At 72.1% G+C, this 44,232-nt stretch carries 41 protein-coding genes, 2 pseudogenes and 1 riboswitch (1 of these 44 cut by a window edge); of the genes and pseudogenes, 15 read left to right on the top strand and 28 right to left on the bottom strand.

Annotated features, from left to right (window positions below; all coding sequences use genetic code 11):
* Positions 1-283: 283 nt before the first annotated feature.
* The 15 genes and pseudogenes from nuoE to paaA all read right to left on the bottom strand — a co-directional run.
* Positions 284-1,048: pseudogene (gene nuoE / locus ABZU46_RS01060) on the bottom strand (NADH-quinone oxidoreductase subunit NuoE); the annotation flags it as partial.
* Entirely contained in the window at positions 1,045-2,370 is a 1,326-nt protein-coding gene (locus ABZU46_RS01055; RefSeq protein ID WP_354853895.1) for an NADH-quinone oxidoreductase subunit D, read from the bottom strand. The gene ABZU46_RS01055 and the pseudogene nuoE, both read right to left, overlap by 4 nt.
* Positions 2,367-3,104 carry an NADH-quinone oxidoreductase subunit C gene (locus tag ABZU46_RS01050; RefSeq protein WP_354853892.1) on the bottom strand — a complete coding sequence of 246 codons (738 nt, stop codon included), beginning with the start codon at positions 3,102-3,104 and terminating at the stop codon, positions 2,367-2,369. Before ABZU46_RS01050 ends, ABZU46_RS01055 begins: the two co-directional genes overlap by 4 nt.
* On the bottom strand, positions 3,101-3,778 hold the full coding sequence (locus ABZU46_RS01045) for an NADH-quinone oxidoreductase subunit B family protein (protein ID WP_354853890.1): 678 nt from the start codon (positions 3,776-3,778) through the stop codon (positions 3,101-3,103). The genes ABZU46_RS01050 and ABZU46_RS01045 overlap by 4 nt, the downstream gene beginning before the upstream one ends.
* Positions 3,779-3,792: 14 nt before the next feature.
* Positions 3,793-4,158 (bottom strand): NADH-quinone oxidoreductase subunit A, encoded by a 366-nt coding sequence (locus ABZU46_RS01040; protein ID WP_007454588.1) that lies wholly within the window; start codon positions 4,156-4,158, stop codon positions 3,793-3,795.
* Between the two features lie 134 nt (positions 4,159-4,292).
* Entirely contained in the window at positions 4,293-5,570 is a 1,278-nt protein-coding gene (locus ABZU46_RS01035) for a geranylgeranyl reductase family protein (protein WP_354853888.1), read from the bottom strand.
* A 139-nt stretch (positions 5,571-5,709) separates the two neighbouring features.
* Positions 5,710-5,934 (bottom strand): hypothetical protein, encoded by a 225-nt coding sequence (locus tag ABZU46_RS01030; RefSeq protein WP_354853885.1) that lies wholly within the window; start codon positions 5,932-5,934, stop codon positions 5,710-5,712.
* A 115-nt stretch (positions 5,935-6,049) separates the two neighbouring features.
* Positions 6,050-6,760, bottom strand: a complete 711-nt coding sequence (locus tag ABZU46_RS01025) for a demethylmenaquinone methyltransferase (RefSeq protein ID WP_354853882.1) — start codon at positions 6,758-6,760, stop codon at positions 6,050-6,052.
* Between the two features lie 195 nt (positions 6,761-6,955).
* The gene (locus ABZU46_RS01020) at positions 6,956-8,200 is read right to left on the bottom strand and encodes an LPXTG cell wall anchor domain-containing protein (protein ID WP_354853879.1); all 1,245 of its coding nucleotides are present in this window, start codon (positions 8,198-8,200) and stop codon (positions 6,956-6,958) included.
* 440 nt (positions 8,201-8,640) lie between these two features.
* Positions 8,641-9,831 carry a cyclic dehypoxanthinyl futalosine synthase gene (mqnC, locus tag ABZU46_RS01015; protein WP_354853876.1) on the bottom strand — a complete coding sequence of 397 codons (1,191 nt, stop codon included), beginning with the start codon at positions 9,829-9,831 and terminating at the stop codon, positions 8,641-8,643.
* 190 nt (positions 9,832-10,021) lie between these two features.
* Positions 10,022-11,131 (bottom strand): 1,2-phenylacetyl-CoA epoxidase subunit PaaE, encoded by a 1,110-nt coding sequence (paaE, locus tag ABZU46_RS01010; protein WP_354853873.1) that lies wholly within the window; start codon positions 11,129-11,131, stop codon positions 10,022-10,024.
* On the bottom strand, positions 11,128-11,604 hold the full coding sequence (gene paaD, locus ABZU46_RS01005) for a 1,2-phenylacetyl-CoA epoxidase subunit PaaD (RefSeq protein WP_354853870.1): 477 nt from the start codon (positions 11,602-11,604) through the stop codon (positions 11,128-11,130). Before paaD ends, paaE begins: the two co-directional genes overlap by 4 nt.
* Entirely contained in the window at positions 11,601-12,326 is a 726-nt protein-coding gene (gene paaC, locus ABZU46_RS01000) for a 1,2-phenylacetyl-CoA epoxidase subunit PaaC (protein ID WP_354853868.1), read from the bottom strand. The genes paaD and paaC overlap by 4 nt, the downstream gene beginning before the upstream one ends.
* Before the next feature lie 77 nt (positions 12,327-12,403).
* Positions 12,404-12,691 carry a 1,2-phenylacetyl-CoA epoxidase subunit PaaB gene (gene paaB / locus ABZU46_RS00995; protein WP_266248073.1) on the bottom strand — a complete coding sequence of 96 codons (288 nt, stop codon included), beginning with the start codon at positions 12,689-12,691 and terminating at the stop codon, positions 12,404-12,406.
* A complete protein-coding gene (paaA, locus tag ABZU46_RS00990) occupies positions 12,688-13,767 on the bottom strand; it encodes a 1,2-phenylacetyl-CoA epoxidase subunit PaaA (protein WP_354853864.1) in 1,080 nt (359 codons plus the stop codon). The genes paaB and paaA overlap by 4 nt, the downstream gene beginning before the upstream one ends.
* Positions 13,768-14,138: 371 nt before the next feature.
* Between paaA and ABZU46_RS00985 the strand changes: the two genes are divergently transcribed.
* Together ABZU46_RS00985 and ABZU46_RS00980 are read left to right on the top strand one after the other, a co-directional pair.
* The gene (locus tag ABZU46_RS00985) at positions 14,139-15,128 is read left to right on the top strand and encodes a hypothetical protein (protein WP_354853861.1); all 990 of its coding nucleotides are present in this window, start codon (positions 14,139-14,141) and stop codon (positions 15,126-15,128) included.
* Entirely contained in the window at positions 15,128-16,090 is a 963-nt protein-coding gene (locus tag ABZU46_RS00980; RefSeq protein WP_354853858.1) for a hypothetical protein, read from the top strand. The genes ABZU46_RS00985 and ABZU46_RS00980 overlap by 1 nt, the downstream gene beginning before the upstream one ends.
* Positions 16,091-16,192: 102 nt before the next feature.
* On the opposite strand, the gene ABZU46_RS00975 is transcribed toward ABZU46_RS00980, so the two are convergent.
* The 3 genes from ABZU46_RS00975 to ABZU46_RS00965 are packed head-to-tail and all read right to left on the bottom strand — an operon-like array spanning position 16,193 to position 19,068.
* Positions 16,193-17,044: a menaquinone biosynthesis protein gene (locus ABZU46_RS00975; protein WP_354853855.1), complete on the bottom strand. Its 852-nt coding sequence runs from the start codon at positions 17,042-17,044 to the stop codon at positions 16,193-16,195.
* The gene (locus ABZU46_RS00970; RefSeq protein WP_354853852.1) at positions 16,996-18,498 is read right to left on the bottom strand and encodes an MFS transporter; all 1,503 of its coding nucleotides are present in this window, start codon (positions 18,496-18,498) and stop codon (positions 16,996-16,998) included. The genes ABZU46_RS00975 and ABZU46_RS00970 overlap by 49 nt, the downstream gene beginning before the upstream one ends.
* 42 nt (positions 18,499-18,540) lie before the next feature.
* A complete protein-coding gene (locus ABZU46_RS00965; protein ID WP_354853945.1) occupies positions 18,541-19,068 on the bottom strand; it encodes a winged helix-turn-helix domain-containing protein in 528 nt (175 codons plus the stop codon).
* On the opposite strand from ABZU46_RS00965, the pseudogene ABZU46_RS00960 reads away from it, so the two are divergent.
* The 3 genes and pseudogenes from ABZU46_RS00960 to ABZU46_RS00950 all read left to right on the top strand — a co-directional run.
* Positions 19,051-20,252: pseudogene (locus tag ABZU46_RS00960) on the top strand (DUF222 domain-containing protein); the annotation flags it as partial. The gene ABZU46_RS00965 and the pseudogene ABZU46_RS00960 overlap by 18 nt on opposite strands.
* 48 nt (positions 20,253-20,300) lie before the next feature.
* The gene (locus tag ABZU46_RS00955) at positions 20,301-20,564 is read left to right on the top strand and encodes an HNH endonuclease signature motif containing protein (RefSeq protein WP_354853942.1); all 264 of its coding nucleotides are present in this window, start codon (positions 20,301-20,303) and stop codon (positions 20,562-20,564) included.
* A 540-nt stretch (positions 20,565-21,104) separates the two neighbouring features.
* Positions 21,105-23,402 (top strand): AAA family ATPase, encoded by a 2,298-nt coding sequence (locus tag ABZU46_RS00950; protein ID WP_354853849.1) that lies wholly within the window; start codon positions 21,105-21,107, stop codon positions 23,400-23,402.
* Between the two features lie 71 nt (positions 23,403-23,473).
* Here the strand turns inward: ABZU46_RS00950 and ABZU46_RS00945 are convergent, their stop codons facing one another.
* Positions 23,474-23,773: a hypothetical protein gene (locus tag ABZU46_RS00945; RefSeq protein ID WP_354853847.1), complete on the bottom strand. Its 300-nt coding sequence runs from the start codon at positions 23,771-23,773 to the stop codon at positions 23,474-23,476.
* A gap of 95 nt (positions 23,774-23,868) precedes the next feature.
* Between ABZU46_RS00945 and ABZU46_RS00940 the strand changes: the two genes are divergently transcribed.
* From ABZU46_RS00940 to ABZU46_RS00920, 5 genes are all read left to right on the top strand, one after another.
* A complete protein-coding gene (locus ABZU46_RS00940) occupies positions 23,869-24,507 on the top strand; it encodes a transporter (RefSeq protein ID WP_354853845.1) in 639 nt (212 codons plus the stop codon).
* A complete protein-coding gene (locus ABZU46_RS00935) occupies positions 24,504-24,827 on the top strand; it encodes a transcriptional regulator (protein ID WP_354853842.1) in 324 nt (107 codons plus the stop codon). Before ABZU46_RS00940 ends, ABZU46_RS00935 begins: the two co-directional genes overlap by 4 nt.
* The gene (locus tag ABZU46_RS00930; RefSeq protein WP_354853839.1) at positions 24,827-25,783 is read left to right on the top strand and encodes an ABC transporter ATP-binding protein; all 957 of its coding nucleotides are present in this window, start codon (positions 24,827-24,829) and stop codon (positions 25,781-25,783) included. The genes ABZU46_RS00935 and ABZU46_RS00930 overlap by 1 nt, the downstream gene beginning before the upstream one ends.
* Positions 25,784-25,794: 11 nt before the next feature.
* Positions 25,795-26,532: an ABC transporter permease gene (locus tag ABZU46_RS00925; RefSeq protein WP_354853836.1), complete on the top strand. Its 738-nt coding sequence runs from the start codon at positions 25,795-25,797 to the stop codon at positions 26,530-26,532.
* A gap of 93 nt (positions 26,533-26,625) precedes the next feature.
* Complete coding sequence (locus tag ABZU46_RS00920) at positions 26,626-27,387, top strand: VOC family protein (RefSeq protein ID WP_354853833.1); 762 nt, start codon at positions 26,626-26,628, stop codon at positions 27,385-27,387.
* Positions 27,388-27,396: 9 nt separating this feature from the next.
* On the opposite strand, the gene ABZU46_RS00915 is transcribed toward ABZU46_RS00920, so the two are convergent.
* The 4 genes from ABZU46_RS00915 to ABZU46_RS00900 all read right to left on the bottom strand — a co-directional run bounded on the left by ABZU46_RS00915 (position 27,397) and on the right by ABZU46_RS00900 (position 32,611).
* A complete protein-coding gene (locus ABZU46_RS00915) occupies positions 27,397-28,200 on the bottom strand; it encodes an ABC transporter ATP-binding protein (RefSeq protein WP_354853939.1) in 804 nt (267 codons plus the stop codon).
* Between the two features lie 23 nt (positions 28,201-28,223).
* Positions 28,224-29,288 carry an iron ABC transporter permease gene (locus tag ABZU46_RS00910; RefSeq protein WP_354853936.1) on the bottom strand — a complete coding sequence of 355 codons (1,065 nt, stop codon included), beginning with the start codon at positions 29,286-29,288 and terminating at the stop codon, positions 28,224-28,226.
* A 163-nt stretch (positions 29,289-29,451) separates the two neighbouring features.
* Positions 29,452-30,381 carry an ABC transporter substrate-binding protein gene (locus ABZU46_RS00905; RefSeq protein ID WP_354853830.1) on the bottom strand — a complete coding sequence of 310 codons (930 nt, stop codon included), beginning with the start codon at positions 30,379-30,381 and terminating at the stop codon, positions 29,452-29,454.
* 110 nt (positions 30,382-30,491) lie between these two features.
* A riboswitch (cobalamin riboswitch) is annotated at positions 30,492-30,556 on the bottom strand.
* Between the two features lie 177 nt (positions 30,557-30,733).
* The gene (locus ABZU46_RS00900; RefSeq protein ID WP_354853827.1) at positions 30,734-32,611 is read right to left on the bottom strand and encodes a M14 family zinc carboxypeptidase; all 1,878 of its coding nucleotides are present in this window, start codon (positions 32,609-32,611) and stop codon (positions 30,734-30,736) included.
* Positions 32,612-32,823: 212 nt separating this feature from the next.
* On the opposite strand from ABZU46_RS00900, the gene ABZU46_RS00895 reads away from it, so the two are divergent.
* The gene (locus ABZU46_RS00895; protein WP_354853824.1) at positions 32,824-34,161 is read left to right on the top strand and encodes a C39 family peptidase; all 1,338 of its coding nucleotides are present in this window, start codon (positions 32,824-32,826) and stop codon (positions 34,159-34,161) included.
* Positions 34,162-34,285: 124 nt separating this feature from the next.
* Here ABZU46_RS00895 and ABZU46_RS00890 read toward each other — a convergent pair whose 3' ends face one another.
* The 3 genes from ABZU46_RS00890 to mqnE all read right to left on the bottom strand — a co-directional run bounded on the left by ABZU46_RS00890 (position 34,286) and on the right by mqnE (position 36,255).
* Entirely contained in the window at positions 34,286-34,561 is a 276-nt protein-coding gene (locus tag ABZU46_RS00890; protein ID WP_354853821.1) for a DUF4229 domain-containing protein, read from the bottom strand.
* Positions 34,562-34,624: 63 nt separating this feature from the next.
* Positions 34,625-35,062, bottom strand: a complete 438-nt coding sequence (locus ABZU46_RS00885) for a hypothetical protein (protein ID WP_354853818.1) — start codon at positions 35,060-35,062, stop codon at positions 34,625-34,627.
* 23 nt (positions 35,063-35,085) lie between these two features.
* Complete coding sequence (gene mqnE, locus ABZU46_RS00880; RefSeq protein ID WP_354853815.1) at positions 35,086-36,255, bottom strand: aminofutalosine synthase MqnE; 1,170 nt, start codon at positions 36,253-36,255, stop codon at positions 35,086-35,088.
* Between the two features lie 237 nt (positions 36,256-36,492).
* Here mqnE and ABZU46_RS00875 point away from each other — a divergent pair, with 237 nt between their 5' ends.
* The 4 genes from ABZU46_RS00875 (at position 36,493) to ABZU46_RS00860 (ending at position 42,759) form a co-directional block, all read left to right on the top strand.
* A complete protein-coding gene (locus tag ABZU46_RS00875; protein ID WP_354853933.1) occupies positions 36,493-38,034 on the top strand; it encodes a C40 family peptidase in 1,542 nt (513 codons plus the stop codon).
* A 112-nt stretch (positions 38,035-38,146) separates the two neighbouring features.
* Positions 38,147-39,853: a hypothetical protein gene (locus tag ABZU46_RS00870; RefSeq protein ID WP_354853813.1), complete on the top strand. Its 1,707-nt coding sequence runs from the start codon at positions 38,147-38,149 to the stop codon at positions 39,851-39,853.
* Between the two features lie 259 nt (positions 39,854-40,112).
* A complete protein-coding gene (locus tag ABZU46_RS00865) occupies positions 40,113-42,029 on the top strand; it encodes a DEAD/DEAH box helicase (protein WP_354853810.1) in 1,917 nt (638 codons plus the stop codon).
* Between the two features lie 109 nt (positions 42,030-42,138).
* Positions 42,139-42,759 (top strand): putative glycolipid-binding domain-containing protein, encoded by a 621-nt coding sequence (locus tag ABZU46_RS00860; protein ID WP_354853931.1) that lies wholly within the window; start codon positions 42,139-42,141, stop codon positions 42,757-42,759.
* 87 nt (positions 42,760-42,846) lie between these two features.
* On the opposite strand, the gene ABZU46_RS00855 is transcribed toward ABZU46_RS00860, so the two are convergent.
* Positions 42,847-43,938, bottom strand: a complete 1,092-nt coding sequence (locus ABZU46_RS00855; protein WP_354853807.1) for a PLP-dependent cysteine synthase family protein — start codon at positions 43,936-43,938, stop codon at positions 42,847-42,849.
* A gap of 31 nt (positions 43,939-43,969) precedes the next feature.
* On the bottom strand, positions 43,970-44,232 hold the end of the coding sequence (locus ABZU46_RS00850; RefSeq protein ID WP_354853805.1) for an SDR family oxidoreductase. It continues 568 nt past the right edge of the window; 263 of the gene's 831 nt are visible here — the last part of the coding sequence; its start codon lies off the right edge, out of view; the stop codon is at positions 43,970-43,972.

The raw sequence follows: 44,232 nt of genomic DNA, 5'->3' as shown, positions 1-44,232 counted from the left end.
CCGGCGGAGACGTCGCCGCCGGCGCCTTCGTGCCGGGCGCGTCCGGCACCGCGGTCTGCGCGTCGGGCTGCCGGGTCTCGGCGGTACGCACCTGCGGCGACTTGTCGTCGGGCGCCTTCACGTCCGGCGCGGTGCTGCCGGTGGCCGCCTCCGGCCTGGCGGTCTCGGTCGCCGCCTCCGGCCTGGTGGTCTCGGTGGGCGTCGGCTCGGCGGCACCGGCCGCTCCCGTCGGCGCGGACGCCCCGTCGCCACCCTTGACCGGGGCCGTGGTGGCCTCGACGGGCGCCGGCTTGGCGGCCTCGGCGTCGGCCTTCGCCTTGTCCGCGTCGGCCTTCGCCTTGGCCGCTGCCTTGTCGGCCTCGGCCTTGCTGCGGATCGGGGTGTTCGGGTCGAAGCCCGGCACCGAGACGTTGTGCTCCTGCGCCAGCCGCAGACCGCGCAGGGTCGGCTCGCCCGGCCCGCCGTCGGCGACCGCGCCGTCGCGCTCGTCGGCGAAACCGGCGAGCTGCACCGCCATCTCCTTGAGCGTGCAGAGCCGCGCGCCGCGCGTCGGCATCGGCCGGCCACCGGCGCGCAGCTCGTCGACCACGCCGACCGCCGTGGACGGATCCACCCGGTCGAAGAAGTCGTAGTTGACGGTCATCACCGGGCCGTAGTCGCAGGCCGCCAGGCACTCGGCGTGCTCCAGCGTGATCGTGCCGTCCGCGGTCGTCTCGTCGTGCCCGACACCCAGGTGCTCGACGAGGGTGTCGTAGACCTCCTGGCCGCCCAGCACGTTGCACATCGTGTTGGTGCAGACGCTGACCAGGAAGTCACCGGTGGGCTTGCGCTTGTACATCGTGTAGAAGGTGGCCACCGCGCCGACCTGGGCCTTGTTCAGCCCGAGCACCTCGGCGCAGAACGTGACCCCGGCCGGGGAGACGTACCCCTCCTCCGCCTGGACCAGGTGCAGCAGCGGCAGCAGCGCCGAGCGGGACCGGTCCGCCGGGTAACGGGCGATGATCTCGCGTGCCCGCTCGCGGGTCTGCTCAGTAAAAACAACGCTCATCGGTCACACCCACCCATCACGGGGTCCAGCGAGGCGCCGCCGGCGATCACGTCGGCGATGAGGCCACCCTCGGCCATCGCCGGGAGGGCCTGGAGGTTGACGAAGCTCGGCTCCCGGTAGTGCACCCGGTACGGCCGGGTGCCGCCGTCGGAGACCGCGTGTACGCCCAACTCGCCGCGCGGCGACTCGATGCCGACGTACACCTGGCCGGGCGGGACCCGGAAGCCCTCGGTCACCAGCTTGAAGTGGTGGATCAGCGACTCCATCGACTGACCCATGATCTTCGCGACGTGCTCCAGCGAGTTGCCCATGCCGTCGACGCCGATGGCGAGCTGCGCGGGCCACGCGATCTTGCGGTCGGCGACCATCACCGGGCCCGGCCGCAGCCGGTCCAACGCCTGCTCGACCAGCTTCATCGACTCGCGGATCTCGGCGAGCCGCACCTGGTAGCGGCCCCACACGTCACCGTCGGGGTGGGTCGGCACGTCGAACTCGTACGTCTCGTAGCCGCAGTACGGCATGGTCTTGCGCAGGTCCCAGGCGAGCCCGGCCGAGCGCAGCACCGGACCGGTGATGCCGAGCGCCACGCAGCCGGTCACGTCCAGCACCGCGACGTTCTTCGTCCGTTCGATCCAGATCGGCTGACCGGAGAGCAGATCCTCGTACTCCTTGAGCTTCTTCGGCATCATCTTCAGGAACTCGCGGATCTTGACGATCGCCTCGTCCGGCACGTCCTGCGCGACACCGCCCGGCCGGACGTACGCGTGGTTCATCCGCAGGCCGGTGATGGTCTCGAAGATGTCGAGGATGTACTCCCGCTCGCGGAAGCCGTACAGCATGATCGAGATCGCGCCCAGCTCCATGCCGGTGGTGGCCAGCCAGACCAGGTGCGACGAGATCCGGTTGAGCTCCATCATCAGCACGCGGATGGTGGTGGCGCGCTCGGTGACGTCGTCGGTGATGCCGAGCAGCTTCTCGACCGCGAGGGCGTACGCCGTCTCGTTGAAGATCGGGGCGAGGTAGTCCATCCGGGTCACGAACGTCGAACCCTGGACCCAGTTGCGGTACTCGAGGTTCTTCTCGATGCCGGTGTGCAGGTAGCCGACGACCGAGCGGGCCTCGCGGACCGTCTCGCCCTCCAGCTCCAGGATCAGTCGCAGCACCCCGTGCGTGGACGGGTGCTGCGGACCCATGTTGACCACGATCCGCTCGTCGTTGATCGGGTCGGTGCCCGAGACGACCGTGTCCCAGTCCCCACCGGTGACGGTGAAGACCCTGCCCTCGGTGGTCTCGCGTTCGGTCGCGTAGTTCGACGTGGTCACTGGTACGACCTCCTGCGGTCCGGCGGCGGGATCTCGGCGCCCTTGTACTCGACCGGCACGCCACCGAGCGGGTAGTCCTTGCGCTGCGGGTGGCCCTCCCAGTCGTCCGGCATGAGGATCCGGGTCAGGTTGGGGTGGCCGTCGAAGACGATGCCGAACATGTCGTACGCCTCCCGCTCCTGCCAGTCCGCCGTCGGGTAGATGGCGGTGACGCTGGGCAGGTGCGGCGACTCGACGGAGACCGCGGCCTCCAGCCGGATCCGACGCCGGTAGGTCATCGAGGTGAGCAGGTAGACCACGTGCAGCCGGCGCTCGTCGGCGCCGAGGTAGTCCACCCCGGACACCGAGGAGCACAGCTCGAAGCGCAGCGCCAGGTCGTCGCGCAGCACCTGGCAGACCTCGGCGATCCGCTCCGGGCGGACGTGCAGGGTCAACTCACCCCGGTCGACGACCACCTTCTCGATCGCGTCGCCGAAGGCCGGGTACGCCTCTTCGAGGGCGTCGCGAACCTCGTCGAAGTAGCCCCCGTACGGCCGGGGCGCCTCCTCGATGGGCTGGCGCTGGCGGACCAGGCCGCCGTAGCCGGACACGTCGCCGGTGCCCTGGTTGCCGAACATGCCGCGCCCCGCCGGGCTGGACGGCGGGTACTCGGCCGGGGCGGTGCCGCTGGCGCCGGCCGGGGTGACCGGCACCGGCAAACCCCCGTCGTTGTTCCTGTCGTTCGGTGCGGTCACTTCGGGCCCCTGTGCGCGTGGAGGTGGTTCTGGGCGTTCATCCAGTTCTCGATCCGCAACTGCTCCTCGCGCCCCTCGCGGACCGCCTGGGTCCACTCGGCACGCCGGGCCTTGTCGTTGCGGTACGAGGACGGCATGGAGCCGTACGGCACGACCGGAACGTCGCCGCGCTCCTGGCGGGCCGCCAGCATCTTGCGACCGTTCGGGCCCAGCGGCTCATACATGATCTTCTCGCGGAGCTTGAGGATCGCGTCGATGAGCATCTCCGGCCGGGGCGGGCAGCCGGGCAGGTACATGTCGACCGGCACGACGTGGTCGACGCCCTGCACGATCGCGTAGTTGTTGAACATGCCGCCGCTGCTGGCGCAGACGCCCATGGAGAGCACCCAGCGGGGCTCGGCCATCTGGTCGTAGATCTGGCGCAGCACCGGTGCCATCTTCTGGCTCACCCGGCCGGCCACGATCATCAGGTCGGCCTGCCGGGGCGAGGCCCGGAAGACCTCCATGCCCCAGCGGCCCATGTCGTAGTGCGGACCACCGGCGGCCATCATCTCGATCGCGCAGCAGGCCAGGCCGAAGGTGGCGCCCCACACGGACGACTTCCGGGACCAGTTGACCAGCTTCTCCACCGAGGTGAGCAGGACGCCGGCGGGGAGCTTCTCCTCGATGCCCATCTGACGTTCCTTCCTCAGTCCCAGTCCAGGCCGCCGCGCCGCCACACATAGGCGTACGCGACGAAGACCGCGACGATGAACAGGACCATCTCCACGAAGCCGAAGATCGGCAGAGCGTCGAACGAGACCGCCCAGGGGTAGAGGAAGATGATCTCGATGTCGAAGACGATGAAGAGCATCGCCGTCAGGTAGAACTTGATCGGGAACCGCCCGCCGCCGACCGGCTGAGGGCTGGGCTCGATGCCGCACTCGTAAGCCTCGAGTTTGGCCTTGTTGTATCGACGGGGACCAGCGAAGCGGGCGGCGCCGACAGAGAACAGCGAGAACGCCGCGGCGAGGGCGAACAGCCCGATGATCGGTGCGTAAGGCGAGAGCGACATCGTTTTCTCCTGCTCGTCCTTCCCTGCCCTCGGTGCTTGACGAAAATCACACTATTCACGTCCCTCGCGGTGGCTGCCGGCGGGGGTCGATCTTTGTCGGCGTCGGGGCTGTGACCAGCACCGATGCCGTCGCTCTAGACGGCTGGCGCGGCTTTCGTCATTGCGTTGATGACCCGGTCCATCGCGTCCCCGCCTCGGGGATCGGTCAGATTGGCCAACAACTTGAGAACGAAACGCATCAGCGTCGGGTGGGGCATGCCGTGCTTGGTGGCGATCCGCATGATCTCCGGACGGCCGATCAGCTTCACGAAGATGCCGCCCAGCCGGTAGTAGCCACCGAGCCGGGCCTTCAGCTCGTTCGGGTACGCCATCAGGGCCCGCTCGCGCTCCGGCGCGGCGGGACGCGCGAGGGCCTGCACCGCCACCTCCGCGGCCAGCTCGCCGGACTCCATGGCGTACGCGATGCCCTCGCCGTTGAACGGGTTGACCATCCCGCCGGAGTCGCCGACGAGCAGAACCCCGCGGGTGTAGTGCGGCACCCGGTTGAAGCCCATCGGCAGCGCGGCGCCGAGGATCGGACCGTCGGCGTTGGCCTCGTCGGTCATGCCCCAGTCGGCGGGCGTGTTGGCCAGCCAGTCGGTGAGCAGCCGGCGGTAGTTGGTCTTGCCGAACGCGGACGACGAGTTGAGCACGCCGAGGCCGACGTTGACCCGCCCGTCACCGAGCCCGAAGATCCAGCCGTACCCGGGCAGCAGGTTGTCGCCGCTGTCCTTGCTGCGCAGCTCCAGCCACGACTCCAGGTAGTCGTCGTCGTGCTTGACCGGGGAGTGGTAGTAGCGGCGGACGGCCACGCCGATCGGCCGGTCCTCCCGCTTGGCCAGCCCGAGCGCGAGCGGGAACCGACCGGAGACCCCGTCGGCCGCCACGACCAGCGGGGCATGGAAGGTGGCGGGCTCCTTGCCGGGCCCCACCTCCGCCTCGACGCCGGTCACCCGGCCGTCGCCGTCGAGCACCGGGCCCAGCACGTTGACGTTGGTCCGCAGTTTGGCGCCGGCCGCGACCGCCCGCTGGGCGAGCAGATCGTCGAAGTCCAGTCGGGTGCGGACCAGGCCGTAGTTGGGGAAGCTGGCCAGCTCGGGCCAGTCCAGTTCCAGGCGTACGCCGCCGCCGATCACCCGCAGGCCGCGGTTGTGCAGCCAGCCGGCCTCGGGCGAAGTGTCCACGCCCATCCGGATGAGCTGGCGCACCGCGCGCGGGGTCAGCCCGTCGCCGCAGACCTTCTCCCGAGGGAACTCGGTCTTCTCCAACACCAACACCCGTACGCCGTGCCGGGCCAGGTGGTACGCAGTCGCCGATCCACCGGGACCGGCGCCAACGACGATGACGTCGGCGTCGTGTTCCACCGCGGTCATTCGCGCCTCCTCCCGCACGCTCGTGAAATGCTTCACAAGCCAGACGGGACGAGTGTATGACCGGCGTCATACCTGCGCAGGATCAGGGGTACCTAACTCGCCGATGTGACAGTCGGCGACCGTCCACAGCAGGCGAGTGTCAGGCCGATCGGGAGGCGTCCAGGCCCGCGTCGACCCGGATCGCCTCCGGCAGATGCTCCCGCAGCGCGCCACCGGCCGCCCGGTCCAGCGCGGCCAGCACCTCGGCGACCACCTGCCGGACGTCCGCCGGATCCGCGCCGGCCAGCGCGCGCAGCTGCGCGATGAGTTCGGCCGCGTCGTCGTCGGTGGCGGCCACCGGGTCCGCCCGGTCTGCTCCGGTCATGCGGACGAGCGTACGGGGCAAAGTGGACTAAAGCCGGATATTCCTGAAACGCGTCGCGGCGTCGCGGCGTCTCGGTGTCTCCGCGTCGACGCCTCCGGGTCTCCGAGTCTCCGCGCTACTCGCGGATCCCCCGGTGCAGCGCGACCACGCCGCCGGTCAGGTTGCGCCACGCCACTCGACCCCACCCGGCCGCGGCGACCCGCCCGGCCAGCGCGGCCTGGTCCGGCCAGGCCCGGACCGACTCCGCCAGGTAGACGTACGCCTCGGGGTTGCTGGACACCGCGCGGGCGACCACCGGCAGCGACCGCATCAGGTACGACAGGTAGACCGTCCGGAAGGCCGGGTTGACCGGGGTGCTGAACTCGCACACCACCAGCCGTCCACCCGGCCGGGTGACCCGGGCCAGCTCGCGCAGGGCCGCGTCGGTGTCGTTGACGTTGCGTAGCGCGAAGGAGATGGTCACCGCGTCGAAGCTCGCGTCGGCGAACGGCAGTCGCAGCGCGTCCCCGGCCAGCAGCGGCACCTCGGGACGGACCCGCTTGCCCGCGTACAGCATGCCCAGCGACAGGTCGACCCCGACCGCGTACGCCCCGGACTGGGCCAGCTCGCGCGTCGACACGCCGGTGCCCGCGCCCACATCCAGCACCCGCTCGCCCGGCCGCAGCCCGAGCGCCGCGCGGGTGGCCCGCCGCCAGGAGCGGTCCTGACCGAAGGAGAGCACCGTGTTGGTCAGGTCGTAGCGCTCGGCCACGCCGTCGAACATCGCGGCGACCTCGTGCGGTTGCTTGTCCAGGCTGGCGCGCTGGCCCTGCGGTGTACGGCTCACCCGCTCCACTCTGCCAGCCACGCTCAAGCCCTCGACCGCTGGGTCCGCGTACCCCATGGCAACCGGGAGCGTCGACGCAGCCGGCGGTGGCGGACGGCCGCGCGGCCCGGCATGCGAAAGGGCGGGGTGGTCGCCCACCCCGCCCTCGCGTCGTGCCTACGTCAGATCGTGCCTATCTCTCAGATCGTGCCGACGTCAGTCGGTCGAGGTCTCGTCGCCCGGGGCGACCAGGACGACCTTGCGCCGGCGGGAGAGCACCAGCAGCGCCCCACCCGCGAGCAGGATCAGACCGCCGATGCCGCCGATCAGGCCGGCCTGCACACCGGTCACCGGCAGCCCACCGCCACCGGAACCACCGCCACCGGTGGTCGGCGACGTGGTCGTGCCCGGCGTCGTCGTGCCGCCCGGCGTCGGAGTCGCCGTCGGGGTGGCCGTCGGCGTCGGGGTCGGCTGCGCGCTCAGGTCGACGAAGACGTCGAACTGCGCGGTGTTGTCCACCTCGTCGGTCTCGGTGAACGCCCGCCGCTGCGCGCTGGAGGCCACCTGCGGCTGCTCCTCGGGGCTGCCCTCAGCGGCCTCCAGGCCGGCGGCCCAGACGAACCCGGGCCGGAGCACCGGCTCGGTCACGTCCGCGCCGACCTTCACCCGCACGTCGGCGGTGTAGAACTGCCCCGGCTTCAGCACCACGCCGGTGTCCTCGCAGTACGCGTTCGCGAACCCACCCAGCGGCTGCTCGACGCAGCTCTCCGGCAGCTCGGCGAAGGTGACGCCGGCCGGGAGGGTGATCCCGTACGCCACGCCGGTCGCCTTGCGGCTGCCGTCGTTGTAGACCGCCCAGTCCAGCGGCGCGGTCTCGCCCCGCTTGACCGGCTTGAGGCCGGACTCGCCCGCCTCGTCGCCGTCCACCGCCACGTCGGCGTAGACGTCCTGCACCCAGGAGGTCAGGTCGTAACCGGGCTTGGCGACGGTGATGTCGTGCCGCACCGTGTTGTCACGCGGGTTGGGGTCGGCGGTGGCCGAGCTGATGGTGACCACCAGCGTGCCGGCGTCACCGCGACCGCCGGTCGAGAAGAGCGGGATGCCGAAGTCCTCGGTGGTGCCGGCCGCCAGATCGCCGAGCAGGCAGGTGAAGGTCGTGCCGGTGAGGTCGCACCCGACCGGGGTGAGCACGCCGACCTTGCGGTTCTTCAGGCCCTTCGTCTCCACGGTGACCCGGACGTCCTTGGCGTCGACCGAGCTGCGGGTGTTGTCGACCTGAAACTTGAACGGCTTCGCCTTGGCCGCCTTGACGCCCTGGGCCAACTCGTAGCTGAGGGGCACCAGGGCCAGGTCAGCCTGGTCGGCGGCCTGCGCCGGGGCGGCAACGGTGGCCAGGCCACCGGCAGCGAGCAGTGCCACGACGCCGATACGAGCCAGCGTCGAGCGGTGGAAGGCTGTCATCAGTCCCCCGGGGGTGTAGGGAAGAAGAGAATGAATGGTTGTGGGACCGAGCGGACGTTATCGGAGGTCGATCTCCCCCGCCAGCGTGGCGGACGAATTTCAACCGTCCGGACTGGACCCGGCACACGGTACGGGCGGAATGGTCACCCATCCCGCCCGTACCGCCGTGCGTTATATGAACGACCCTCATGGGCCGATGGAGGACACTCCCTGACCAGCCCATCAGATCACCGTCACCCGGGCGGTCGGGCCGATTCCAGCGATCCGTGCCACCCGCGGTGACGACGGATACGAGGCGGGACGGTAGCGGCCGCCAATCATCTCCACCACCCCCGTGGCGGGCAGCCTGACGGTGCGACGGCGGGGACCACCCGTACCGCCGCCGTTGCCGGGCGGGAGCATGATCCCCGGTCAGCCGAACGGTCGGGGCGGGATCGACCTCAGTTGACCTCGACCAGCGGCAGCGAGCGCCCCGCGCCGCCGCCGGGCAGCGCGATCGAGGAGAAGTGCGAGACCACCCGCTCGTCGGTCGGGTCGTCGGCCGGCGTGTGGTGCACCGCCAAACGGTTGTAGAGGGTGTCCCGCTGGGCCGGGATCCGGTCGGCGGAGCGGATCATCCCGATCAGCTCGTGCAGGTTGGAGCGGTGGCGGGCGCCGGCCGAGGAGATGACGTTCTCCTCCAACATGATCGAGCCGAGGTCGTCCACGCCCATGTGCAGCGACAACTGCCCGACGTCCTTGCCGGTGGTCAGCCAGGACGCCTGCAGGTGCGGCACGGTCTCGAAGAAGAGCCGGGCCACCGCGACCAGGCGCAGGTACTCCAGCGTGGTCGCCTGGGTGCGACCCTTGAGGTGGTTGTTCTCCGGCTGGTACGTCCACGGGATGAACGACCGGAACCCACGGGTGCGGTCCTGCACATCGCGGATCATCCGCAGGTGCTCGATCCGCTCGGCGTGCGTCTCACCGGTGCCCATCATCATGGTCGCGGTCGACTCGACGCCCTGCCGGTGGGCCAGCTCCATGACCTCCAGCCAGCGCTCACCCGACTCCTTGAGCGGGGCGATGGCCCTGCGCGGGCGCTCGGGCAGCATCTCCGCACCGGCGCCGGCGATCGAGTCCAGGCCGGCGGCCTTGATCCGGGCGATGGCCTCGTCCAGGCTCACGCCGGAGACCTTGGCCATGTGCAGGATCTCGCTCGGCCCGATCGAGTGGATGGCCAGCTGCGGGTACGCCTGCTTGACCGAGGAGAACAGCTCCTCGTAGTACTCGACGCCGTAGTCCGGGTGGTGGCCGCCCTGGAGCATCACCTGGGTCGCGCCCAGCTCGACCGCCTCGCCGCAGCGACGCAGGATCTCCTCCGTCGGGTGGGTCCACCCCTCGGAGTGCTTCGGCGCCCGGTAGAACGCGCAGAACTTGCACGCCGTCACACAGACGTTCGTGTAGTTGATGTTGCGATCGATCAGGTAGGTGACGATGTTGTCCGGGTAGCGCCGCCGGCGCACCGCGTCCGCCGCCTCGCCCAGGGCGTGGAAGGGCGCCTCGGTGTAGAGCAGCAGAGCCTCCTCGGGCGTGATCCGCCCGCCGTCCGCGCCACGCTGCAGGATGTCGTCGATCTCCCGGCTCACCGTCACGCCTCCGAGCCTACGCCCGCCCCGCGTCCTCTCCCGGACGGGTGCTGACGGCTGTGATGCGCTGCGCACCCCCCGGGCCGGGGGCCAGCCCACCGTGCGGCCGTCCTGACTCCCCATCTTTGGGGCAGCTCGACAGGCTCGGTATCGACCGTGGACCGTCCGGCACGCCACACGGTCCGCGAGTCGGCCGTCAGGCGTCGTAGTCGACCGTGAGCCTGTCGGTGGTCGGGCTGGACTGGCAGGTCAGCACGTAGCCGGCGGCCAGCTCGTCGGGCTCCAGGGCGTAGTTGCGGGCCATCGTGACCGCCCCGTCGACGACCTTCGCCTTGCAGGTCGAGCAGACGCCGCCCTTGCAGGCGTACGGCAGCTCGCCGCGCACCTTGAGCGCGGCGTCCAGCACCCGCTCCTCGCGGCCCATCGTGAAGCTCGACGACCGACCGTCCAGCACGATTGTGACGTCCGAACCGGTGCCCGGCTGGTCGACGGGGCGGGCCACCGGCTCCGGTGGCGCGTCGACGTGGAACAGCTCGGTGTGCACCGCCGACTCCGGCAGCCCGCGCGCGGTCAGCACGTCCCGGGCGTCGACCACCATGCCGTACGGGCCGCAGAGGAACCACTCCTCGATGACGTCGCCCGGCACGATGGTGCCCAGCAGGCGCTCCAGCCGTTCGGCGTCGATCCGCCCGGAGAGCAGCGGCGACTCACCCTGCTCCCGGGACAGCACGTGCACCAGGTGCAGCCGGGTGGGGTAGCGGTCCTTCAGGTCGGCCAGCTCCTCGGCGAACATGACCCGGTTGGCCGTGCGGTTGCCGTACACCAGGGTGAAGGTGCTGGCCGGCTCGACGGCCAGGGCCGTCCCGACGAGCGCGAGCACCGGGGTGATGCCGGAGCCGGCGACGACCGCGCCGTAGTGGCGCACCCGGTCCGCCGCGAACGCCGTGGTGAAGGTGCCCAGCGGCGTCATCACCTCGACGGTGTCGCCGCGGCGCAGCGCGCCGCAGGCGAACGCCGAGAACGCGCCGCCGGGGATCTCCCGCACCCCGATCCGCAGCCGGCCGTGCCGGGCCAGGTCGTCAGGGGTGGAGCAGATGGAGTACGACCGGCGCACGTCGTCGCCGTCGTCGGTCACCCGCCGCACGGTGAGGTGCTGACCGGCGCGGAACGCGAACGCCTCCCGCAACTCCTCCGGTACGGCGAAGGTGACCGCGACCGAGTCGTCGGTGAGCCGGTCGACGGCGGCGACCGGCAGCGGGTGGAAGGCCGGCCGGCGGCGGACCGGCCGGGAGATGGTGACTGTCACAGCGCCTTCAGGTGGTCGAAGGGTTCGGAGCAGGAACGGCAGCGCCACAACGCCTTGCACGCGGTCGAGCCGAACCGGCTGACCTGCTCGGTCTCCGGCGAGCCGCAGAGCGGGCAGCGGACCGCGAGGGTCAGCGCCACCACGCCGGGGGCGGGCGCCGGCGACGGCGGGGCGATCCCGGCGGCGGCCAGCTTGGCCCGCCCGACATCGGAGATCCAGTCGGTGCTCCACGCTGGGCTGTAGACCGTCCGCACCTCGGCGTCCGGATAACCGGCCGCGGCCAGCGCGCGCCGGACGTCGGCCCGGATCACGTCCATGGCGGGGCAGCCCGTGTACGTCGGGGTGATGGTGACGGTGACCCGGCCACTGGCCCGGTCCTCCTCGACCGCGCGCAGGATCCCCAGCTCGTCGATGGTGATCACCCGGATCTCCGGGTCCACCACGCTCGCCGCCGCCATTCGCGCGTCGGTCACCACTGCGCCCCGGGGTGGGCGCGGTGCAGCACCTGCATCTCGGCCAGCAGGTAGGACAGGTGCTCGGTGTGCACGCCGGCCCGCCCGCCCGTCGGAGCCCAGCCGCGCTCCGGGCGGGTGAGCGTCGCCTCGGCCAGCACCGGGCCGACGGTCTCGTCGAACGCCGCCCGCAGGCCCGCCGGGTCGACCGGCGCCGCCGGGTCCGCGGCGAACAGCTCGTGGGTGTACGGCCAGACGTGGTCGACGGCCTCCTGCATCCGGCGGTGCGACTCCTCGGTGCCGTCGCCGAGCCGCTTGACCCACAGCGCGCCGTGGTCCAGGTGGTACGCCGACTCCTTGCGCGCCTTCGCGCCGATGGCGGCCAGCCGCTCGTCCGGGCAGGACGCGAGCGCGGTGTAGAGCGGCAACTGGTACGCCGCCAGGAAGAACAGCTTCGCCATGGTCACCGCGAAGTCGCCGTTGGGCAGCTCGACCAGCAGCACGTTGCGGAACTCGCGGTCGTCGCGCAGGTACGCCAGCGCGTCCTCGTCCCGACCTGCCGCCTCCAGCTCACCCGCGTACGACAGCAGCAGGCGGGCCGCGCCGAGCTGGTCGAGGGCGATGTTGGCGAGCGCGATGTCCTCTTCCATCTCCGGCGCGCGGGTCGTCCACTCGGCCAGCCGCTGCGCGGCGATCAGCGCGTCGTCGCCGAGGGCGAGGGCGAAGCCGAACGGCCCGCTCACGCCACCACCTCGCTTCGCTCGGCGGCGGCGCGAAGCGCCCCCTTTGCTGGGCTGGCTGGTTCGCTCGCTCCGCTCGCTCACAGGTGTGCCACCCCGTCCGGCACCTCGTAGAAGGTGGGATGGCGGTAGACCTTGTCGGCGGCCGGGTCGAAGAAGGCGTCCTTCTCGTCCGGGCTGGACGCGGTGATCGCGCCCGCCGGCACCACCCAGATCGACACGCCCTCCTGCCGGCGGGTGTAGAGGTCGCGGGCGTTGCGCAGGGCCAGCTCGGCGTCCGGGGCGTGCAGGCTGCCGACGTGGGTGTGCGACAGCCCGCGCCGCGCCCGCACGAAGACCTCCCACAGAGGCGAGTGCTCGTTGCTCACGCGGCCACCTTCTCCCTCTTGTCCGCTCGCTTGGCGGCGTACGCCGCGGCTGCCTCGCGTACCCATGCGCCGTCGGCGTGGACGGCCCGGCGGTGCGCCATCCGCTCCCGGTTGCACGGCCCGTTGCCCTTGATGACCTGCATCAGCTCGTCGTAGTCGGGCTGGCTGTAGTCGTACGCCTGCCGTTCCTCGTTCCAGCGCAGGTCGTCATCGGGAATGCGCAGCCCGAGGATCTCCGCCTGCTGGACGCACATGTCGACGAAGCGTTGGCGCAGGTCGTCGTTGGAGAAGCGCTTGATCTTCCAGGCCATCGACTGGGCGGAGTGGGTGGAGTCGCCGTCCGGCGGGCCGAACATGGCCAGCGACGGGTACCACCAGCGGTCCACCGCGTCCTGGGCCATGGCCTTCTGTGCCGGGGTGCCGTGCGCCAGGGTGTGCAGGATCTCGTAGCCCTGGCGCTGGTGGAACGACTCCTCCTTGCAGACCCGGATCATCGCCCGCGCGTACGGGCCGTAGGAGCACCGGCACAGCGGCACCTGGTTGACGATCGCCGCGCCGTCCACCAGCCAGCCGATCGCGCCCACGTCCGCCCAGGTCAACGTGGGGTAGTTGAAGATCGAGCTGTACTTCTGCTTGCCGTCGAGCAGCAGCTGGACCAGTTCGTCGCGACTGATGCCGAGGGTCTCGGCGGCGGCGTAGAGGTAGAGACCGTGGCCCGCCTCGTCCTGGACCTTGGCCAGCAGGATCGCCTTGCGCTTGAGCGAGGGCGCCCGACTGATCCAGTTGCCCTCCGGCTGCATGCCGATGATCTCGGAGTGGGCGTGCTGGGCGATCTGCCGGATCAACGTCCGGCGGTACGCCTCGGGCATCCAGTCGCGCGGCTCGATCTTCTGCTCCGCGTCGACCACCTCGGTGAAGTACGCGGCCAGGTCCTCGTCCGGTGCGGGACCGCCGCGGCGCTCGCGCGCGGCGGCGGCACGCAGCTCCGCCTCGGCGGCCTCGACCTCGCCGAGCAGGCCCGCGCCGGGCGCGTCGTCCGGTGCGTCGCCAGGGGCGGAGAAGTCGTTGCCATACATGTGGACAAGTGTTACAGCTTGCGCCCCAATGCACTAGGGGGTGTAACAGGAAACCCGAGTCATGTTCCGTCACCGATGGGCAGTTCCTGGTTACGGGTCGTGACCCTGGGTCCTATGACTTGGGTCACGGGAAGAAGGTGAAACCTCTCAGAAGCCGCATACCATCGGGATTTTTCACCGATTTCGTACGTTGCCTGGTGTCAACCTCTGGTGCCCGGCCCCTGCGGACGTAGACTTCTGCCGGTCACACGATCGGCTGCCCCCACGCCGTCTCCACAGAGGCCACCGCCCCCGGCCTTGGCGCACGCACCGGTCGCCCCGGACAACGAAGCCGGTCCCCCCGGCCCTGACATCTGGAGCTCACCCAACTCATGCGATCTCGCGTGACCATGGTGTTCGCCATCGTGGCGGTTCTTCTCGGTGGCGTCCTGCTGGTCCCCACCGCGTACGCCCGACTCTCCACCGACGACAGCGGTGGTGGAGGCGGCGGTGGCGGCGCCAGCGTCGCCGCGCCCGCGCCCACTCCGCCGCCACCGCCCACGCTGGCCGCCGGCCGGGTGTCGGTGAGCTTCAAGGGCGAGTTTTTCTCGTGGGCGTTGATGGACCGGCAGACCGGCAAGATCTCCGGCTCGTCGAACATGGCCTCGACCAGCTCCACCGAATCGATGCTCAAGGCGTGGATCGTCTCGGACTATCTGCGGCAGCTCAAGGACCGGGAACCGCCGGCGAACCTGAAGAAGGCGGCCAGCCTCGCCATCCGCAACAGCGACGACGACGCGGCCAACGCGGTCTACAAGGCCGCCGGCGGCTCGTACGCCGTGCCGCCCGGCGGGCAACCCGGGCCGGTCGTCAAGCGCGCGATCAGCATCTGCGGTCTGACCGACACCAAGCGCGGCAACGTCCCGAAGTACGAGGGTTGGTGGAGCTTCACCCGCATGTCCCCGCGGGACGCCGTCCGGCTCGGTGACTGCATCGCCGACGGCAAGGCCGCCGGCCCCAAGTGGACGAAGTGGGTGCTCAGCGAGATGAGCCAAGTCAAGGGCACCACCGCAGCCAAGGACCAGAAGCTCAAGTCCGGCGGTGGCCGCTGGGGGATCATCAACGGTCTGCCCAAGTCGATCACCGCGCAGGGGCCGGTCAGCATCAAGAACGGGTGGACCGCGATCAACTACGACGGCAACTGGCACGTCAACTGCCTCGCCGTCAACGGGAAGTGGAGTCTCGCGGTGATGCTGCGTTACCCGATCAAGAACGGTCTGGACTACGGCGCGCAGGTCTGCGCCAGCGTGGCCACCCAACTGGTCACCCCGCAGCCGGGCGCCGCGCTCAAGGTGCCGCAGCAGCCGGTCGGAAAGCTCTGATGGCCGGCAACCGGCGGGCCGACCGGCGCGGTGCGGGCGAGACCTCGCCGCTGCGCCTGATCGCTGTCGCGGTCATCCTCATCGGGCTGGTGCTGGTGTCGCTACGGCTCCTGCCCGGGTCGCCGTTCGAGTCGTCCGCGGCCGCCAAGTGGGGTGACTCCGAGGCGACGACCAGCGACCGGTCCACCGGAGCGGCCACCGACCGCAGTGCCCGTCAGCCCTCCCCGCCGTCGCCGAGCCCGAGCCCCTCGCTGGCGCCGCTGCCGTTCCAGGCCAAGGACCTCAACCTCGACATCCAGGGCTGGTACTCCTGGAGCGTGCTCGACCGCCGGACCGGAAAGATCATCGGTTCGAAGAACATGGGCGAGACCAGCACCACCGCCTCGATGATCAAATCCTGGATCGTCGCCGACTATCTGCGTCGCGCCGCCGACGCCGGCCAGACGCCGAGCGACGCGAAGCTCGCCGACGCCACCCGGATCATCCGGGACAGCGACAACACGCGGGCCGAGCAGTTCTACAACTCGGTCGGCCGGGACGCCTCGATCAAACGACTGATTTCCATGTGCAAGCTGACCGACAGCAGCGTCGCCCCCGACAAGGGGTGGTCCCGCACGGCCCTCTCCCCCCGCGACACCGCCCGCCTGGGCAACTGCATCGCCACCGGCACCGCCGCCGGCCCGAAGTGGACCAAGTGGCTGCTCAACGAGATGAAGCTCGTCCGCGGCGCCGGTGACTTCGGCATCCGCAAGGCGTTCCCGGCCGCCGAGCAGAAGCAGATCGCCATCAAGAACGGGTGGATCGACCGGACCGCGGAGCAGGAGATGCACATCAACTGCCTGGCCATCGGGGACACCTGGACGATGGGCGTGATGGTCAAGTACCCGATCGGCATGGGCTACGACTACGGCATGAAGAACTGCGAGAAGATCACCGAGGCACTGCTGCGCCCCGGCACCTGATCACGCGCCGACCGCTGTTGGTCGGCGCGCCTCGGCGCTCGGGGCGGTCGGCTTGGCTCGGCGCAGGCGCGGCTCGTCGCGGCGGTCGGCTCGGCCGGCTGCTCAGCCGGCGAAGAACTCCGGGCCACCGTCGGGCAGCGCCGGGACCTCGCCGAGCGCGGCTACCCGCCGGGCGAACTCGCGCAGCCCGGCGACCTGCCGCTCGCCGAGCGAGAAGTCCAGGATCCGGAAGTACGTGGCCAGCGTCGCGGCGTCGAACGCCTCCCAGCGCGCTGCCGCCTCGGCGACCTGATCCAGCTCCGAGAGGCAGAGGTCGCGCGAGCGAAGGAACGCCTCGTGCACCTCCTTGACCAGGCCCGGGTGTGCGGCGGCGAAGTCGCGGCGGACCGCCCAGACGGCGAAGACCATCGGCAGCCCGCTCCATTCCCGCCAGGCCTGTCCGAGGTCGGTCACGGTGAGGCCCCGCAACGGCGCCTCGTGGTAGGCCCGAAGCGCCACATCCCCGATCAGCACCCCGGCGTCGGCTTCCAGCAGCATCTGGGTCAGGTCCGGAGGGCAGCGGAAGTAGTCGGGCCGCACGCCGTACCGCTCGGCGAGCAACAACTGCGCGAGCATGACCCCGGTCCGCGAGGTCGAGCCGAGCGCCACCCGGGCGCCGTCCAGCTCGGCGAGGGGACGGGTGGAGACCATGTTGACCGAGAGCACCGGCCCGTCGCTGCCCACCGCGAGGTCCGGCAGGAGAAGCAGCTCGTCGGTGTGCTTCAGGTACTCCATCAGCGTGATGGGGCCGATGTCGAGGTCGCCGGCGACCAGCGCCGCGCTCAGCCGGTCCGGCGAGTCCTTGTGCAGGTCCACGTCGAGCAGGGTGCCCGAGCGCATCAGCCCCCAGTAGATGGGCAGGCAGTTCAGGAACTGGATGTGCCCGACCCGCGGGCGTGCGACGCGCTCAGCCATGACCCGACCGTATCCCCGGCCTCCGGTCGGGGCCCGGCGGGCCGGCCCGGAGTGGCCAACCCCGCATCCGTCCCACCCGGTCGCAGAGCCTCCGATCCCGTCGTTTCCTCGCACTCGGGGCCGGTGGACTGCGGGCGTACCGGTCCGGCAGTCGTGTCACGCCCCGGTCCGGCCGACTGCTCGCGTACCGGCCTGCGTACCGCCCGGGCGACGACCGGCACGAACACCAGCACCACCAGGAGCCCGGCCGCTCCGGCCCCCGCGATCAGTGGCCGGGGCGCGACACCGGTGAGCAGCGCGCCGCCGATCAGGTAACCGCCCATCGAGCCGCCCTGCACGGCCGCGCCGTAACTGGCGTACGCCCGGGCGCGCATCCCCGGCGGCACGCGGCGAGCGGTGAGAAGGTTCGCGAAGACGTTCTCCGCGCCGTTGGCCGCGCCGGCCACCAGCCAGAGTGGCACCAGCAGAACCGCCGCTGGCACCGTCGCGGCCAGCAGCACCATCGAACTGCACCCGGCCAGCGTGATCAGCACTCCGCGGACCAGCGCAGCGTCGTCGTCGAGCCGGCGCGCGAGCCGCGCCGCCAGCCAGCCGCCGGGCAACATCCCGGCCATCCAGGCGGCGCCAACGAGGCCGTACGTGGTGGCAGACCCCTTCAGCGTCTCCCGAATGAAGAAGACCTCGATCACGTTGATGCCGCCGATCGCCGCGATCACCACGGCGGTGCTGACCACCATGACAAGCATCAGCGGATCCCGTCGAAGCCGCCAGCCCTGGCCCGTACCACCCGGATTGACCCGGCTGCCCTGGCCTCCCACCCGGACCTGCTCCGCCGGGCCGGCCTGGTCCGCACGGCCGGCCTGGTCCGCGGTGGGCCGTCGGCCGCCGCGACGGGTCCGCAGCAGCAGGCCCGCGACCACGAGCGCGAGGTAGGTCGCGGCGTCGACCAGCAGCGGTACGCGGGTGCCGAACTGCCCCACCAGCAGGCCGGCCAGCACCGGGCCGCCGAGCGCGCCGAGGGAGACGGCGGTCTGGCTGATCGCGCTCGCGCGTGGCAGGTCGGCCGGGCGGACCATCGCCGGGAGCAGCGCCGCCAGGCAGGGCTGGGTGACCGCGAGCCCGCAGGCGAGCAGCGCGACGAGGACCACGACCACGATCGGGTCGTCGGCGACGGCGAGTAGCACGCAGATCGCGGCCTGCACCGACCCGATGGTCACCAGCAGGGTACGACTGTCCACCCGATCGGCGAGCCGTCCGGCGAGCGGGGCCAGCACCACCAGGGGCAGAGTGGCCGCGAGCAGTAGTCCCGACACGGCCAGTCCGCCGGCACCCGCGCCCTGCAGGGCCAGCGCGAGCGCGGTGGCGGCGAGAAAGTCGCCACCGACCGTGGTGCCGCGGGCCGCGCTGGCGAGCCACACGTCCGACCAGCGCGACGCCTCAGTTGTGAAGGACATACTTCGAAAATAATCCTTCACAACTGATCGACACAACCCCCGCTACGCCAGCGGCACCGTCCGGTACTGAACGGCGACGGAACGAGCACCAGGCGGCGCGGCGGCGCGCCGTCGAGGGTGGTACGGCCTGAGCAGCGTCATGACCGCCTCGTTCAGATCGGCCAACTCGTCTGCCGTGAGCAGCAGCAGCGTGTCGTTGAACAGCGCCACGTCGTACCACTCGGCGGGCTCATCACCGGCGCGCCGCAACCAGTCCCGGGTCCGCTCCATCGCACGAGCGGCGTGCGCCTCCACCAGCGCCTGCTCGGCGGCACGCGCGTCCGGACCAGCCTCGCGACCCGCGTCGACCAGCCAGCTGACACCCGGCGTACGCCACACCCGCTCGCGCGCGTCGCCCCGGCTGGGCGCCTGCTCGACCAGGCCGAACTTCGCCAGGGCCCGCAGGTGATAGCTGGTGGCGCTCGGCGACAGCCCGGCGATTTCCGCGCACTCGGTGGCGGTTCCGCCACCCTCGCGGCTACTCAGGTATTCGATGATCGCGATCCGGGCCGGATGGGCCAACGCCCGCATCACCTGCGGATCGCTGATCGTCTTCCGACGCGGCTCGGGACGGGCCTCGGTCATGCCCCCATGATCCCGGCCGTCCGGCCGACCCGCCATCAGCCCGGCGTTCCGCGCCGCCGCGACCGTGGACCGCATCCGGCCCGGCTGCACGACGAAGCAGATGCGTCGACCACCGCCGCCCTGGCGGATGACGGCCGCATGGTCGGCCTGCTCGACGGCGAAAGTGTCGTACAGGTGTTCTATTGTCGTTCCATGTTGAGGGCGTTGACGCAGGCGGCGGGTGCTGTCGACGACTGCGCCGAAGCCGCGCTGTGGGCTCTCTCCGACGATGAGCTGCTCGCGTCCCTCGATGCGGCGCACGTGGTGACGCAGCGTCTGGCGACCGTCCAGCTCGCTCTGGTGCGCGAGCTGGACGCTCGTGGTCTCGCCGTCGCCCAAGGGGCATCGTCCACCGCCGTCTGGCTGCGGGAGCGGCTGCGGCTCTCCGGCCGGTCGGCCCGGCAGATGGTCCAGCTCGCCGCCACCATCGACGCCGCCCCGCCAACGGTGCGCGACGCTCTGCTCGACGGCAGCCTCACCGTGGAGCAGGGCCGGGTGGTCGCGGAGACGGTCGCGGCCCTGCCGGTCGCGGCCGGGCCCGAGGTAACAGCCAAGGCCACCGAGCTGTTGATTTCCTGGGCCGACCGCTTCGATCCGACCATCCTGAGTCGCCTCGGGGAGCGCGTCCTCACGCACGTCGCGCCGGATCTGGCCGACCAGGCCGAGCTGGCGGCCCTCGACCGGGCCACCCAACGGGCGGAGACTCGCCGGCACGTCACCCTCTCCGAGCCAAAGGACGGGCAGGTCCGCCTCACCGGAAACCTCGACACCAGACCGCGAGCCTGCTGCGCGAGGCCATCGATCCGCTCTGCGCCCCAGCCGGTGAGCACGACGACCGCAGTCCCGGCCAACGCCGGGCGGACGCACTCGGCGAGATCTGCCGGCTGGCACTGCGCACCGGCCACCTACCCGACAACGGCGGAGATCGGCCGCAACTGGTGGTCACCATGTCGCTCGACGCGCTGGTCAACGACGTGGGCGCGGGCACCCTGGAGACCGGTGCGCGCCTTACGCCGGGCGCGGTCCGGCGCCTGGCCTGCGACTCGGCCGTGCTGCCGGTCGTGTTGGGTGGCAACAGCCAGATCCTGGACGTCGGACGTCAGCGCCGGCTCTTCACCGGTCCCCTGCGGCGCGCGTTGGTGCTGCGCGACGGTGGGTGCGCCTTCCCCGGCTGCGACCGGCCGCCGCGATGGTGCGATGGTCACCACGTCCGCCACTGGGCCGACGGCGGCACGACGACGCTGAGCAACGCGGTCCTGCTGTGCGGCCACCATCACCGGCTCCTTCACCAGGGTGACTGGACCGTCCGCATCGCAGCGGACGGCAGACCCGAATTCCTCCCGCCGGACTGGATGGACCCGCTCCGCACCCCCCGTCGCAACCTCTACCACCGGCGCTGCTGAGTCCCGCGAGCCTCACCCATCGCGAACCGACCGGACCCAGCGACCAAGCCCAGCGACCAAGCCCGGCGGCCGGATCGCCGACGCCTACCCCAGGCCGCCCCGACGCACAGGCCAGCCCCTCCGGTCCGGCCCAGGTCAGCCCATCGTGGCCCAGCCCAGGTCGGCCCATCTGGCCCGGCCCAGGTCGGCCTCCCCTGCCCGCCAGCACCAGCCGACCCAGGCTGGTCCGCCCCAGCCGGACCACCTAACACCGACCCCTCAGGCCCGCCCGCGACGTACCGCGCCCCGCAACACCAGGGCCGCAGGCGATGATCTCGGGTCGCGGTGCGCGTCCGCCGCTACGTCGTCGTGCGCCACGCCAGCGCGAACGGGTGGTCCGGTCGGTAATTCGGTGGAAGGGGTCATCGGAAGGGCGTAGGGTTGCAGCCCGCTTGACGGCCGAGGTGAGCTGCACCGGAACGGACGTCACCGCGCCGGGCGGGCGGCCATCCGCCACCGGACACGCGAGCGCGCAGCAGATGTGAACGATGGGACGTCAGCATGCCCGCACCTGACCTGGACACCCACCCCGACACGGATCTGGTCGCCGAACGCGCCCATCTGGCCACCTCGCGCGCGGCGCTCCGCCGGATGCGGGAGCGGGCCGAAGCCCTCTTCTCGACCGGTGACCAGGTGGCCGGCGACCCGTACGCGGCGGAGATGCTCGGCCGTACGCTGGCCCGCCGCGTGGCCGAACTGGCCGACGACCCCACCACGCCGCTGTTCTTCGGCCGCCTCGACTTCGGTGGAACCCCGAGCGGCGAGAAGACGGCCACCGGACTCACGACCAGCGCCACCACGACCAACGCCGGCAGCACCAGCAGCGCAGCCACCACCAGCAGCACGACCATCACCAGCGCCGGCGTAGGAGGCGGAGGCACCGGAGGCGGCAGCGGCAGCAGAGGCGGTGCCGGCAGCAGCGGCAGCGGCAGCGGCGGCGGCAGCGGCAGCAGCGGCGGCGGTGACCATGACGGTCGGCGGTATCACGTGGGGCGGCGGCATGTGACCGACGAGCACGGCGAGCCGCTGGTGCTGGACTGGCGGGCGCCGGTCTCCCGGTCGTTCTACCGGGCCAGCGCGCGCGATCCGCAGGGTGTGGCGGTCCGGCGGCGGTTCGGGTTCAGCAACGGGGTCTTGACCAGTTTCGAGGATGAGCGGCTGGACCGGGGCGAGGAACTGGGCACGAACAGTCGGATTCTCACCTCCGAGATCGAGCGACCGCGCGTCGGGCCGATGCGCGACATCGTCGCCACGATCCAGCCGGAGCAGGACGAGCTGGTTCGGGCCGACCTGGCCGACTCGATCTGCGTGCAGGGGGCGCCAGGCACCGGCAAGACGGCGGTCGGCCTGCATCGGGCCGCGTACCTGCTCTATCTGCACCGCGAGCGGCTGCGGCGGGCGGGTGTGCTGATCGTGGGCCCGAACAGGGCGTTCCTGTCGTACATCGCGGCGGTGCTGCCGGCGCTCGGTGAGGTCGAGGTCGAGCAGGCCACCGTGGAGGAGCTGATCTCACGGGTACCGGTGCGGGCGGTGGAGGCGCCGGCCGTGGCCGCGCTCAAGCACGACGCGCGGATGGCGAGCGTCCTGCGGCGCGCGGTGCAGACACAGATCGGTACGCCGGCCGACTCGATCACCGTGTCGGACGGTTCGTTCCGATGGCGGATCGGGCTGGAGCCGCTGCACCGGATCGTCGAGGAGACCCGTCGCGAGGGGCTGCCGTACGGCACCGGCCGGGAGCGGGTCCGGGCACGCGTGGTGAGTCTGCTGCAACGGCAGGCCGAGGCGCGGCGAGCGGAGTCGCCCAGCGACGCGTGGCTGCGCCGGATGAGCCGATGCCGGCCGGTGGTGGACTTCCTGGACGCGGTCTGGCCGGCGCTCACCCCGGAAGGGCTGGTGCACGGCCTGCTCTCCGACCCGGCCCGACTCGCCGCCGCGGCGGACGGGTTGCTCAGCGACGCCGAGCAGGCGCTGCTGGTCTGGGCGAAGCCGGCCCGTACGCCGAAGGCCGCCCGCTGGACCGCCGCCGACGCGGTGCTGGTCGACGAGGCTGCCGGGCTGCTGGAGCGCCCCTCCGGATTCGGGCACGTGGTGGTGGACGAGGCTCAGGATCTCTCTCCCATGCAGTGTCGGGCCATCGCCCGCCGCAGTGAGCACGGCTCCGTCACCTTGCTCGGTGACCTCGCGCAGGGCACCGCGCCGTGGGCGGCGACCGACTGGCGGGAGTCCCTGACCCACCTCGGCAAGCCGGACGCCGTGGTGGTTCCGCTGACAATCGGTTTCCGGGTGCCCGCCGCGGTGGTCGCGTTCGCCAACCTGCTGCTGCCGGCGCTGGCGGTGGACGTACCGCCGGCCGAGTCGCTGCGTCACGACGGCGGCCTGGATGTGCGTACCGTGACCGATCTGACCGCCGCGACGGTGGCCGAGGTACAGGCGGCGCTCTCGCACGACGGTTCGGTCGGTGTGATCGCCGCGGACGACGCGGTCGACGAGCTGCGCGCGGCGCTGGCCGCCGCCGGCGTCGCCACCGCGACCGCCGACGACGTCGCCGCCGCCGCGGAGCGGGTCACCGTGGTGCCCGCGACGCTGGTCAAGGGTCTGGAGTACGACCACGTGGTGGTGGTCGAGCCGGCCGCGATCGTCGCGGCCGAACCACGCGGGCTGCACCGGCTGTACGTGGTGCTCACCCGCGCGGTGTCCCGCCTCTCGGTGCTGCACCGCGAACCGCTGCCCGCGCCACTGCTGCCCGCGCCGCCGCAGACACCGTCGCAGGCCGCACCACTGGAGTCGGCACCGCTGTAGGCCGCGCTGTCCCCGGCGGCGATGCCGCAGACCACGGCCAGCTCGCCGGTGCTCGCGGCGGGTCGAGCGGGTCAGCGGCCGGTGAGTGCGGCGGCGATCTCGCGCAGTGGCGTGCCGGGCTCGGCGATCGGCACCGTGAACGCCAGCCACGAGCCGTCGATGAACTCGATCCGGAGCCGCTTCGGGTTGAGCCGGTGCCAACCCACCCGGGCGTCGGCCACCGTCGGCCGGGGCACGGACCAGACGATCCGGGTTTCGGCGGCGGCCCGCAGTTCGTCCGGCTCGACGAGGTTGGTCAGCCGCGACTGGTAACTGATGCCGGCCCTCCTCTGTGTCCTGTGCCACTGTGTCCGGTGCGACGGATCAGCCACTGACGAGTCCCACCGTAGGCGCCAAGCGTCGCTGTCGGGTACCCGCCACCGGAGCGGGGCACACGACTTCAGCTTTGCGCCGTAAAGTTGTTTGCGTGGAACAGGACGATGATCGACCCCCCGCCGACGCCGCTACGGCACTCCAACTGATCCGTGACCAGCGGGCGGCCACGGTCTCCCGGCTGGAACCCGACGCCCGGCTGCTCTACTGGCCGTGGGGCGTGGCCTGGCTGGTCGGCTTCGGGCTGTTCTTCCTGCGCTACTCCCCGGGTGGCCGGGTGCTGGTCCGGTTGCCCGACTGGCTGCCCCTGACCGCGCTCTTCGTCCTGCTGGTGGCCGCCGGCGCGATCCAGGCCGTGGCCGGCGCGCGGGCGTACGGCCAGGTGACCGGGGACTCGGCCCGGCGCGGCCGCTGGTACGGGTGGGCCTGGGCCCTGGGCTCGATGAGCGTGTACGCGGCGGTCGGCCGGGTCTCGGATCACCTGCCGCACGATCTGGCGGCGCTGCTCTGGTCCGCTGCCGCCGTGGGGCTGACGGGGGCGTTGCACATGGCGGGCGGCGCGATCTGGCTGGACCGGGACCTGTTCCGGCTCGGCGTCTGGATCAGCGTGATCAACGTGGTCGGCGCGATCGCCGGGCCGGGTTGGCACGCGCTTGTCGTCTCGGTGGCCGGCGGGGTCGGGATCCTGATCGCCGGAGCCATCGCCCGACTGCGACAGCGACGGCGGTCATGACCGACCTCGACCCGGTCATCCACGCCCAGGCGCGGCTGCGGGTCGTCGCCGCGCTCTCCGCGCTCGGCGACGGGGACCGGATCACGTTTCCACGACTCCAGGAACTGCTCGCGATGACCGCCGGCAATCTCTCCGTCCACCTGCGCAAGCTGGAGGACGCCGGGTACGTCGAGATCAGCAAGACCCATCGTGGACGTACCCCGGCCACCCTGATCCGGCTCAGCCGGCGGGGCCGGCTGGCGTTCGAGGAGTACACCGAAGCCATCCGCACCCTGCTCGATCCCTCCCAGCTCGGCCCCACCCCGTCGAAGGAGCAGTGATGACCCTCGCCCGCGCCGACCAGGCCAGCCGCCGGTACGGCGACGTCCTCGCCCTCGACCGCGTCGACCTGGAGGTCCGGGCCGGCGAGCTCGTCGGCCTGCTCGGTCCCAACGGCGCCGGCAAGAGCACCCTGATGAACCTGCTGGTCGGTCTGCGTCGACCCAGTTCGGGCCGGGTCGAGTTGTTCGGCCGCGACCCCCGCGACCCGGCGTCCCGACGGCAGATCGGCGTCACCCCGCAGGAGACCGGGCTGCCGGGCACGCTGCGCGTCGGCGAGGTCGTCGACTTCGTCTCCGCGCACTACCCCGACCCGGTGCCCCGGGATGAGCTGCTCGACCGCTTCGGCCTGGGCGACCTCGCCCGGCGGCAGACCGGCGGGCTCTCCGGCGGCCAGCGTCGCCGGCTGGCCGTGGCGCTGGCGTTCGTCGGCCGGCCCCGGCTCGTGCTGCTCGACGAACCGACCACCGGTCTGGACGTCGAGGCCCGGCACACCCTGTGGGACGCGATCCGCGCGTTCCACACCGACGGCGGAACCGTCCTGCTGAGCAGCCACTACCTGGAGGAGGTGGAGGCGCTCGCCCACCGCGTGGTGGTGATCGGCCAGGGTCGGGTGCTCGCCGACGACACCGTCGAGGCCGTCCGCGGCATCGTCGGCGTACGCCGGGTCAGCCTGGTCGCCGACGAGCTGCCCGAACTGCCCGGCGTCGTACGCGCCGAACGGATCGACGGACGCCTGCACCTGCTCACCACCGACGCCGACGAACTGGTCCGGGCGCTGGTCGGCTCCCGAGCGGCGTTCACCGACCTGGAGGTGCGGCCCACCTCGCTGGAGGAGGCGTTCCTCGCCATCACCAGCGGGACGGGCAGCCAGGAGCAGGCCCACGTCGCCGCGCAGTCCACCCCCGACGACCCCGCCACCACCGCCGCTGCCGGCGGCCGACCCACCACCGTCTGAGGAGGCGCACCGTGCAGCTCGCCCTGGTCCACGCCCGCTACCAACTTCTGGAGATCATCCGGATCCCGGTGGCCGTCTTCGGCAGCGCCTTCTTCCCCGCCGCCGCCATGATCTTCTTCGTGGTGCCGTTCACCGGTGACGACGCGGTCGGCGCCACCTTCGCCACCGCGTCGATGGTCACCTTCTCGGTGATGAGCGCCAACATCTTCCAGTACGGCGTCGGCGTCGCCGAGGACCGCGACCAGCCGTGGAACCCGTACACCCGGACCCTGCCGGCCGGACCCGCGCCCCGCTTCGCGGGCCGGGTGCTGGCCGGCCTCGCGCTGACGTACCTCTCGCTGATCCCGGTCGTGGTGATCGGCGTGACGCTGACCCCGGCCCGGGTCACCCCGCTGGCGTTCCTGCTGACCGCCGTCACGGTGGCCGTCATCTCGGTGCCGTTCACGCTGATGGGGCTCGCCATCGGCTACTCGCTGCCCAGCAAGGCGGCGATCGTGGTGGCGCAGGTCGTCTTCCTGCCGCTCGCGTTCGGCGGCGGGCTGCTCTCCGCCCCGGGAGACGCGCCCGGGTTCATCGAGACGATCGCACCGTTCCTGCCCACCCGGGGCGCGGCCGAACTCATGTGGTCGGCGGTCGGCGACTACCCGATCGAGCCGCTGGCGCTGATCATGCTCGGCGTCTGGGTCGTGCTGCTCGCCTCCCTCGCGGCCTGGGCGTACCGACGGGACGAGGGTCGCCGGTTCAGCTGACGATTCGTCCGTTTCCGCCCCGTGCGACGGCGGGACGGTGCCAGGATTTCGGCAGGGGGGCCGCTGTGGCCGCCGGCCGAGAGGGGTCTTGACGTGAGCACCGTCCCGCCGGGTACGCCGTGCTGGGCTGACCTGGCAACCCCGGACCTGACCGACGCGCGGCGCTTCTACCCCGAACTGTTCGGCTGGACCGGACGGGTGACACCGGAGCCCGAGGCGGGCGGTTACACAGTCTTCCTGCTCGACGGCCGGCCGGTGGCCGGTGCCGGCCCGCCGGCCATCCCCGACCAGGTGCCGATCTGGTCGACGTACGTCGCCACCGACGACGCGGAACTGGTCGCCGGCCGGGTCGAACGGGCCGGCGGGCAGGTCGTGGTGCCGCCGTTCGAGGTCTTCGACCGGGGCCGGATGGCGGTGTTCGCCGACCCGGCGGGCGCCACGTTCAGCGTCTGGCAGCCACTGACGATGCCCGGTGCCGAGGTGTTCAACGTGCCCGGCGCGATGAGCTGGAACGAACTGGTCACCCCCGACCCGGAGGGCGCGAAGGTCTTCTACGAGCTGGTGTTCGGCTGGCAGCCGGACGAGCAGCAGGTCGGGGCGATGACGTACACGGCATGGCGGCTCGGCGCGCGGATCGTCGCCGGCATGATGCCGCCGCTGGGCGAGGGCTACCCGGCCGACCTCCCGGCGTACTGGACGGTGTACTTCGCGGTGACCGACGCGGACGCCGCCGCCGCCCGCGCCGCCGAACTGGGCGGAACGATCCTCGTGCCACCCCGCGACATCCCGACCGGCCGGTTCGCCTCCCTCCGCGACCCCCAGGGAGCACTCTTCTCGGTCATCGACCTGGGGTGACGGCGAGGGTCAGGCCGGGCGGGGGCGGATGGGGACCACCAGAGGGCCGTTGGTGCCGGGGACCACCCGGACGCTGGCCCGGTAGTGGATGGCGAGGAGGTGTTCGGTAAGCACCTCGTGCGGCGTCCCGGTCGCCACCACCTGGCCGTCGGCCAGCATCACCATCCGGTCCGCGTACTCCCCGGCCAGCGAGAGATCGTGCATGGTGGCGAGCACCGTCAGGCCGTGCGCGCGACGCAACTGGTCGACCAGCTCCAGAACCTCCTGCTGGTGACCGATGTCCAGCGCGCTGGTCGGCTCGTCGAGCAGCAGCAGCGTCGCGCCCTGGGCGAGCGCGCGGGCGAGGAAGACACGTTGTCGTTCGCCCCCGGAGAGGGTCGCCAGCTCGCGGCGGTGAAAGCCGGTGAGGTCCAGGCGGTCCAGCACCTCGTGCACGGCGGCGACGTCCGCGGTCGACTCCCGACCCAGCGGCGGGATGTAGGGGGTGCGGCCGAGCAGCACGTAGTCCAGCACCGACATGCCGGGCGGCACCACCGGGGACTGCGTCACCGTCGCCACCACCCGGGCGCGGTCGCGGCGGCGCAGTGCGGTGCTCGGCGTACCGAACAAGGTGATGGCCTCCGGCGCGGGCAGCAGGCCGCCGACGGCGCGCAGCAGGGTGGATTTGCCGGCGCCGTTCGGGCCGATCACGGTGACCCACTCGCCGGCCGCGACGGTGAGGTCGACGCCGGTGAGGATCGGCGTGCCGCCCAGACTGACGTGCAACCCCCGCACCTCGACGGCCGGCGCTTCGACCTGCCGGGGAGCGGACACGCCCGCCGGTCCGGGCTCGGGGCTCACGTGAGCACCCGTCGGGCGGTCCGCAGCACGAGGACGAAGAACGGGCCGCCGAGCAGTGCGGTGACCACGCCGATGGGCACCTCGGCCGGGGCGGCGGCGGTCCGGGCCACCACGTCGGTCAGGGCCAGGAAAGCGCCCCCGAACAGCAGTGACAGCGGCAGGATCACCCGGTAGCTCGACCCGGCGAGCAGCCGGACCGTGTGCGGCACGATGATGCCGACGAAGCCGATGAGCCCCGTCGCGGAGACCGCCGCGGCGGTGCCCAGCGACGCGGCGGCGATCAGCAGGTAGCGGGTGCGCTGCGGGTGCAGGCCGAGGCTCCTCGCCTCGTCGTCGCCGACCGCGAGGACGTCCAGCTCGCGGCGGTGCAGCAGCACCACCACGGTGGTCAGGGCGGCGTACGGCAGCACCAGCAGCACGTCGTGCCAACCTGCGGTGGCCAGCCGGCCGAGCAGCCAGGAGTAGACCGGCTGGATGCTGTCGGAGTGCCGCTGGAGCAGGTACGTCTGCCCGGCGGAGAGGAACGCGGAGACCGCGACCCCGGCCAGGATCAGCATCGCCGGAGACCTGCTCCGCCCGCCGGCCGCGCCGAGCAGGTAGGTCATCGTCACGGCGAGCAGCGAGCCGGCGAACGCGGCCAGTGGGATGGTCAACGGCAGCCCGGAGATCGCGCCCTGCCGACCGACGCCGCCGAGGGCGATCACCGCGGTGACCGCGAGGCCCGCGCCGGCGGCCACGCCGAGCAGGTACGGGTCGGCCAGCGGATTGCGGAACACACCCTGGTAGCAGCCGCCGGCCAGGGCGAGCAGACCGCCGACGAGGAGGCCCAGCACGACCCGGGGCAGCCGCAGTTCGGTGACGATGGCGATTTCCCGCTCGGTCAGCCCGCTGTCGAGGTGCACCCCGGGGATCAGGTTGAGCAACTCGGCGGCGACGCTGCCCGACGGCAGGCTGACCGGCCCGAGCGACACCCCGGCGAGGAGCGCGACGAGCACCGCGAGGACGCCGGCGACCAACAGGCGTTTGCGCACCCCGGCGGGCCGCGCCCCAGCAGCGGGCATCCCCGCGCCCCCACCGACGGGCGGCAGCCCACCGGGCTGACCAGGGGACGGCAGCCCAGCGACGGACGGCAGCCCGCCGGGCCGGGACGTGGAGGGCGTCCCGGCCGGCGGGGTGGTGGGTGGCGGGGCGGCCATCGGCGTCCCGGTCACCGACGGGTCGTCATCACGCGGGCACCTTGGCGACCGCGTCGATGATCACCCGGAGCAGGTCCACGATCCGCGGGCCCCAGCGGGAGGCGATGTCGTCGTCAAGCGTGACCACCTGGTTGTTCTTCACCGCGGTGAGGCCGGCCCAGCCGCTGCGGGCCTTGACCGAGTCGCCGTTCTGCTGGCAGCACTTGGAGTCGGCCAGGAAGACGAAGTCCGGGTCGGCCTTGACGATGAACTCCTGGGAGAGCTGCGGGTAGCCGCCGCTCTTGCCGTCGGCGTCAGCCGCATCGGCGATGTTGACGAGGCCGACCTGGCTGTAGAGCGAGCCGATGAAGGTCTTGCTGGTCGCGCTGTACAGCTCGGGGCCCAGCTCGTGGTAGTAGGTGAGCTTCTCGGCACGCTGCGGCAGGTCCTTGACCAGCTTGGCGATGTCGTCCTTCATCCCGGTGGCGACGTCGGCGGCCTGGTCGGCGTGCCCGGTCAGGGTGCCCAGCTCGGTGATCTGCCGGTACGAGTCGTCCAGCGTCGTGGCGGCCGGGGTCAGGTACACCGGGATCTTCAGCTTGCCGAGCTGGTCGACGATCTTGTTGATGTCGTTGGAGAGCACCACCAGGTCGGGGTTCTTGCCGGCGATCGCCTCGGCGTTGGGCTGGAAGCCGGACAGGTCGGTCTTGGGCGCGTCGGCCGGGTAGTTGGACTGGTCGTCGACCGCACTCACCTGCGGGCCCGCGCCGATCGCGAAGAGCATCTCGGTGGCGCTGGCCGAGAGCGACACGATCTTCTCGGGACGCTTGTCGAGGGTGAGCGCGCCGACCGTCACCGGGTAGTTGGCGGCGGCGGTGCCCGCGCTCGGCTTGTCGTCGGTCTTCTCGGCGCAGGCGCCGAGGGCGAGCGCGGCGACCGCGAGGGTCGCGGCGAAGAGCCGAGGGGTACGTCTGAACATGGGGGCCTCCTGTCGGTCGAGGAGTGTGGTGCTTCGCCGACAGGACTCGTTACGCCCGCCCACGAGGCGCCCTTCCTCGAGAGCGCGTGTCGCGACCCATCCGCAGGCGACCTGGCTCGTCCCCGCCGTCGGGCGGGGCATCACAGTTGCGGGACAGCGCCGGTTTCGCACCGGCTTCGCTGCGGAGTGGTCGATAAGACGGTAGCGCACCGCCGGGACGTGCCGGATCGATCAAGTGTTGATCAACACTCGTCGATCGGGATCGTGGTCACGGGGGCGGCATATGTCCCGGATCGGGAGTCTCGGAGCGGGTGGCGGGGCCCCGCCGGGGGCGGAGCGGGGCCCCACCCGATCAGGAGGACGTGATGGTGACGTTGTCCACAGCCGCCTCCACCAGGCTGGCTCCGGAGGCGTCCGCCGCCTCGACGAGGATGCGGACCGACTGGCCGGCGTACGGGGTGAGGTTGAGGTTCGCCACCGCCCAGGTCCCGTTGCGGTTGGCGGCCGCGCCGGCCTGGGTGAGCAGGGCCGTGGTGCCGCCGTTGTGCACCACGCTCACCCGCAGATAGTCGGCCGACGAGGCGTTCGAGCCGTGCGCCAGGTACCAGGCCAGCGAGAGGGTCAGCGTGCCGGACGACGGCAGGGTCACCGCCGGGGACCGGGCGCTGGTCACGCCGCCGTCGACGTCGTAGTCACCCGCCGCCGAGCCGGCGAGCTGGCCGGTGACCAGGTCGTTGGATCCGGCGTACGGGGTGAGCTGCTTGGCGCCGGAGGACGTGGTGGCCTGGGCGGCACCCCGTTCCCAGGCCCCGAGGGTGGCGGTGTCGGTGCCGGCGGGGTTGGTGGTCCAGCCGGTGGCGGTCTCGAAGGTGTCCGACCAGACCGTGGTGCCGCCGCCACCGCCGCAGTACTGCGACTGCTTGCCGATGGCCCGGTACGGGCAGTCGGCGTACTCGCTGAGCAGCAGCACCGCCTCCCGGTTGCGCGTGGTCTGCGCGGTGATCACCTCGTCGGGCGGGTAGAAGCCGCCGCCGCCGGACGAGCCGGGGTACATCTCGAAGGTGTACGCCCAGATGTTGTGGGTGGCCCACATCCAGTCGAGGCTGTCGCCGTCGGTGATGTAGAGGTCGCTGGACTGCTCCGGGGTGTAGTTGTTGGTGGCCGCCATCTGCTGGCCGATGGTGGCGAACGTGTTGTACTGGTCGGCGCTCATCCCGGTGGCGGTGTTCGCGGTCGTGTAGCCGTACGGCCAGAGCACCAGCTCCGAGTAGGTGTGGAAGTCGATGTTGGCCTTGATCTGCTGGGTGCCGCCGACGACACGACTGTTGACGAAATTGCGCAGCGCCTGCGTCTCGGGGGCGGAGAACGCGGACGGGCCGCGGTAGGTCTCCGACGACGTCGACCCGGAGGAGCCGCCGCAGCAGCCCCAGTTGTAGCCCCAGTTGCGGTTGAGGTCGGTGCCGACGTTTGACGAGCCGCTGTTGGGCTGGCGGTTCTTGCGCCAGGACCGGTACGACCCGGTGGCGATGTCGTACTCGCTGCCGTCCGGGTTGACCGTCGGCACGATCCAGATCTCCCGGCTGTTGACGATGTTGGTGATCCGGGAGTCGCTGCCGTAGCTGTCGGTGAAGAGGTTGAGCAGGTAGATCGCCATCTCGACGGTCAGGTGCTCGCGGGCGTGCTGTTGGGAGTTGAACAGGATCTCCGGCTCGTTCTCGTCGGTGCCGACGTTGTCGGAGATCTTCACGGCCATCAGGTCGCGACCCTCGTACGACGTACCAATGCTGATCTTGCGGGCGATGGCCGGGTGGTCGGCGACGGTCTGGTTCACGACGGCGGTCAGTTCCGCGTAGTCGTGGTAGTTGGAGTCGGCGGGCGGGAAGGCCAGCGTGCCCACCTCGCCGGCGCCGCGTTCGGCGTTCGGTGGCGGGGCGAGCGGCTCCAGCCGGAAGCCGAGCCTGCCGATGGCGGCGGCCTCGCCGGCGGTGGCCGAGACGTGCAGGACGCCGTGTTCGGAGTAGTCGATGGCGGCCCCGGTGCGGGCCACCGCGTTGCGGTCGGCGAGGGTCCGGGGCCCGAGCACCCGGTAGCCGGCGGCGGCCGGCTCGGCGGTGCGGTCCGGTGCCGGTTGGGCGGCGACCGGTCCGGCGGCGACGGTGACGATTCCCAGCCCGGTGACGACGGCGAGCACCAGGAGACGACGGAGAGGGTGGGGTCTGCCCAGGGTCATGGACTACCTCCTCGGAGGGCGGGATGTCCCGCTCGGTGAAGCACACTTCACCATCAGTCACATGGTCATATCAATATCGATCGCTGCCTTGTGCATCCCAGGTTGACCATCGCTGCGGCAAAGATTTTCTGCCGTCGAACATCTGGCGAAACTTCCCTCCAAGCGGAACACTGACCAGCGACGATGCCCCCACTCGACACCGCGGAGCACCCATGGCCTCCTCCCGCCTGCACGCGGCCGCCCTCGCCGGCGTCAGCGCGCTCACCCTGCTCGCCACCGCAGCCCCCGCGACGGCGGCCCGGCCGCCGGCCCCCACCCACGACGAGCAGATCACCTTCCAGGACTGGTCCGGCCCCGCCGACTGGCACCGGGGCAGCCGGGACGGCACCCGCGTCGTGCCCGGCGCGCGAGCGGGCGTCACCCTGGCCCGCCCGGCCGGCACCATCGAGTACGCCGACCCGCACACCGGCACCACCCGCACCTGGGAGTACGGCACCTGGACCTCGCCGGTGACCCAGGTCGGCTTCGACGCGACCGAGCTGATCGCCTCCTGGAACGCGGAGACCCCCGCCGGCACCTGGATCCAGGTGGAGATGCAGGGCAGCTACACCAGCGGCGACCAGACCCCGTGGTACGTCATGGGCCGCTGGGCCTCCGGCGACACCGACATCAAGCGGACCAGCGTCAACAAGCAGGGTGACCCCTGGTCGACGATCTGGACGGACACCTTCAGCATCGACGACGCCGACGCCGGAGTGCTGCTGCGGTCGTACCAGCTGCGGCTGACCCTCTACCGGGCGCCGGGGCAGACCGCCGCGCCGGTGGTGCGGATGCTCGGCGCGATGAGCTCCACCGTGCCGGACCGGTTCACCGTGCCGCCGAGCGCCGGGCACATCGCCTGGGGTGTCGAGCTGCCGGTGCCGCGCTACTCGCAGAACGTGCACGCCGGGCACTACCCGGAGTACGACGGCGGCGGCGAGGCGTGGTGCTCGCCCACCTCCACGGAGATGGTCGTCGAGTACTGGGGGCGCAAGCCGTCGGAGGCCGACACCTCCTGGGTGGACCCGACCTATCCCGACCCGACGGTCAACCACGCCGCCCGGATGACCTACGACTACGCGTACGACGGCGCCGGCAACTGGCCGTTCAACACCGCGTACGCGGCCAGCTTCCCCGGACTGGAGGGGCGGGTGACCCGGCTGCACTCGCTGGACGAGCTGGAGCGCTTCGTCGCCGCCGGCATCCCCGTGGTGACCAGCCAGTCCTTCCTCGCCAGCGAGCTGGACGGGGCGAACTACGGCACCTCCGGGCACCTGTTCGTGGTGGTCGGCTTCACCGCTGACGGCGACGTCATCGTCAACGACCCCGCGTCGTCCAGCAACGACGTCGTGCGCAACGTCTACAAGCGGGCGCAGTTCGAGCAGATCTGGCTGCGGACCAAGCGCACCAACGCCAGCGGCGGAGTCTCCGGCGGCTCGGGCGGCATCGCGTACCTCATCAAGCCCACCTCGAAGCCCTGGCCCAAGGTCCCCGGCTCCACCAACTGGTAGGCCCAGCGCCGGTTGCGCCCAACGCCGGTTGCGCCGAACGCCGATGATCAAGAGGTTTGCGTCACCGGAAGCCGTCCTGGTGACGCAAACCTCTTGATCACGGCGGTGGAGCGGCGTTCCGGCCCTACGGCTTCCGCTCAGGCTCGTCGGGGTGGTCGTCGTCGCCGGCCAGGGCCGCGCGGAGGCGTTCCTTCTCGGTGCGACGGCGCTCGGCGGCGCTGGCCATCTCCTCGGCCATCTCGTCGCGCCAGCCGCGCAACAGGAAGAAGGAGAGCGCGGCGGAGAAGACCAGCGCCAGCATCAGCTTCAGGAACACGTTCATGTCGACCAGCCAGAGACCCGCCAGCACGGCGACGAACAGCCCGATCCGGCCCAGCGTGTACTTGACCGCCGCGCTCACCTGCACCACTTCCGTTCTCTCCGTCAGCCGCCGGTGCCGGCGGAAGAGTCAACCTGGTCGGGGTCAGCCGGTCCGGCGGGCCAGCCAACGGACGCCGCGGAACCAGACAAGCGCGTACGCCACGGTGAACGCCAGTGCCCCCAACGCGCCGGACAGCAGCGGCGGGAACCCGGCGGCCAGCCCGGCGACCAGCAGCCCCACGAGCACCGCGACCGCCAGCGCGACGAACGCCGCCACCACCCGGGCCGCGCCGAAATCCCAGGCCCGGAAATCGTCCCAGAACAGCCAGGCCGGCAGGATCACCGCCAGCCAACCGTTGGTATGGCCGAAGTCGCCGGCGCCGAACGAGGCGAACGCCCACTCGAACAGCACGAGCGCCAGCACGCCGATGACCACGCCGGCCAGGCACACCCCGAGCAGATCGCCCAGGGTACGCACGCGTCCCTCGGCGTCCCGCCGGGGAAACCCGCCCTGCTGCTCGGCTCCGCGCTGCTCGGTCATCGACTGCGAGGGTACGTGGTGCCTCAGGCCCAGACCTGCTGCGGCTCGGCGCGGCGCTCGGCCAGCGACGGCGCCTTGTCGTACTCCCGGACCACGTTGTAGCGGGTGTCCCGCTCGACCGGCTGGAACCCGGCATCCCAGATCAGGTGCAGCAGGTCGTCGCGGTGCATGGTGTTCGGGGTGCCGTACGAGTCGGCGTCGTGCGTGATCTTGTATTCGACCACCGAGCCGTCCAGGTCGTCCACACCGAAGTTCAGCGAGAGCTGGGCCACCGAGAGACCGTGCATCACCCAGAAGTTCTTCAGGTGCGGCACGTTGTCGAAGAGCAGTCGGGACACGGCGAACGTCTTCAGCGACTCGGCCGGCGAGGCCATGGTGGTGCGCGCCTGGATCCGGTTACGGATCTTGCCGTCCGCCGAGTCCACGAAGTCGTGCTGGTAGCGCAGCGGGATGAAGACCGCGAAGCCGCCGGTCTCGTCCTGCAACTCGCGCAGCCGCAGCACGTGGTCGACGCGGTGCCGGGGCTCCTCGATGTGGCCGTACAGCATGGTTGCCGGGGTCTTCATGCCCTTGCGGTGCGCCAGGGCGTGGATGCGCGACCAGTCCTCCCAGTGGCAGGCGTGGTCGACGATGTGCTGCCGGACCTCCCAGTCGAAGATCTCCGCGCCACCGCCGGTCAGCGACTCCAGGCCGGCGTCCATCAGCTCGTCGAGGATCTCGTCGGCGCTCAGGCCGCTGATCTTCTCGAACCACTGGACCTCGGTCGCCGTGAAGCACTTGAGCTTGACGTTCGGCAGCGCCGCCTTCAGCTCGCGCAGCACCTTCGGGTAGTAGCGCCACGGCAGCGTCGGGTGCAGGCCGTTGACGATGTGCAGCTCGGTGAGCTGCTCGTCCTCCATCTCCTTGGCCTTGCGGACCGCCTCGTCGATGCGCATCGTGTACGCGTCCTTCTCGCCCGGCTTGCGCTGGAACGAGCAGTACGCACACGACGCCGAGCACACGTTGGTGAGGTTGAGGTGACGGTTGACGTTGAACATCACCCGTTCGCCGTTGAGCTCGGTGCGCTTGTGGTGCGCCAGCCGCCCCAACCAGGTCAGGTCGTCGCTGTCGTAGAGGGCGATGCCGTCCTCGCGGCTCAGCCGCTCACCGGCGTACACCTTCGCTTCGAGCTCACGCTTGAGTCCGGCGTCCATGGCACGTCCCTTCCACCTGCGGTCCCTCCCGAGGGTACGTCGGCGTTCCGGTGGCCCCGGCGGCACGGTCGGCGGCAGGGATCCACTTCACCGGACTCTCAGCCTCCCGTAACCCACCGATGCATCGACATCACTGCCGTCGTGCGGTAAGACAAGGTGGGGCGGAACTCACACACTGGTACCGTCCCGACGGCCGTGCCCACCAAGCGCGGCGCCGAGCACCGGACGGGGAGTGGAATGGTCGACAGCGGGCGCGGGCGACGGCAGCGACGACGGAGCCCGGTGATCTCGCCGGTGCTGCGACCGAAGCTCTGGGCAGCCCTGCTCGGCGCGATCGCCGCCGCCGTGCTGGCCACTCCCGCGTACGCCGAGCCCGCCGTGCCCACGACGGTGCCGGACACCGGCGCCCGCCCGCCGTCGATCGGCGCGCCGCAGGTGCCCGGCAGCCCGCCCGTCGCCGGCATCCCCGCCCCGCCGGTCGTCAACATCGGCGCCGGCCCGCTGGCCGCCCAGATCGCCGCCGCCGAGAGCCAGGTCGGCCTGCTCGGCGACCAACTCCTGTTGACCCGGCAGAAACGCACCGACGCGCAGGCCCAGCTCGCCGCCGCCGGCAAGGTGCTGGCGACCACGCAGGACGCCCTCCTCCGCGCCCAGCAGGCAGCCGACGCGGCCGCCTCGGACGCGGTCAAGGCAGCCGCCGCCCTGCCGCCCGGTGACTTCGCCAACGACATCCAGGGGTTGAGCCGGCTCCAGCGGATCAACCGTGGCGAGAAGGTCGAGGGCGCCACCACCGCCGTGGCCGGCGAGCTGTCCCGGGCTCGCGCCAACGAGCAGGCCGCCTACCAGGCGCACGCCACGGCCAAGACCGCCGTCGACGCCGCCGAGGCCGAGTTCGCCACCGGCGAGAAGGCGCTGCGCACCGCCGAGGCCAGCCTGCTCAAACTGCGCAAGGACAACGCCACGCAGCTGATCGAGCTCGAGCGTCAGCAGGAGGCCGCCGAGCAGCAGCTGGGCGCGGGCTACGTCGTCGGCCAGAGCAGCAGCGGGATGTCCGCGCACCCGCGGGCGCTGGCCGCCGTCCGGTACGCGCTCGCCCAGCTCGGCGACCCGTACAAGTGGTCGGAGGAGGGGCCGGACGAGTTCGACTGCTCCGGTCTGATGTGGGCGGCGTACCGGTCCCCGGGCGCCGACTACTTCGACCTGCCCCGGGTCTCCCGCGACCAGTACGCGGCCACCCGTTCCCGCACCGTGCCGCAGAGCGCACTGCTCCCCGGCGACCTGCTCTTCTTCGCCTCCGGCAGCAGCTGGACCACGATCCACCACGTCGGCATGTACATCGGTAACGGCAAGATGGTGCAGGCGCCCACGACCGGCGACGTGGTCAAGATCTCGGTGGTCGGCTGGTCCCGGCTCTACGCCGCGACCCGGGTGATCGGGGCGGTGCCGACTCCGACCGTGCCCCTTCCGCCGCCCCCCACCACCACGCCGACCCCGCCCACCAAGCCGACCCCCACCGCGAAGCCGACGCCGACCACCAAGCCGACGCCCAAGCCGACCGGATCGGCCACCCCCAAGCCCACCGGCACCCCGACCCCGAAGCCGACCGGCAGCAGCACGCCGACCCCGACGGGCAGCCCGACGAACACGCCGTCGACCCCGCCGCCGCCACCCACCACGGCACCGACCAGCGCATCAGCCTCCGCGACCGCCACACCGTCCACCAGCCGGAGCGGGACGTCCAGCGACAGCCCGACGAACAGCCCGAGCACCGACCGCTGAGCCGCCACACGGCCTCCGGCTGTCCGCCCGGGGCGATCTGTGGCACGGTGACAACCAGGCACATCCGGTCCGATGTCACGGGCCGGGTGCGAGCGTGGCGCGGAGGGCGGAGATGGCCGAGCAGAGAGATCCGGCGGAGAGTGTCGACTCCGCGCTGACGGAGGCCGACCCGCTCGACGGCGAAGCCGCCGCCACGCTCGACGGGCAGGCCCCCACGGAGGCCGCCGACGACGCGAAGGCTGCCACGGACGACGCGAAGGCCGCCACGCCCGACGTGAACGCCACCGCGCCAGAGGACGACGCCGCGAACGACGCTGGCACCGACGACGCTCGCGCCGAGAACGCCGCCATCGCTCAGCCCCGCGAGGCGGACGTCGAGCAGCCGGCGCCGGATGACGCTGCCCCTGCCCCGACCGCCGCGGCCCCGGTGCGGGCCCGCGCGAGCGTCGCGACCGTCGGAGCGCTGCCCGGTGATCTCCCGGCGAGCGCCCCGGCCAGCGCGACCACCTACCGGGCGACCGGCTCGGCCAGCCCGGTCGGCGTCCCGTTGCCCGGCCAGCGAGCCACCTCGACCGCTCCCGCGCGGGCCAGCGCCACGGTGCCGGGCAGCAGCCGGGTCGCGGCCGGCAGCGAGGGCACGCCGGACTCCCGGGCCAGCACGTCCGCCGTCTACCGGTCGGGGCCGGTCAAGCCCGAGCAACCGGAGCCGGCGCAGCCTCCGGAGCCGGTGCAGCCTCCCGAGCCGCCGACCCCGGAACCGACGCCTCCCGGGCCCGGTGACCCGGAGCCCGCGCCGAGTCCGGGTCCGTACCCGCCCGGCCCGTCGCCGACGCCGGGCCCCTCCCCCACGCCGCCACCGGCCCCGGTGCCGCCCGTGCCAGGGCCACCCGTGCCGCCGCCCTCGCCGCTGCCGCCCATGCCGGGTCCGCCGACACCACCGGTTCCCGGGCCGCCGATGCCGCCGCCCGGCCCGCCGGTGCCCGCGCCACCGCCGCCGCCCGGTCCGATGCCGGCGCCACCGTTCCCGCCGCCCCCGGCGACGATCGGCACGCCGGGCGTACGGGCCACCGCGTCGGTCTCCGCGCCGCCGGCCGCGTGGCCGTCCGTGACCGACGCGGCACCCCGAACCGTCAACGCCTCGCACGTCGCCCCGACCGGGGCACAGCAGACCCGGGATGCCGCACCGCCGGCCCCGGGCGGCGCAGGGACGTCGGATGCCGCCTGGTCGGCCCCGAGCAACGCATGGACGTCGGGTGCCGCGACGTCGGCCGCGAGCAGCGCCCGGACATCGGATGCCGCGACGTCGGCCCCGAGCAGCGCCCGGACATCGGATGCCGCGACGTCGGCCCCGAGCGGCGCACGGGCCGAGGCTCCTGTCTCGGCCCCACCGGTGGTGCCGGCGCCCGCGCTGCCGAGCTGGCCACCGTCCACCGCCGGCACGCCGGCGACCGGTGGTACGGGCTACCGGACGACCACGCCGCCGGGAGGCCCCGCCCGGCGGGACGCGCCGGCCGGCCCCCACGCCGGAAGGCGCGACGGCGGCACCGACCTGGCGGGCACCGTCTACGGCGGCGGTGAGGGGCCGGGATTCGCCACGATCGCCCTGCCGGCCAACGCGGCGGTGGAGAATTCCGGGTCGCTGACCGGGCACATCCTCGCCCAGGGTTGGTCGGACACGCCGGCCGAGCGATCGCGAAACACCCGGGTGGTGATCGTCCTGATCGCCGCGTTGGGGCTGCTGGTGGGGATCAGCGTGCTGGTCGTGCTGCTCGCCAACGATGCCCTGGACGGCCTGGTGGGCAGCGTGCTCAACGGCTGATCCGGCGACCGGGCGGGTTCGCGGGTCCGTGAGTCCGCCCACTACCGTCGGTCAACCGGCTGGCGGCTTCGCCGAAGCGCCGTACACTGGTCGAGATCACTGACCCGGCGCGCGTGGTGCGCGCCCTTGGGCGATCTTGCGGGCGATCCGGCGGCACAGCCGCGGCAGGCCATCGCGAAGATGCGCCCCGCTCGAAAGGCATTTGTTGACCACCTCTGCTGACTCCAGCACCGTTTCGTCCGTTTTCGATTCCACCCCGGTGGCGATCGACGCAGCCCCGGAGACGTCCAGCGTCGTCGCGGCCGAGCCGGTCTCGACCGAGAACACTCCGTCCGAGACCGCCGAGCCGATCGACTTCGCCGGCCTGGGTCTGCCCGAGCCGCTGGTTCGTGCCCTGGCCCGCCAGGGCATCACCGCTCCGTTCGAGATCCAGCGGGCCACCGTTCCGGACGCCCTCGCCGGCCGGGACGTGCTGGGCCGTGGGCAGACCGGGTCGGGCAAGACGCTCGCCTTCGGCCTGCCGATGATCGCTCGGCTCGCCACCCGCAACCGGGCCCGGCCGATGCGGCCGCGCGCCCTGGTCCTGGTTCCCACCCGTGAGCTGGCCATGCAGGTCAACGATGCGCTGGTGCCGCTGGGCAAGTCCGTCGGCATCTTCTTGAAGACCGCCGTCGGCGGCGTTCCGTACGACCGCCAGATCGACGCGCTCCGGCGCGGCGTGGAGGTCATCGTTGCGACCCCGGGCCGGCTCGGCGACCTGATCGAGCGGGGCATCTGCCAGCTCGACGACGTCGAGGTGACGGTGCTCGACGAGGCTGACCAGATGGCCGACATGGGCTTCCTGCCCGAGGTGACCGAACTGCTGGCGAAGACGCCGGCCAACGGTCAGCGGCTGCTCTTCTCGGCCACCCTCGACGGTGACGTCGACGCGCTGGTCAGGCGGTTCATGAACGACCCGGTGACCCACTCCACCGCGCCGTCCACCGCGTCGGTGTCCACCATGGATCACCACATGCTCCTGATCCCGCCGCACGAGAAGTTCCCGGTGGCCGCGTCGATCGCCGCCCGGGACGGGCGGACCATGGTCTTCGCCCGCACCCAACTGGGTGTGGACCGGCTCGTCGAGCAGCTCGCGGCGGTCGGCGTACGGGCCGGTGGGCTGCACGGCGGCAAGACCCAGCGGATGCGGACCAAGACCCTGGCCGAGTTCCGTGAGGGCCGGATGAACGTCCTGGTCGCCACGGATGTGGCGGCCCGGGGCATCCACGTCGACGGGGTCACCCTGGTGCTGCACGTCGACCCCCCGAAGGACCCGAAGGACTACCTGCACCGCGCCGGCCGCACCGCCCGGGCCGGCGAGTCCGGCGCGGTCGCCACGCTGGTGCTGCCCAAGCAGCGTCGTACCACCCTCGCCATGCTGGAGAAGGCCGGCGTGGCGCCGGCCGAGACCCGCGTCCGGGTCGGCGACCCGGTGCTGGCCGAGCTGATCGGCGCCCGCGAGCCCAGTGGCGTCCCGGTTCGCGTGGAAGCGGAGCCTCGCGGCTTCGGCGACCGCTCCGGCGGCGCACGCCGCTTCGACGACCGTTCCGGGGGTCCGCGCCGCTTCGGTGACCGGCCGACCGGCGAGCGCCGCTACGGCGACCGGCCGCAGGGTGAGCGCCGCTACGGCGACCGCCCGACCGGCGACCGGCAGTACGGCGACCGCCCGCAGGGCGAGCGGCGTTACGCCGATCGGGACAGCCGGGGTTACGGCGACCGACCCAGCGGCGAACGGCGCTACGGCGACCGCCCGCAGTTCGGCGACCGGGACGGCCGGGGCGACCGACCGACCGGCGAGCGGCGCTACGGCGACCGGCCGCAGGGCGAGCGGCGCTACGGCGACCGCCCGACCGGCGACCGGCAGTACGGCGACCGACCGCAGGGTGAGCGCCGCTACGGCGACCGTCCGACGGGCGACCGTCCGACCGGCGACCGGCAGTACGGCGACCGGCCCACCGGCGAGCGGCGCTTCGGCGACCGGCCGCAGGCTGACCGGGGTGACCGGCCGGCCGACGAGCGGCGTTTCGCCGACCGGGACACCCGGGGTGGTTACCGCTCCGAGGGTCGCGGTCGGGACGACCGGCCGCGCGACGACCGTCGCGGTTTCGGCGGCCGGCCGGCGGCGCGTACCCACTGATCCCACTGATCCACCGGAACGCCGTCGCGGAGCGCACGCTTCGCGGCGGCGTTCGCGCATGCCGTGGCCGATGTCGGTCTGGTCGCGTAACGTCCGGCTCATGGCGACCATGACGAAGTCGATCTTCTGGTCCCGGACGGACACCGCCGGCAGTGAGCAGGCTCTGTTCACCGACGGCGACGGGTTGGCGGCGCGGGGCACGCTGCTCGCCGTGGACCCGATTCCGTTCACCGCCCGCTACCGGCTGACCACGGCGCCCGACTGGAGCACCGCCCGCGTCGAGGTCGAGGCCGAGGGGTCGGGCTGGCTGCGCCGGGTGACGTTGGAGCGGGCCGCGTCCCGGTGGCGGGTGACCACGGCCGAGCAGGGCGACCTGGACGCGGCGCTGACCAGGGCCGGGCATCCCCGGTCCGGCCTGCCGGGCACCGACGACCCGGATCGCCTGGCCGAGGCGCTCGACGTCGACCTGAGCGGCTCGCCGCTGTTCAATGCCGTCCCGGTGCGCCGGCTCGGGCTGACCAGCGGGCCGGCCGACATGCCGCGCCGGATCACCGTCGCGTGGGTGCTGCTGCCCGGCCTGGAGGTGGTGCCGGCCGAGCAGATCTACACCGGGCTCGGGCCGGGTCGGGTCCGATTCGCCAGCGGCACCTTCACGGCGGACATCGACCTGGACGCCGACGGCTACGTGGTGCGCTACCCCGGCCTGGCGGAGCGCATCGACCCACGGTGACCGAGCCGATCCGACACGCCGACGCGCGAAGCCGGCCCCGCACCGGAGGCCGGAGCCCGCGAGACCTGCGGGCCGGGGACGCGCTGCTCAGGCGGGCCAGGCGCCGCTGGTCAGGAAGCGCTCGATGGTGGCGGCATGGGGCGCCAGATCGAGGCCCTGGGCGGCCACCCAGTCGTCGGAGTAGTACGTGTCGGCGTACCGGTCACCGGCGTCACAGATCAGGCTGACCACCGAGCCGGTCCGGCCCTCGGCGAGCATCTCGGCGATCACGCCGAACGCGCCCCACAGGTTGGTGCCGGTGGAGCCGCCCACCCGGCGGCCGAGCACCGCCGAGCCGGCGCGCATCGCGGCCAGCGAAGCGGCGTCCGGCACCTGGACCATCCGGTCCACGACCGACGGCAGGAAGGACGCCTCGACCGTGGGCCGACCGATCCCCTCGATGCGGGAGCCCCTGCCGGTGCGCACCGACCAGTCGGCGGCCAGCCAGGCCGGATAGAAGGCGGAGTTCTCCGGGTCGACGACGCAGAGCTTGGTGGCCAGGCGGCGGTAGCGGGCGTACCGGCCGATGGTGGCGCTGGTGCCCCCGGTGCCGGCGCCCACGACGACCCACGCCGGGATCGGGTGGCGTTCCAGCCCCAACTGCGCGTAGATCGACTCGGCGATGTTGTTGTTGCCCCGCCAGTCGGTGGCCCGCTCGGCGTACGTGAACTGGTCCATGAAGTGGCCGCCGGAGTCCTCGGCCAGCCAGCGGGCCTCGACCACGACGCCCGCCGGGTCGTCCACCAGATGGCAACGGCCGCCCTGGAACTCGATCTGCGTGATCTTCTCGGGCGAGGTGGAGGCGGGCATCACGGCGATGAACGGCAACCCGAGCATCCGGGCGAAGTACGCCTCGGAGACCGCCGTGGAGCCCGAGGACGCCTCGACGATCGTGGTGCGCGGCCCGATCCAGCCGTTGCAGAGGCCGTAGAGGAACAGCGAACGGGCCAGCCGGTGCTTCAGCGAGCCGGTCGGGTGTGACGATTCGTCCTTGAGGTAGAGGTCGATTCCCCAGTCCCGGGGCAGTGGGAACGGCAGCAGGTGGGTGTCGGCCGAGCGGTTCGCGTCCGCCTCGACGGCGGCGATCGCCTCGGTCACCCAGCTGCGGCTGGCCTCGTCGCACCGGTCGAGATGAGTCACGCGGGAAACCTAGCAAGCAGGCCAGCGGCGCTCAGCCGCGGTCCGGAGGCGTCGAGCGGCGTGACTGTCGGCGTTGCCCGGCCCGGCCGACGGCCTGGACGAGAGGGCTCAGTCCGACGGCGAGTCGGGGCAGGGCGTCCAGCAGCCGGACCTGGGCGCCTCGCCAGCGGGGCAGGCTGACCACCGGGCGGGGCCGGCGGGCCAGCCGGGCCGCCCGGGCGGCCACCCGCTGCGGGGTCAGCATCGACCCGGTGAACGAGGCCAGCGCGCCCGGGTCGTCCAGCCGGTCGTGCA

Source organism: Micromonospora sp. NPDC005197, assembly GCF_040608295.1.
Taxonomy (GTDB): domain Bacteria; phylum Actinomycetota; class Actinomycetes; order Mycobacteriales; family Micromonosporaceae; genus Micromonospora.
This window is presented reverse-complemented; position numbering and strand designations above follow the sequence as displayed.

Excerpts from the sequence above, each read along its gene's own strand:
- ABZU46_RS00910 (WP_354853936.1), bottom strand. The coding sequence starts at position 29,288 with ATGCCCGCTGCTGGGGCGCGGCCCGCCGGGGTGCGCAAACGCCTGTTG.
- ABZU46_RS00870 (WP_354853813.1), top strand. The coding sequence starts at position 38,147 with ATGGCCGAGCAGAGAGATCCGGCGGAGAGTGTCGACTCCGCGCTGACG.
- ABZU46_RS01045 (WP_354853890.1), bottom strand. The coding sequence starts at position 3,778 with ATGGGCATCGAGGAGAAGCTCCCCGCCGGCGTCCTGCTCACCTCGGTG.
- ABZU46_RS00930 (WP_354853839.1), top strand. The coding sequence starts at position 24,827 with ATGACCCTCGCCCGCGCCGACCAGGCCAGCCGCCGGTACGGCGACGTC.
- ABZU46_RS00900 (WP_354853827.1), bottom strand. The coding sequence starts at position 32,611 with ATGACCCTGGGCAGACCCCACCCTCTCCGTCGTCTCCTGGTGCTCGCC.
- ABZU46_RS00980 (WP_354853858.1), top strand. The coding sequence starts at position 15,128 with ATGGCCGGCAACCGGCGGGCCGACCGGCGCGGTGCGGGCGAGACCTCG.
- ABZU46_RS00975 (WP_354853855.1), bottom strand. The coding sequence starts at position 17,044 with ATGGCTGAGCGCGTCGCACGCCCGCGGGTCGGGCACATCCAGTTCCTG.
- paaA (WP_354853864.1), bottom strand. The coding sequence starts at position 13,767 with ATGTATGGCAACGACTTCTCCGCCCCTGGCGACGCACCGGACGACGCG.
- ABZU46_RS01035 (WP_354853888.1), bottom strand. The coding sequence starts at position 5,570 with ATGACCGCGGTGGAACACGACGCCGACGTCATCGTCGTTGGCGCCGGT.
- ABZU46_RS00905 (WP_354853830.1), bottom strand. The coding sequence starts at position 30,381 with ATGTTCAGACGTACCCCTCGGCTCTTCGCCGCGACCCTCGCGGTCGCC.
- ABZU46_RS00860 (WP_354853931.1), top strand. The coding sequence starts at position 42,139 with ATGACGAAGTCGATCTTCTGGTCCCGGACGGACACCGCCGGCAGTGAG.
- ABZU46_RS00970 (WP_354853852.1), bottom strand. The coding sequence starts at position 18,498 with ATGTCCTTCACAACTGAGGCGTCGCGCTGGTCGGACGTGTGGCTCGCC.
- mqnE (WP_354853815.1), bottom strand. The coding sequence starts at position 36,255 with ATGGACGCCGGACTCAAGCGTGAGCTCGAAGCGAAGGTGTACGCCGGT.
- ABZU46_RS00885 (WP_354853818.1), bottom strand. The coding sequence starts at position 35,062 with ATGACCGAGCAGCGCGGAGCCGAGCAGCAGGGCGGGTTTCCCCGGCGG.
- ABZU46_RS00895 (WP_354853824.1), top strand. The coding sequence starts at position 32,824 with ATGGCCTCCTCCCGCCTGCACGCGGCCGCCCTCGCCGGCGTCAGCGCG.
- ABZU46_RS01020 (WP_354853879.1), bottom strand. The coding sequence starts at position 8,200 with ATGACAGCCTTCCACCGCTCGACGCTGGCTCGTATCGGCGTCGTGGCA.
- ABZU46_RS00985 (WP_354853861.1), top strand. The coding sequence starts at position 14,139 with ATGCGATCTCGCGTGACCATGGTGTTCGCCATCGTGGCGGTTCTTCTC.
- ABZU46_RS01030 (WP_354853885.1), bottom strand. The coding sequence starts at position 5,934 with ATGACCGGAGCAGACCGGGCGGACCCGGTGGCCGCCACCGACGACGAC.
- ABZU46_RS01040 (WP_007454588.1), bottom strand. The coding sequence starts at position 4,158 with ATGTCGCTCTCGCCTTACGCACCGATCATCGGGCTGTTCGCCCTCGCC.
- ABZU46_RS00875 (WP_354853933.1), top strand. The coding sequence starts at position 36,493 with ATGGTCGACAGCGGGCGCGGGCGACGGCAGCGACGACGGAGCCCGGTG.
- ABZU46_RS00965 (WP_354853945.1), bottom strand. The coding sequence starts at position 19,068 with ATGCGGGCGTTGGCCCATCCGGCCCGGATCGCGATCATCGAATACCTG.
- ABZU46_RS00950 (WP_354853849.1), top strand. The coding sequence starts at position 21,105 with ATGCCCGCACCTGACCTGGACACCCACCCCGACACGGATCTGGTCGCC.
- ABZU46_RS00935 (WP_354853842.1), top strand. The coding sequence starts at position 24,504 with ATGACCGACCTCGACCCGGTCATCCACGCCCAGGCGCGGCTGCGGGTC.